Here is a 57,671-nt window from a genome sequence, read left to right as displayed (position 1 = left end):
AACTCACTGGCTTACTCAACCGGGCTTATCGAAAGCAAAGACATGGCTAAGATGGGGATCATCTTGGGGATTGTCGGCTTGTTGATGGTTTACCTCGCGTTGTTCATCATCACCTAAAAGACGTTCAACGATCACCCTTACTCCGGACTAAGGCGCTAAATGTAAATTTAGCGCTTTTTTCGCTCTATACCACTCCACCCCAAGCAATTAACTAACATTTCAATCAACAGGTAACTGTGATTTTACTTCACTGTTTTACAAAAAGCAGAGCCAATATATTAAGAATTTATGATTTCAAACACAGTCATTCAGCCTAAGACAGCGGCACTATACACGCATCAGAGACACATCAATTCACCATCAAGTACGTCGTTGTAGTTAGGTTACTGTCTAATAAGAGAGGAATGGACCTTGAGACATACTATTAAATTTAAAATTCAGATCGCCATTGCGGTCATTATTGCCGTCGTGAGTGGCGCTCAAGCCTGGATCTCGGTTAATCAACTGACTCAAGAAACTGAAGTCGCAATCAACCAAGAAATGAAAAATGTCAGTGTCGGCACTACCAATTATATTGCCGATTGGCTCTCTACTCGCAGCGATATGATGCTTGCCAATGAGCCGACCATTTCAAGCAGTAGTAACTCTGACCGCGAGTTACTAATCACCAAGCAAGCCGGGCAATTCTTGTCTGTTTATGCGGGATTCAGCGATGGCACTATCGCGTATGGCGATAAAGGTGAAGATTGGCCAGCAGGCTATGATCCACGTACCCGCCCTTGGTATAAAGATGCTAACGCAACATCAGACCTTGTCATTACTGAACCTTATCAAGACTTTGACGGCAGCATTGTCATCAGCTTTGCGAAAGCATTCAACGGTGAAAGACAAGGTGTCCTCGCAGCAGACTTAACCGTCACCAGCATTATTGATACGGTTCTCAATGTAAAACTGGATAACGATGGCTTTGCATTTTTAGTGGATGGTAACAACAACATCGTTGCCTACACGGATGAAGAGCTAAGTCAGAAACCACTGACCAGTTTGAACCCAGGACTCACTGCAAACAAAGTATCGCAATTGATCCAAGACCAAACGATCACCACGCTAACTTGGCCAGGCCAAGGGGATAAACTGGTCTACATTGCCAATGTCCCGAATACTGATTGGTCATTAGGTATTGTTATCGATAAAGAAATGGCGTTTTCTGCGGTCTCTGACGCGATTCAATTCATCGCCCTAACCTCACTTGTTCTGTACATTGTGATTTCAATCGCTAGCACCATGGTCATCAACCGGCTGCTTTACCCATTACAAACCTTGTCAGAGGCGCTAACCCAGCTTGCTCAAGGCCGAGGTGACCTTACTCAACGCATCGATATCACCCGCATGGATGAGATAGGTAAGCTTGCTGAGCTGGTGAACCAATTCTTAAGTCAAATGCAGAGCATGCTGAAAGGTGTCGTTGAGCACAGCCACGATTTAAACAACCACGCCGAAAAAGCCAACCAGTTGGCAACGCAATCCTCCATTCGTGTGGAGAATCAACAAAACGATATCAACCAGATTGCGACTGCAATTCATGAGATGTCGGCTACCGCAGCCGAAGTAGCGAGCCATGCAGAATTAACCGCATCCGCTTCTCAAGCCTCTGCAACCGCGTGTAATGACGGCCAAGAAGTGATTCAACAGAACCGCGATGCCATCACTCGCCTTGCGACCCAAGTAGAAGACGCGGCCAATGTTATCCGAGAGCTGGAAAACAACGCGCAAAGCATCAACCAAATTCTATCCACCATTCAAGGCATTGCTGAACAAACCAATCTATTGGCATTGAATGCTGCCATTGAAGCGGCACGTGCGGGCGAGCAAGGTCGCGGGTTTGCCGTTGTCGCCGATGAAGTTCGAGTGCTAAGCCAAAGAACGCATGGCTCGACGGAAGAAATCCGTGTGATGATCGATACCCTACAGAAGAATACTGAACATGCGGTGGATAGCATGACCACCAGCACTCAACTGGCAGAAAACAGTGTTGGCTTCGCAGAACAAGCACACGACAGCCTGTCTAAAATCACCCAAGCCATCAGTGAAATCAACGATATGGCACTACAGATAGCCAGCGCAGCCGAAGAGCAACGAGCAGTAAGCGAAGACATCAGCCGTAATACACAAGGGATCAAAGATGCCTCTGACGACCTAGCCCAGCAAGCTGAAAGCAGCCGCAATAGCTCAAATGAAATGAGTAACGCTGCTGAGTCGATGCGTCGAGATGTCGAGCGCTTTAAGGTATAAAGCCTCGCTATTTAGACAAACGAAACAGATAACTGGAGTAAACCTATCACTGAGGAGCAAAGCGGTGCATTTATTAAGAATCGCTTTGTTCTCAGTTCGGTTTGATGCATATTGATGAGCTAATTTATCCCAGACACAAGGACTGTTAATCGATGGGGTTCGAATGGTTGGCTCTCGCTGCTGCTTTTCTTTGGGCTATCGCAAGCCTAATGTCCGTAAAGCCTGCTCAACACTTAGGTTCTTTTGCCTATAGCCGCTGGCGTATGGGCTGCACTGCGGTCATCTTATCAAGCATGGCTTGGTTTACGGGTGGCTGGTCAACTGTCGAAACAGACTTAGTCACACCGATGATGCTATCAGGGCTGATTGGCATCTTCATTGGTGATACCGCCCTATTTGCCTGTTTGAACCGAATGGGCCCGCGCCAAGCTGGCTTACTGTTCTCTTGTCACGCTGTGTTCTCTGCGATTCTCGGTTACTTCCTGTTTAGCGAGAGCATGACCTCTGGCGAGCTTATTGGCTCGGCCTTGGTATTCAGTGGCGTATTAACCGCGATATTCTTTGGTCGTCGAGGCCAAGCTAATAACCAACTTGAAACCATCAAGGGCACCGTGTGGATTGGTGTTGCTCTGGGCATCACGGCCGCTATCTGCCAAGCATTGGGCGGTATTATTGCCAAACCTGTGATGCAAACTAGCATCGACCCAGTAGCCGCTTCTGCTATTCGAATGATCACCGCCTTTGTCGCCCATTCCGCATTTCGTTTAACGGGCGCCAAGCTTTCACGCGCACTGAATCCGATGAATGGTCAAATATTCGTGATTACCGCAGTGAACGGCTTTCTTGCAATGGCGGTAGGAATGACGCTGATCTTGTATGCACTGCAGGAAGGGAATGTCGGTATGGTTGCTCTACTCTCTTCAACCACACCTATCATGTTGCTGCCCATTCTATGGCTGTATACCAAGCAGAGACCAAACGCCTATGCTTGGATCGGTGCCATTGTTGCAGTGGTCGGCACAGGTATCCTAGTAAGATAGTGGCACTGGTATTCTGGTCAGCTAATCGAGCTGCTAGCTAACTTCTGCTAACTAAAGTTAAGAACGTGGGAATGGGAAAGCGGTCACATCATCAATATGGTCGTAACCCAAAGCCAGCATGATTAACCTATCAATACCCAGTGCAACACCAGCACAAGCAGGTAAGCCCGCTTTTAATGCCTCAATCAAGTGATGGTCAATCGGTTGAGGCGACAAGCCCATCTCGATACGCTTGGCATTGTCCTCTTCAAAGCGCTTAAGCTGCTCTTGTGGCTTATCTAACTCATGAAAGCCGTTTGCCAGCTCGATACCTTTGAAGTACACCTCAAAACGGTCAGCCACTCGCGAATCATTCGGGTTAATCTTGGCTAATGCCGCCTGTGAAGCTGGGAAGTCATAAACAAATGCGGGCACTGTCTGGCCAATCTTTTCTTCGACACCCACGCTAAATAGCAGTTGCAGCAAGGTATCGCGGTCTTCTTCAGGGTCGGCAATATCACTTAACCCAAGCTTGGCTGCCGCTTGTTTTAGAGTATCCATAGAGTCTTCAAGCGGACACACACCTAGCACCTCGATGAAGGCTTGTTGGTAAGTGATACGCTCTGCCTCGCCTGACTTTAAGATTTTCTGTAGGAGCAAGTCCATCTCATCCATTAAGTCATGATGATCAAAACCGATACGGTACCACTCCAGCATAGTGAACTCGGGGTTGTGGTAACGGCCGTTCTCTTCGTTACGAAACGACTTACAAATTTGGTAAATACAACCACTACCTGCTGCCAACAAGCGCTTCATATGAAATTCAGGGCTTGTCATAAAAAACAGAGGTTGCCCTTGCGCGTAACCTGGGCCGACGAATTCAGTTTTGAAGGTATGCAGATGCACATCGGTCACCGTGGCGTGACTCATGGCTGGCGTATCCACCTCCATCACGTCTCGCTCTGCAAAAAACTGGCGGATTTGACTAAGGATATCAGCACGTTGCTTTAACTGCTTAATGGTTGCGGCAGGTTGCCATGTAGAGTGCATTACTAAGTTCCATATCACTGAATTCTAGGCGACGAAAATTATCACTTTTCGCTGCTTTTGTAAGCTTCTATCTTTGCATTAATTAAACCGTCGTGCTGTTTAGATGAAGCCATAAAATCACGTTCTACAATACAATTATTAATATTCAACCCCACCCAACATTGATAACAAAAATCATACTCAACAAGCCGTTAACACAAGCCCTGTGGACGAATCGTTATCAATAATTGATTGCCGTGATTGCAGTCACATAACCTATAATTTCTATGCCTCCATATGCATTACCGGAGCAAAAACCTAAATACATCAATTTTTCAAACCCCCTCCTCTCTTACACTGAACCTACCACTTAAGGCTTAGGGGTGATGATCGGTTGATGCCGTTTACTGCTCTCTAAATGGGCTTTTTATAATAACAAGCGGAATACTCCGCATCACACTGGAGAATAACTGTGAAGACAATTACCACAGATATCGCAGTCATCGGCGCAGGCGGCGCTGGTCTTCGAACAGCTATTGCAGCAGCTGAAGCTAATCCTGATTTGGAAGTAGCACTGATTTCTAAAGTTTACCCAATGCGTTCGCACACGGTAGCAGCAGAAGGCGGTTCAGCAGCGGTAATTAAAGACGAAGATAGCCTAGATAACCACTTCAACGATACTGTTGGCGGTGGCGACTGGCTATGTGAACAGGATGTTGTTGAATACTTTGTTGAAAACGCGACTCGCGAAATGATCCAAATGGAACAATGGGGCTGCCCATGGAGTCGTAAAGAAAACGGTGAAGTAAACGTACGCCGATTCGGCGGTATGAAGGTAGAAAGAACGTGGTTCGCAGCGGATAAAACTGGCTTCCACATGCTTCATACTCTGTTCCAGACTTCGATGAAGTACGACCAAATCAAACGATTTGACGAGTACTTTGTGGTGGATTTGATCGTTGAAGAAGGCGAAGTACAAGGCCTTATCGCGATTCATATGTCTGAAGGTGAGCTTGTTACCATCAAAGCAAAATCGGTTGTTCTAGCAACGGGTGGCGCAGGTCGTGTTTACCACTGTAATACCAACGGCGGCATCGTGACCGGCGACGGTATGGCTATGGCTTATCGCCACGGTGTGCCACTGCGTGACATGGAGTTCGTTCAATACCACCCAACAGGCCTGCCGGGTACTGGCATCTTGATGACCGAAGGTTGTCGTGGTGAAGGCGGTATCATCGTTAATAAGAACGGCTACCGTTACCTACAAGATTACGGCATGGGCCCTGAAACTCCAGTGGGCGAGCCGAAAAACAAATACATGGAACTGGGTCCACGTGACAAAGTTTCTCAAGCATTCTGGCACGAGCAACAGAAAGGCAACACCATCAAGCACCCTCTTGGTGATGTAGTACACCTTGACCTTCGCCACCTTGGTGAAGAGTACCTGCAAGAGCGTCTACCGTTCATCTGTGAGCTGGCGAAAGCTTACGTGAACGTCGACCCTGCAAAAGAGCCAATCCCAATTCGTCCGACTGTTCACTACACCATGGGTGGTATTGAAACTAACGGTACTTGTGAAACTCGCATCAAAGGCCTATTCGCTGTTGGTGAATGTGCTTCTGTTGGCCTACACGGTGCAAACCGCCTTGGTTCTAACTCTCTGGCTGAGTTCGTAGTATTTGGCCGCGTTGCTGGTGAGCATGCAGTGAAACGCGCAGCAGAGTTCAAAGGCTGGAATGAAGAGTCTATCGCTAAGCAAGTAAAAGCGGTTGAAGATCGCATCGCTGCGCTAATGAACCAAGAAGGCGACGAGAACTGGGCTGATATCCGTACTGAAATGGGTCACACCATGGAAGCGGGCTGTGGTATCTACCGTCAAGAAGACTTGATGCAAGAGACCATCAACAAGATCACTGAACTGAAAGCGCGCTACAAGAAGATCAGCATTAAAGACAAAGGCAAGGTGTTCAACACTGACCTACTTTACGCTATCGAAGTGGGCTACGGCCTAGAAGTCGCAGAAGCGATGGTTCACTCAGCAATCCTTCGTAAAGAGTCTCGCGGTGCACACCAACGTCTAGACGACAACTGCACAGAACGTGATGACGTGAACTTCCTGAAACACTCTCTATCGTTCTACAACGAAGATGCAGCACCAACCATCGACTACAGCGGCGTTAAGATTACCAAATCTCAACCTAAAGCTCGTCTATACGGTGAAGCAGCAGAGAAAGCCGCTGCCGCTGAAAAAGCAGCAGAAGAGAATGCGAAGAAGAGCGAAGAGGAGCAAGCATAATGTCAGCGAATCGAATCCAAAAAATTGAAATCCTGCGTTATGACCCTGAGCACGATGCAGAACCTCACTTTCAAACCTTTGAAGTTCCGTTTGATGAAACCATGTCAGTACTTGATGCGATCGGTTACATCAAAGATAACCTAGATAAAGACCTGTCTTACCGTTGGTCTTGTCGTATGGCGATTTGTGGTTCTTGCGGCATCATGGTTGATGGCGTGCCAAAACTGGCATGTAAAAGCTTCTTACGTGACTACCCGAATGGCTTCAAGATTGAGCCTTTGGCTAACTTCCCAATCGAAAAAGATTTGATTGTCGACATGACGCCGTTCATCGAGCGCCTTGAAGCAATCAAGCCTTACATCATTGGTAACGACCGTAAGCCTGAAGACGGCACAAACATTCAGACTCCAGAGCAAATGGCGAAATACAAACAGTTCGCTGGCTGCATCAACTGTGGTCTTTGTTACGCGGCGTGTCCTCAGTTTGGCCTAAACCCTGAGTTCATCGGCCCTGCGGCATTGACTCTTGCTCACCGTTACAACCTAGATAGCCGTGACAACGGTAAAGATGAGCGCATGAAGCTTATCAATGGTGAAAACGGCGCTTGGGGCTGTACGTTCGTTGGTTACTGTTCTGAAGTATGTCCGAAGAAAGTAGACCCAGCGGCTGCGGTAAACCAAGGCAAAGTTGAGTCTTCAATGGACTTCGTTATCTCGATGTTCAAACCAGATGGTTCTCAAGTTAAAACTGCAGAGGAGGCATAAGATGAGCAATCGTAAGCCTTATGTTCGTGAGATGAAGAGAACGTGGTGGAGCAACCATCCGTTCTACCGCTTCTACATGCTACGTGAAGCGACTGTACTGCCTTTGATTCTGTTCACTGTGTTCCTAACCTTCGGTTTAGGTGCGCTTGTGAAAGGCCCTGAAGCGTGGGCTGGTTGGTTGAGCTTTATGGCTAACCCTATCGTTATCGGTATTAATATCGTAGCGCTGCTAGGTAGCTTAATGCACGCTCAAACCTTCTTCAGCATGATGCCTCAAGTAATGCCAATCCGCCTTAAAGGCAAATTGGTCGATAAGAGAATCATCGTACTGACCCAGTGGGCAGCGGTGGCTTTTATTTCTTTAATCGTTCTTGTTGTGGTGTAAGGAGCTTTCGTTATGAACACAAATTACAAAGTAAAACCTGTTAACCACAATCCTCAACGCTCTGACGAGCCAATCTGGTGGGGCCTATTCGGCGCTGGCGGTACTTGGTTCGCGATGATCACTCCGATCACGATTTTAGTGTTAGGTATCTTAGTGCCAATGGGCATTATCGATGCGGACGCAATGAGCTACGAGCGTGTGTCTGAATTTGCCACCAGCATTATCGGTGCGCTATTCATCATCGGAACGCTGGCACTGCCAATGTGGCACGCTATGCACCGTCTTCACCACGGCATGCACGACCTTAAGTTCCACGTCGGTGTTGCAGGTAAAGTGGGCTGCTACTTCTTCGCAGGCCTAATCAGCGCGCTATCTGTTATTTTCATCTTTATGATCTAACAACTAAGAGCAGATTCGGGATTCGAGTAATCGAGATTCGAAAAGCTTAAGAGCGAAAAGACTAAAAGCAGAACAAGTTATCTTGTTCTGCTTTTTTGTTGCTTGTCGAATATCACCCGCTCTTGCTCTTCCAGGTCTTCGCATCCCGTATCTCGTTTACTCTTATCTGCTCTTTCCTGATCTTGATATACAAAAAAAGGCCGCCTAAGCGACCTTTTTCAGATACTTGAAGTATAAATTACTTCACACGACCAACGTATTCGCCAGTACGAGTATCAACTTTAACAACTTCACCGATAGCGATGAATAGAGGAACGCGAACTACCGCGCCTGTTGCTAGAGTTGCAGGCTTACCGCCAGTACCTTGCGTGTCGCCTTTCAGACCAGGATCGGTTTCTGTTACTGCGATCTCAACAAAGTTTGGTGGAGTTACTGTGATAGGGTTATCATTCCACAACGTTAGAGTACATACGTCGTTTTCAACTAACCATTTAGCTGTTTCGCCAACTGCTTTTACGTCAGCAGCGATTTGCTCGAATGTTTCATTGTTCATGAAGTGGTAGAATTCGCCATCGCTGTATAGGTAGCCTAGTTCAACGTCTACAACGTCCGCTAGTTCTACTGTATCGCCTGACTTAAATGTTTTCTCTAACACTTTGCCTGACAGCAGTTTACGAAGTTTAACACGGTTAAACGCTTGGCCTTTACCTGGCTTAACGTATTCATTTTCGATAATTGAGCAAGGCTCGTTATCCATCATGAATTTTAAACCGCCTTTGAATTCATTGGTGCTTACTGACGCCATGATTTTCTCTTCCACATCTTTGAGTTAATTTCAATGCCGCATATCATAACCCGAAAAGTCGAATCTGTTGAGCAAAACTGGCTCAAACAACTATCGAATGCGATCTCTGACCCGACAAAATTGCTTGAGGCATTGGAAATAGACCCAACACCGTGGCAAGCAGGCTTCGCTGCTCGCGAGTTATTTGCACTTCGGGTACCCCTTAGCTTTGTCGAACGAATGGAAAAAGGCAACCCACACGATCCATTACTAAGACAGGTTTTACCGCTAAGTGAAGAGTTTGAGGTGCACCAAGGCTATTCCTCAGATCCCTTAGAAGAGCAAGACAACGCGATTCCAGGCTTACTGCACAAATACAAAAATCGCGCATTGATGATTGTGAAAGGTGGCTGCGCAATTAACTGCCGCTACTGCTTCCGTCGTCATTTTCCTTATCAAGATAACAAAGGCTCAAAGTCTGTTTGGCAAACCAGCCTCGACTATGTGTCTGCGCATCCAGAGATCAACGAGGTTATCTTATCGGGTGGCGATCCACTGATGGCAAAAGACAGCGAATTAGAGTGGCTTATCAGTGCTATCGAACAAATCCCACATGTGAAAACCGTTCGAATCCACAGCCGATTACCGGTTGTGATCCCCGCTCGAGTGACAGATGAACTGTGCCAATTGTTAGCGCAAACTCACCTCAATGTGGTAATGGTGAGCCATATTAATCATGCCAATGAAATCAACTTAGAACTTAAGCAAGCCTTCCATAAGTTGAAGCAAAGTGGCGTGACCCTGCTAAACCAAGGTGTGATGCTTAAAGGGGTTAATAACAGCGCTAACTCATTGAAAAAACTAAGTGAAAGGCTATTCGATGCGGGTGTTTTACCTTACTATATGCATGTACTTGATAAGGTTCAGGGTGCGGCACACTTCTATATATCGGATGAAGAGGCGAAGCACCACTTCAAAGGTTTGATCTCTGAGGTTTCTGGCTACCTTGTACCAAAGTTAACTCGTGAGATTGGCGGTCGCAGCAGTAAGACCCCACTCGATCTGCACATTGAATAACTCTATCTCGAACAATGGTCGCTTCTTATCGTCTTAAATATCAAGAAGCGACGGAGACCACGACACCTGCCTTCACCTTAACAACAGACGGCTGCTAGACTTCACGTCATCTTTATCAATCGTTAAGACAAAAAGTTTTTGTTCGATCGTCCGGTCTATTATTAGCATACTCGGCTCTATTCTAAATTTTTAGGAGGGGTGATATGACACAATTTATAGAACAAACTCTCAACCTTGCCCCCTTTAGCTGGGCAGGCCTTGCAGTATGCATGCTGTGTGGTTCGTTAATCGGTATCGAGCGACAAACCCGCGGTAAGCCGGTAGGGATCAGAACCTCGATTCTGATCATCAGCGGTACCTATTTCTTCCTTACGATGGCGATTAGCCTTTCCCCTAACACGCTCGATCAAGCTCGTGTGCTTGGTCAAATCATTACTGGGGTGGGTTTCCTTGGCGCTGGGGTAATGATGACACTGGATGGAAAGATTCATGGTGTCACGTCAGCCGCGATTATCTGGGTACTCGCTGCATTAGGTATGATGATCGCCCTTGGTCACCTTTCGCAATCAGTCATTATCACGCTAATGGCGCTCGTGATTCTGCTTGGTGTCGATAAGGTGGAAAACAGCTTCCAAAGCCTACGCCGCGGTGTGCACCAGAAGTGGATGCGAAAAGGTCGCATGAAGAAATAGCACAGCACTTGATAGCCTTAGTGGTAGTGCCACTGATACAAAGAAGCCTAGTCAACCGACTAGGCTTTGCATTATTTGGTGGCTCATCAATACGTCTGGATACACACCCGGTTCTTACCCGCAGCCTTTGCTTTATAAAGCTGCTCATCCGACGAACGAATACTCTGGTTTTCCCATAAGTGCCCTACACTGTCGAACTTGTACAGGGAGTAAAGTGTCGCGCCACCAGACACAGAAATCCTAACCTTGTCTCCTGTGGGACACCGATAGCTTTGCAGACTAATGTCGTTTTGAATTCGCTCAAAGATTGATGAAAGCAACTCAGACGATTCCCCCGTAATCGCGACAACAAACTCCTCGCCACCAAATCTCGCGACGATATCTTGCTGTCTAACGCTGTTCATCATCAGTTGAGCAACATGACAGATCACTTCGTCTCCGATCTTGTGCCCATAGCGGTCATTCACCTCTTTAAAGTCGTCAATATCAAACACACCGAAGCCAATAATCGGTGCTTCTTCTTGTGCTAACAATTTAGCTTCAAAGCCTCGGCGATTCAGTAAGCCCGTTAATGGGTCGCGCATTGCTAGGTTATTCAAACGCTGGTGTTCTTGTTTTGTGTAAAAGCGCCATAGCCATAAAACCGAAAGCAGATACAAAACCAACAGTATCGAAAGCTGAATCTTCTCCATCTCCAATACATGCAGAAAGTGCTCACTCTTGTCTTCTTCGATAGTCAGGTATAGCTGGGTGTTCATGTCATCAACATACAGAGGCTTAGAATAGGTAAAGTCCATAAAGCCGTATTTGTTTGCGCCTCGCGTACTTGTGACTTTATAGCCATGGGTAGGGTTTGATACTAGGTTAGAGACATAGCCATCGACACCCAATACCCCTTTAAACTCACCATTAACGTAAATCCCTTTGGTTAAGGTCACCACTTTTTGACCTGTCAGATAATCATCGTATTGGCCGGTATACACCACTTGGTCTTTGCCTTGCGATAGGCCAAAGCGAACCGTATTGATCCAATATGGTCGGCTATTTACGACAGAGTCGAACGTATCACCTTTCATATATTGGGCAATATCAGAGGGGGAAGAGATAATAAACTTCTCTTTCGAGATGAAGTAGATCGCTGAGATGGTATCAATGGTATTGGCGAAATAGGCCATGGTAGGCGCAATAAACAAACGCTTACCCGCTTCAGTATAAAGGTCCGATTTCGGGTTACACATCTCGCGAGGGCCAGAGAACATAAAATCAAAACGAGGGGCATGTTGCTCCTCACTAGTGAAGTAGCACGTCTCACCTTCAATCTTTTTGTCATGCGAGAATACGTAGGTATCCCCATGTAGTGGATAAAGCGCAGTGATGTTGTACTCAAGCGCATTTATGATCTGTGTGAGCTCCGCTAAAGAGCGTGTCACGCCTTGGTTTTCGATTCCATACTGTTTATCTGATTCTTCCGCTGAATCAACGAGCAACAAGCTCAAAACTACTAAAAAACTGGCGGTCAGACTTAAAAAAGCCTTTTTAAAATCGATGGTATGGTGGTTAATCAAAGCATATAAATCATCATTGGGAATTTATCGCACATTGTACTTATAAGTAAAAATACTGCAACAGGAAATATAAAACAATATGCTTATCAGGTGGTTTGAGAAGTTTATCTTGGTTGTGGAATTGAATGTAATAACGCCTAAACAAGGGTTTAGGCGTTGATAGGCTTAGCTTTTAAACGCTAATACGCCAACTAAACATCGCTCACCAATAGTAGAACTAAAGGCTAAACGACCGCTTTATTTAGCGAAGTTTACAATCGGGAAGCACGGGAAGAAACCGTTATCAGCACAGTTGATCAGGCCAACTTGTACACCTTCGATTTTGTTGGTTTTGTTGAAGATACCAACCTGAACCGTCGACACTTCTGAAAGGTTCGCAGCGCCAACATCAACCATAGTGTTACCTTCTGAGTAGTTGACGAAACTCACGTTCGCGCCTTTTACATCATTGGTAATGTTCACTGCACCAAGGTTAACACCCGTTGTTTTACCTGTGTTCCAGTTGAAGAAACCTAGAGATGCGCCGGTCATTTCTTGGTTCACTTTTGATGCACCGAAGATACCCAGATTCACACCTGTTGTTGTTTGCGTCTCAGACATACCAACAACCGCAAGATCAACACCTTTAAGGTCGTTTACTTGTCCGTGAAGCAGAGCTAAACGTACACCGCCAACCGCATCTGAATCAGGTGCGTTGAAGCCGTTGATCGTTGAAAACATAACAGGCGAAGAAGCGAATGCCGCTGGTGCCATTACTGCTGCCGACACAGCAAGTACTGAAAGTAGTTTTTTCATTGGGGAGTCTCCACTGACTTATTGTTGACTTGATTAATCCATTTTCAATCAAGCATTTATTATCCTTTATTCAACAGCTATCCATGTTAGACCAATGTCATAACTGTACTGTTGAATATAAGCCGCTAAATCATAAAGAGCAATGGTAAAAAGCAGATGCGGGATTCGAGTGAACGAGATACGAAAAGCAAAAAAAACGGAGACCGAAACCTCCGCTCTAGCGCTTGTTATTCCAAATAAGAATCTAGGCAAGAAAATTAACATGCTTCACAAGCTTGTAGCCCACACACTCATTGCTGCATCTAAAGCGATGTCATCCTAAAAAATTTAATGACGAAAGCTCAACAGACCTCTGTTATTCAAAAACTAATGTTCGTTAAATCCTCAAAATAAACTAAGTTTTAATGACAGGGACACAAACATATGAAACGCATGGAGCATGGTAAGTATAGTGATTAAGGAAACTGCGGATAAACAGACCATAAAAGCAATTATTTCGCGTGGCTCTTTAGCTATCGTGCTGTTTCTGGGCCTTTATCTCTATGCTAGCTATGTCCTGAAGAACAAAGAGCAGGACATGATTGATCTCCAGCTCAGCCTTTCGCAAGCCTATAGCGTTATGCTATCTGTCAGGCGCCAGGAACAACAATTTATTTCTACAAGGCAACTCGAAACTCAAGAGCTTCTCGATAGAAAGCGAAGTCAGCTAATCGAACAACTGGCTGAGATCGATGGAAAAATCGTGCGAAGCGATCTGAATATTTCTTTTGATTACGCCAGAGTTGTCGAGTATCTCGATCAGTACCAGATTGCCTTTTCATTATTAGCCATTGAGCTAGTCAGCATACATGGTCAAGGGGACCAAATTGGGCTCATTGAGAAACTTAAGAATGCTGCGTTGACACTAGAGCGTTTCGTACATGAAGCCAACAATAAGCAGCTTGAAGAACAATTTATAGCTACGCAAGATCTCATGTATCAGTTTTTCACTGGCTTTGAGCAGAAAACATTAGATCAGATTGTCGATTCACTGTTCAAAATCCAATATGAAGTCGAAGAGAATACTCGAACGATGACGGCACTGGCTTCGTTTAATAATTTTAAACGCCATTTTTGGCGATTGCAGCGGGGGTTAAAGAGTGTAGGGTATAGTTCTGACAGCGGTTTGAAAGGAGAGCTCACGAGCAGCATTTATCATGTTGAAGATGAACTCAACTTGCTGTTCACCGAAACACCTAAGCGAATCGCTGAGAACCTGATACAGGTAAAGTGGTACCGATATATATCAACAGCCACATTAGGAGGGGTGACTTTACTGGTGCTGTTCTATGTTGTGTGGCGTGCCAGTCACCTCGAAACTCAGTTAATTGTTTCACAAGAGAAAGAGCGACAGGCTAATCGTGCCAAAAGTGCCTTTCTTGCCAATATGTCTCATGAGATACGAACACCGCTTAATGGTGTTATTGGTATGTCAGAAATTCTGGCAGAAACTAAGTTATCGCCAGAACAGAAAGACTGCCTTGGAACGATCAACACCTCTTCTCAAGCCTTACTTATGTTGATCAACGATATTCTCGACCTATCCAAAATAGAATCAGGCAAACTGGAAATTAATCCACATACGACAGACTTAAGAGAGCTGCTATTTGACAGCGCGACTTTGATCTCATCTAAAGCTTATCAAAAGCAGATTAAGCTGGAAGTTGAGGTTGATGACGAGCTTCCAGAGTACATTCATGTTGATGAGAATAAAGTTCGCCAAGTGTTGATGAACTTTGCTTCAAATGCGATCAAATTTACAGAGCAAGGCTCAATCGTATTCGCGGCTCAACGGCTTGCATCATTAGAAAAAGAGTATGTGATCGAGTTTTCCGTTCGAGATACTGGTATTGGTATTGCAAAAGATCAGCAAGAACACATTTTCAAAGAATTTTGCCAAGAAGACACCAACACCGCCTCTAACATTGTGGGCACGGGGTTAGGACTGAGTATTTCGTCACGTATGGTGGAGATAATGGGAGGCTCGATAGATGTTGAGTCAGAGAAAGGCGTAGGCAGTTGCTTCCGTTTCCAATTAACGGTGATGCAATCAGAGCATTCTGAAACTAAAAAGCGTAAACAGACCGTTGTCTATTATTCAGATGCTCCATCGAAGCTTTTACTCGATGATTTGTTCCGCTTTGGTTACTCACCAAAACTAAAATCAATTGAAGCAAATTTGGCGTCAGGTTGCATCCCAGATATCGCTTTTACAGAAGATATTAATCAAGCTAAAGCACTACACCACCAAGCACCAGAGGTGAAAATCATCATGGTGAAAAATAACCTTAGTGAGCCGGTGAAGGAGTGCAATTTTGTCTCAGGTTATGTCACTCTTCCTATGCTCGGTTCCCGCTTAAGCAGCATGATGAACTCATTACTTGAAAGGGTGCCGCCGCCTCAGTCAAAACCAGTAGAAGGGAGCGGACGTCAAAAAGTACTCGTGGTTGAAGATAACCGCGTGAACCAGAAGGTGGTATGTATCAATTTAGATAAGCTAGGAATTGAGTATTGGATTGCTAATGATGGACAACAAGCCATTGATTTATATCGAGAGCATCATCAAGAAATCGGCCTTGTTTTGATGGACTGCATGATGCCGAATGTCGATGGCTTTGAAGCAACGGAGCAAATCAGGCGCTATGAAGAAAGCCTGCAGCTTCAGGCAACGCATATTCTTGCTTTAACAGCTTCAGTGCTCGATGATGATATTAAACGTTGCTTTGAATGTGGCATGGATGATTATCTTCCAAAGCCATTTAAGCGTGACATGATGCTGCAAAAAATTGACGCACAACAGTTTACACACGAGGCTGGGTGACCACTGATTAAAAGCAGATGCGGGATTCGCGTAAACGAGATTCGAAAAGATTGAGAGCGGATGAGAGATACGGGTGACGAGATGCGAAAAGCAAAAAAAAACGGAGACCGAGGTCTCCGTTTTCTAAAGCTTATGTATGGCTCTCTCTGTTACGAGAAAGGGGGATGATTACATCATACCGCCCATGCCACCCATACCGCCCATGCCACCCATATCAGGCATAGCAGCAGACGCATCTTGAGGTTTGTCAGTAATCATCGCTTCGGTTGTGATCATAAGACCAGCAACAGATGCTGCGAACTGAAGTGCAGAACGAGTCACCTTAGTTGGATCTAGGATACCCATCGCGATCATGTCGCCGTATTCGCCAGTCGCAGCGTTGTAGCCGTAGTTACCTTCGCCAGCACGAACGTTGTTAGCAACAACAGACTCTTCGTCACCTGCGTTCTTAGTGATTTGACGGATAGGTGCTTCCATTGCACGTAGTGCAACGCGGATACCTACGTTTTGCTCTTCGTTGTCGCCTTCAATGTTAGCCACTTTAGATGCGGCGCGGATAAGTGCAACACCACCACCAGCAACCACACCTTCTTCAACTGCAGCACGAGTTGCGTGAAGTGCGTCTTCTACGCGGTCTTTCTTCTCTTTCATCTCAACTTCAGTCGCAGCACCAACTTTGATTACTGCAACACCGCCAGCTAGCTTAGCTACGCGCTCTTGAAGTTTCTCTTTGTCGTAGTCTGAAGTTGCGTCTTCGATTTGTTGACGGATTTGAGAAACGCGACCTTGGATCATCACTTCTTCACCCGCACCATCAATGATGGTTGAGTTTTCTTTAGTGATAGTAATACGCTTAGCTTGACCTAGGTCTTCTAGCGTTACTTTCTCAAGGTCTAGGCCGATTTCTTCAGAGATAACCGTACCACCCGTTAGGATAGCGATGTCTTGCAGCATTGCTTTACGACGGTCACCGAAACCAGGTGCTTTAACAGCCGCAACTTTCACGATGCCGCGCATGTTGTTTACAACTAGAGTTGCAAGCGCTTCGCCTTCTACATCTTCAGCGATGATTAGAAGTGGACGAGATGCCTTAGCTACTGCTTCTAGAGTCGGAAGAAGTTCACGGATGTTTGAAACTTTCTTGTCGATAAGAAGGATGAATGGGCTTTCTAGATCAACAGAACCTGCTTCTTGGTTGTTGATGAAGTAAGGAGATAGGTAACCGCGGTCGAACTGCATACCTTCAACTACGTCTAGCTCGTCTTGTAGAGCCTGACCTTCTTCAACTGTGATAACGCCATCACGACCTACTTTTTCCATCGCTTCAGCAATGATGTTACCTACAGTCGCATCAGAGTTTGCTGAGATAGTACCTACTTGCGCGATAGCTTTAGTATCAGCACATGGAACAGAAAGACCTTTTAGCTCTTCAACAGCAGCAAGTACCGCTTTGTCGATACCGCGTTTAAGGTCCATTGGGTTCATGCCAGCTGCAACCGCTTTAAGGCCTTCAGTGATGATAGCTTGAGCTAGAACTGTAGCGGTAGTTGTACCGTCGCCCGCAGCGTCGTTCGCTTGCGAAGCCACTTCTTTAACCATTTGTGCGCCCATGTTTTGGAACTTGTCTTCAAGCTCGATTTCACGTGCAACAGAAACACCATCTTTAGTAATAGTTGGTGCGCCAAATGATTTGTCTAGAACAACGTTACGGCCTTTAGGACCTAGCGTTACTTTTACTGCGTCAGCCAGAACGTTTACACCTTCTAGCATTTTAATACGTGCGTCGTTACCAAATTTAACGTCTTTAGCAGCCATCTTTATTTCCTTTAAATTCTTTATTCAGTCAGTTCAGTTTGTATAGCGCGGATTACTCAACGATCGCCATGATGTCGTTTTCAGACATGATCAGAACTTCTTTACCGTCGATTTTTTCAGACTTAGTGCCGTAGCCTTCAGCAAAGATAACAGTGTCGCCAACTTTAACGTCCAATGGTTGTACTGAACCGTTTTCTAGGATGCGGCCTTTGCCTACAGCTAGAATTACACCGCGAGTTGATTTTTCAGCGGCAGAACCAGTTAGAACGATGCCACCAGCAGATTTAGATTCAACTTCTTGGCGCTCAACGATAACTCGGTCGTGTAGAGGACGGATATTCATCGGTCGTATCTCCTGATAATTTCCATTTAATTTGATAGTTGCCACGATTGGCATGGGGTTAAAGAGTATGTTGGGGCGAAGTGAAAGATCCCAAGGGGGGAGGCGGACTTTTTGTGAGGAAACTCAAACAACAAGAAATGTAAAAAGAAAAATGGCTAGTGAGTAACACTAGCCATTTGAACTTAATCTTTTTCTCTAATCAAAAAACGTATCAGCACAATACCCAAACTAATAATCCCCCCCAAAAAAGTACCTAGTATAACGATCAAAGCGCGGTTAGGCTTATCTCTCGCTATTGGCTGTTCGACATTTTCCAAAAATCGAAAAGTCTGAAATTCAACACTTCGATCTATTTCAAGGTTACTCAACATATCTAATTTGGCATTTATTTGTTGAAGGCGAGGCTCAATAACACTTAAGTTCTTTACAGACTCCAAAGCTTGAACCTTTGCAGCTAAGCCTTTTGCCCCTAAATCTATACCAAATAGCTCATTGTCATTACCAACTTGTATAGGTTTCTCGACCCCTGCGGCTTGTGCTATACCCATAGCATACTTAGCTCGCTCACTCTCAACTAATAATTGATTCCTCGCCTGACTCTCTAGAATTCGTTTTTGCTGAATCAACTCATTTCTTTTACCGTTAACAACCGCTTTTAGGTTGTTGAACGCATCGTCATACACCTTGGACTCAGTAAATGAAATATAAGCTGTTAACAAATCAAAGCTGCTTTCTTTAGTCATAGTTTGAAAACTAACCACATAAGGAGAATTTCTATTATTTATGTCAACAATGGATGTTGAAACTCTACCAAACCACTGTGAATAGAACGCCCTGGTAGCATCTTCCGAAATAGCTGTTTCATCTGAAGAAGTTATATCTCTTAAAGCTTGAAAATCAGAATTACTCTCGAAAAAAGAACGCTTGTTATTGGTTGAGTTCAGCATATTAATAAAGCTATTAAACAAAGCTTCTGCATTAACCAAGGTATCCAGCTCTCGGCTGACTAAAACGGTACCATCATCTTGGTAGATATTGAAAACAGGCTGAAACTGCTTTACCTGCTGTTGATATGCAGTAATGTCTTGAGGTTGCGCTTGCACTATTTTAGCTTTCGATGACCACCACTCTTGCACTGATAGCGCATAACCAACGCTAATAATTGCAAATAAAGCCGTAACTAATATGATTATTAGCTTACCGTTCCAAATTGCCTTAAAAAGCTCTTTAAGGTCGACTAAATCATTTGAATTATATACAGGTGTATTTTCTGGGGGCATCGATGGTAGCTCACTTTGTTGCTTCACTATAAATCTCTCAAACATCTAAATTAGTAACGGGAAAAGTGCTATCACAGCATATGCTGTAAGTCTTGTGTGATTTGTAAACTTTACGAAAGTGATCTTCAGACTGCTCAAGTTTCACTGTATTCTACTCACATTCTAATTCAATCGGCGTTTTACATGCAAGATAAGCACGGGCTTCTTACTGCCCCAATAGCAAATACTCTGCGCACTATGACCATACCGACCATTTTAGGCATGGTTGCGATCTTGATGTTTAACTTAGTCGATACCTTCTTTATCTCACTACTCGGCACACAAGCACTTGCAGCAGTGAGCTTTACCTTTCCAGTTACCTTCGCCATCAATTGCATCACAATGGGCATAGGTGTGGGGCTGTCCACATGTATTGGGCGCTTGCTGGGTCAAGGCTGCGCACAAAATGCCGCTCGCTTTACTTGTCATGGATTATTGCTTGCCGTGCTGCTTGTTGGATTTGCATCAACACTGGGGCTTGTAACTCTAGAACCCATGTTTACCTTATTAGGGGCAGAACCAGAGTTGCTGCCACTGATATCTGAATACATGACTGTCTGGTACTTAGCCATTCCGCTGCTTGTTATCCCAATGGCAGGCAATAGCGCGATACGAGCGAGTGGTGATACCAAAACCCCCGCCAAGATCATGATGTTAGCGGGCCTAATTAACGGTATCCTCGACCCCTTGCTGATCTTCGGTTACGGACCTTTCCCTGAACTCGGGATTCAAGGCGCAGCCATCGCCAGTGGTTTCAGTTGGTTTGGTGCGTTGTGTAGTTCGCTGTATGTATTAATCAAACGAGAAAAGCTACTTGCTCCACCCAAAGCTCAAGAGGTTGTCCGCGACTGGAAACAAATCCTCACCATTGGCACACCTGCTGCACTTTCAAACGCGCTGAACCCACTCGCGGGGGCTATCATTATGATGATGCTGGCCAAGCAAGGAACTGAAGCCGTTGCCGCTTATGGTGCTGCTCAGCGTATTGAATCGATTCTGATCATCGTCTTGATGTCTCTCACTTCCGCTCTTACCCCTTTTATGGCGCAGAACTTTGGAGCCGAGAACCCACAACGCAGCTTTAAAGCCCTATTCCTAAGCATGCGATTTGCCGTGCTATTCCAAGGTTTGATCTTTTTAATGATGGTGCCATTGAGCATCCCTTTAGCCGCCCTCTTTTCTCAGGAAGAGTCGGTGCGAGGTATCTTGTGGCACTACCTGTTAGTCGTGCCATTTAGTTACGGGTTCCAAGGCATTGTGATGATGCTGATAAGTGCAATGAATGCCATGCATCAACCACTCAAAGCCTTCCAATGGAGCTTCATGCGCCTTTTCGTATTTACCCTGCCGTTTGCCTGGGTGGGCAGCCAAATTGATGGTGTCGAAGGGCTTTTTATCGGCCTAGCATTAGGAAACATAATGGGTGGCATTTCAGGGTACCTGTTTGCGCTTCGTGTTAGAGCTAGAGCAGATGCGGGATGCGAGATGCGAGATGCGAAAAGATAAAAAGCAGATTCGAGTTTCGGGTATCGAGATGCGAAAAGATTAAAAAGCAAATTCGAAAGGATTTAAGTGCAAATATCAGGCTCAAGTGACACTCGACTCTAACCTCGTCATTCCCTATAGCGAGGAACGAGCGCAGTAGGGAATCTATTACCCATTGCTAATACCGCGTTGCTTGAGATTCCAGACACTTCGTCCCTCAGTTCTGGAATGACGGCTTAAGGTACTACAGTAGATGCGAGATTCGGGTATCGAGATACGAAAAGATTAAATATAGGTTCGAGATACTGAAAGGGTTAAAAGCGTCAAGCGGATACAAAATTCGAAGTGCTTGAGAGCAGAAATAGGCTAGAAGAAGGAAGATGACATGGAAGGCTGTACTTACAAAATGCTCTACGAAGCGCCGATTGGTAAGATGATCATTGTTAGTGATGGCGTATCAATTATAGAAATTGACCATGTGAACCATGATGAGGCTATTGTTTGCAACCACGATGAATTATGCCTCAAAGTATCTCGCCAACTAGACGAGTATTTTGCTGGTCAACGAACTGAATTTAATTTGCCATTGAGAGCGACAAAAGGTAAGGACTTTCAAAAAACGGCTTGGCAGGCTCTCACCTCTATTCCTTATGGCGAAACCATCAGCTATGGCGAACAAGCAAAGAGAATGGGCAACCCCAAAGCAGTGAGAGCGGTGGGTGGTGCGAACGGCAAGAACCCGTTTAGCATCGTAGTCCCTTGCCACCGAGTGATTGGTGCCAATGGAACATTAACTGGCTACACCGGCGGCATGAACTGCAAAGAGTGGTTGTTGGATTTTGAGCGTTCAGTTCTAAAGAAGGATGAGAGTAGCGAGTAACGAGATGCGAAAAGCACGTCACTCGATCCCGAACCTAGCCCCTTTAATTACGTCATTCCCTACAGCGAGGAGCGAGCGTGATAGGGAGTCTTTCTCAATGTACTTAATGCGACACATCAGACATGACATTAGATTCCAGATATTTCGTGCCTCAATTCTGGAATGACGGGATAGAGCTGGTGAGAGTGGCGAGATTCAGCGTGCGCAAACATGTACGGTTCTCATTCTGTTCGTGACCCGTTTACTCGCATCCCGCATCTGCTCTTCAACTCTTCAGCTCTTCAAATCTCGTCTACCCGTATCTCGCATCTATAAAAAAGCCCGCACTTTGAGGTGCGGGCTTTCAAAATCGTTACAGCTCAACGTGAACCGCTGAGCCGAACCATCATTTAACTAAAACATCACCTGACATTTCAGCAGGGATCTCTGTACCAGTTAGAGAAAGCATTGTTGGTGCAAGATCAGACAGTTTACCGCCTTCTTTGAACTCAACGTCTTTATTACCTACGTAGATAAGTGGCACTGGTAGGTTAGTGTGTGCAGTATGGATGCCGCCCGTTTCTGGGTTAACCATCATTTCTGCGTTACCGTGGTCTGCTGTGATAAGCAGTTGGCCGTCAGCTTCTTTGATTGCTTCAACCACTTTACCAAGACACTCGTCTAGAGACTCTACTGCTTTCACTGCTGCATCGTAAACGCCAGTGTGACCAACCATGTCACAGTTAGGGAAGTTACAAACGATAGCGTCGTATTTGCCGCCTTTGATTGCTGCAACTAACTTTTCAGTTAATTCTGGAGCGCTCATTTCAGGCTGTAGGTCGTAAGTGGCTACTTTTGGAGAAGCTACAAGTTGACGCTCTTCGCCTTCGAACTCGTCTTCGATACCGCCATTGAAGAAGAAAGTCACGTGCGCGTATTTCTCTGTTTCTGAAATACGTAGCTGCGTTTTACCTTGCTTAGATAACCACTCACCGTAAGTATTCTCTAGAGAAGCTGGTGGGAATGCACATAACAGCGGGATATCAGCTGCGTATTGAGTCAGCATCACGAAGTCGATTGCTGGGAATACATTACGCTCAAAACCATCAAAATCAGCAACGAATGTGCGAGTGATTTGACGAGCACGGTCGGCACGGTAGTTCATGAAGATAACTGCATCGCCATCAACGATAGCTGCAGACTCTTCGCCTTCCGCTTTAATCTCAGTCGCTTTAACAAACTCATCGTTTTCATCACGAGCATAAGCGGCTTCTAGGCCAGCAACTGCAGTATCGAATGTGAACTCTGCTTTTGCTTCAGTTAGTAGCTCGTAAGCAGTTTGAACACGCTCCCAGTTGTTGTCACGGTCCATTGCGTAGTAACGACCAACCAAAGAAGCCACACGGCCTTTGCCCAGTTTAGCGAACAGATCTTGGAAACGTTGTAGAGAGTTTTCTGCGCTACGTGGCGGAGTGTCACGGCCATCTAGGAATGCGTGTAGGTAGATTTTCTCAGCGCCACGCTCTGCTGCCATTTCAACGGCTGCGTAGATGTGATCTTCATGAGAGTGAACACCACCTGGTGACATAAGACCCATGATATGAACCGCTTTATCCGCTTTCACCGCTTTGTCGATAGCATTCACTAGCGCTTCAGTTTGACCGAATTCACCATCTGCAATTGACTTAGTAATGCGAGTAAGATCTTGGTATACCACACGACCAGCACCGATGTTGGTGTGACCAACTTCAGAGTTACCCATTTGGCCGTCAGGTAGGCCTACATCCATGCCAGAAGCAGAGATTAGCGTGTTAGGTTGGTTAGCAATAAGACCGTCTAATACTGGTGTCTTAGCGTTCGCGATAGCGTTGTCTTGGTTGTCTTCACGGTAACCGTAACCGTCAAGGATCACTAGAGCCATTGGCTTCTTAGCTGACATAGGACTGACCTCGTTCAATTCAAAATAAATCGGTATAAAAACAAATTAGCGTAATTTTACTACAGTTTACAGTCAAAACTGTAGCGGAAGATCAAGAAACGTCTCAGGTAGGTCCATCGGATGTGAAAAAAAATGTCATTTTGTGTCCAAGGCTACGGTGCTGTATTAACGATCAAGATGCTCAATACTTATTACAAACCATTCTTAAGTAACATCGAGTTGCACTCTGAAATCAAATATCACACTCAAATACTGCCGAACAAAACATACTCAACTGAGTGTACATATTGATAATTTTAACGTAAGATACACGCAAATAAAATTCTTATAAAAACTGGCTAGAGTTCATCATGTTATTAGAGCTATCACTTGTTGGCTTCTTCTCCTTTTCATCGCTCTTTGTGATGCGAAAAGCAGCAAAAGTCGTCGGCTTAGTAGATAAACCCAACGAACGAAAACTGCATAACGGAGCGATCCCGCTCGTAGGCGGAATCGCAATCAGTTTGTCGATAGCTCAGTTCATACTCACCCACCCCAATGTGATACCGCATAGCCAGCTTTTTTTAGCTTCTATCGCAGTGCTTATCGTTATCGGCGCGCTTGATGATAAGTTTGATATTAGCTTCAAAATTCGGCTTGTCGTTCAAGCAATTCTCTCCATTTGCATGATGCACTTTGCCGATATCCGACTAGAAAACATTGGTAATATTTTTGGCACAGGTGAATTACATTTAGGATTTCTGAGCCCTGTAGTCACAATACTTGCGGTGATTGGAGCTATTAACGCGTTCAATATGGTTGATGGTATCGACGGCCTATTAGGTGGGCTTGCTATCGTAACCTTTGCTGGTATCGCCATTTTGCTAAAAATCGATAGCCAACACGGCTTAGCGTATTTGTGCGCCGTATTCATTGCCGCGACTATCCCTTATATCTTGATGAACCTCGGGCTTCTAGGCCGAGAACGCAAAGTGTTCATGGGCGATGCTGGCAGCATGATGATTGGCTTTACTGTCATCTGGCTACTGCTTGGTGCCAGCCAAGATCCTTCCGAAGCACTAATGCGACCGATCACGGCGTTATGGCTGATTGCTATTCCATTAATGGACATGGCCGCAATCATGTTTAGGCGAGTAAGACGTGGCGATTCCCCATTCAAACCCGATCGTGAACATTTACACCACATTTTCCAGCGCCTTGGTTTTACATCGCGCCAGACGCTGGCCATTATTTGTTTGATCGCTAGTAGTTTTGCCGGCTTCGGTATCTACGGTGAGTCCTTGGGAATCTCTGAATCGACCATGTTCATCCTGTTTATGCTTTGCTTCGTTTCTTACACCGTCGCGATGAGCTATGTTTGGCGTATCACAAGCTGGATTAGAAGTTGGCGCAACCTTCCTGAGAAAGTCTACTGATAACTCAGGAGTGCATTAATGGCAGAGGTTTAGAAAGAACTATCAACAAAGCCGAGTCAACAAACCGCACTTAATAAACTGAAACGCTTATCACCAAATACTAAAAGGGCCCAACCTCATATCGAGATTGGGCCCTTTTGCTTGTGGTAACGAGTGATGGCAACCTAAAACAGAATTGGCGGAGGGACACCAACAGATATCGATGGATAAAACAGACGATAGATGAAGCCTTACCCGCGCACACGAGAATGTTGGTATTTCTACATTCCCATCACCTTATAATACAGCCGTTTCCTCTGGTTGTTTTTCCTCTAGCTTCTTCCACTTTCTTACAATCTTCGCCATCTTAAACGAGTGTGTCATTGCGTAGGTGTGGAATGAGAAACATGCCACAATGGTGTAGAACATGATGAATTCAGGCACTTGGAAGTACTCTCCCAATAACCCCAAAGTTGAGTAAAGTAACTGTACTAAGCAGATCACCACTAACGACTCACGAGGGGTAAAGCCGATACGTTGCATAATATGGTGGAAATGCTCACGGTCCGGTTTAAACGGAGAATGCCCTTTACGAATACGACGTATCATGATCGCCATCATATCGATCAAAGGGACTGCAATTAGCCATAATGCAGTGACAGGGCGAATAATATAGTGCCCGTCATCGGACTGCGTGCCACCAATCAATACCCAAATCACTATAAAGCCGATCATCATGCTGCCCGCATCGCCCATGAACACCTTACGAAGCTTGCCAAAGTAGCCCAGATTGAACAAAACAAAAGGGAATAACATAACCACCATGACCGCCATAAAAAAGGCATAAAACTCGAGTGCATAAGCGAAGAACACGACACCTAATGAGGTAAACACCACCATGCTCAAACCGCCTAGCAGCCCATCAATACCATCAACCATATTAAAGGCATTAATCGCAGCAATCACGGCAATCACCGTAATCACGCTGTCGAGTACCACAGGGAAATCTAACACGCCAAACCCGAATACATCCCCCACGTGAGAGAGGGTTAACCCGGTATAATGCATAATCACCATCGCCAAAATAGCTTGTACGCCCATTCTGAGCTTAAAGCTGATGTCGAAGCGATCATCCGCCACTCCAACCAGCACTAGAACAGTTAAACACGTGGCAGCTATCTCTAGGTTATTGAACTGTTCTGCATTCACATACAGGAAGTACAGTAAGGTAATGCACAAAGAGATGCCCCCTACGAGGGGAACCACGCCTTCGTGGTGCTTTCTGGCATTAGGTTTATCGGTTAAGCCAATCGCATAACCGACTTTGCGCATGCAGTACAGCACAGCAAGGGAAATAAAGAAGAACATCGAGAGTTCGATGAGGTACTCAAACAGTGACATCAGGGTAAGCCTATCATTGGTTATTGTTTTATTGCTTTATTGCTTTATTGCTTTATTGCTTTATTGCTTTATTGCTTTATTGCTGAGGAATAGTCGAATGGCGAATTGTGGCAAGGCGCATTACTTTAAAACTTGTCGTTTCACGCCATTCTTTAAACCATTAGCAGCAGGGCATTGGAATAGGGGAAGGAGAGTAAGGTGGTGAACCTAATTGATGAAATAACCTTTCATACCACGATTCACCACAGCCTAAAGTGCTATTTCTTTTCTGTCGCCGTTTGGTCCATTTCCGCTTTGCTGCCTTTAAGGTAGACGTTTTGGTAACAGTAGTTTGTCGCTTCAATGTAGCCATCGACGCTGCCACAGTCGAAACGCTTACCTTTGAATTTGTAAGCAATCACACACCCTTTTTTCGCTTGCTCTAGCAGCGCATCGGTAATTTGGATCTCGCCGCCTTTACCTGGCTGTGTCTCTTGCAAAATATCGAAGATGTCTGGCGTGAGAATATAGCGACCAATAATGGCAAGGTTGCTTGGCGCTGTGCCTTGCTCTGGCTTCTCAACCATATCGGTAATGCGAATCAAATCATCACTCAAATGCTCACCCGCAATCACACCGTATTTGTGAGTTTCCGATTCTGGTACCTCTTCGACTGCAACAATGGAGCAACGGAACTGGCGATACAGTGCCGCCATTTGTGCCAGCACACCTTGGTCTTCATTAATACAAAGGTCGTCGGCCAATACCACAGCAAACGGGTTATCGCCCACCAGTTCTTTGCCCGTTAAAATGGCATGCCCTAGCCCTTTCATTTCACGTTGGCGAATGTAGGTAAACTGAGCGGAGTCTATCAATGCGCGAATGTCATCCAACAAAGGCTCTTTATTGGTGCCTTGAATTTGGTGTTCAAGCTCGTAGTTCTTATCAAAGTGATCCATCAATGAGCTTTTACCACGGCCGGTCACCACCGCCATGCTGGTCATCCCCGCTTGAATGGCCTCGTCAACACCGTATTCAATCAACGGTTTATTAACGATAGGCATCATTTCTTTAGGCATAGATTTTGTTGCAGGTAAAAAGCGCGTGCCGTAGCCCGCTGCAGGAAATAAACAGTGTTTAAGCATTATTTTTCTTTCTCGTTTTTATTATCAAGGCACAGCAGGTATGGCTTTTATTTGGGCAATCGAAATGGCAAACAAAAGTGCCCCAAACCAGAATGGAATGAGGCACTAGCAACATCAGAGGAGCTGTATGTGTATAGAAGAGGTTTATAGAAAGGGATGGATTTCTATATTGGAGCTTTAAAAAGTTCTACTGTGGTTTTACTTATTATAAAACTCGCGGTACCACTGAATAAATTCAGCGACACCCTCTTTCACAGTAACCTTAGGGGTGTAGCCGGTTGCTGCAAATAGGTCTTGAGTATCAGCATAAGTTTGGTACACATCACCAGGTTGCATTTCGCGGAAGTTTTTCTTCGCTTCAATGCCCAGTTCATCTTCAATGGCTTTCACAAAATCCATCAGGTTGATTGGTGAGCCATGGCCAATGTTATACACCGCATAAGGGGCAGAACTGGTTGCTGGCGATCCGGCTTCTACTGTCCATTCGTTATCACGCGTTGGCACTACATCGGCGATGCGTACTACACCTTCAACAATATCGTTGACGTGGGTAAAATCACGCCACATGTCACCATTGTTGTTGATATCGATTGTGTCACCATCAAGAATCTTCTTAGTGAAGATAAACGGTGCCATATCTGGGCGGCCCCATGAACCATAAACCGTAAAGAAACGCAGGCCTGTGGTTGGGATGTCATACAGATGAGAATAGCTATGCGCCATCAATTCATTCGACTTCTTGGTTGCAGCGTACAGCGAAACAGGGTGGTCCACCGAATCCGACGTGGCAAACGGCGTTTTCGCATTTAAGCCGTACACCGAGCTTGAAGAGGCATACACCAAGTGCTGCACTTTATTATGACGACACCCTTCAAGAATGTTTAAGTGACCCACTAGGTTTGAATCCGCATACGCATGCGGGTTTTCAATAGAGTAACGCACACCAGCTTGCGCCGCTAAGTGGATTACTTGATCAAACTGTTCCGCTTCAAACAAGCGAGCTACACCATCGCGATCGGCAATGTCTAACTCAACCAATTTAAAATTTGCATGCTGAATACGCGCGAGGCGAGCTTCTTTCAGTGCCACATCGTAGTAATCGTTGAGGTTATCGACACCGATAACTTGATGACCTTTCGCTGTAAGCTGCTCTACCACCGCACTGCCGATAAAACCCGCCGCGCCTGTTACTAAATACTTCATGGTTTTACCCTTAATCTGAACCGAAAAGATCGCGTGTGTACACTTTGTCTTCTACATCCGCCAGCTCTTGCGCCATGCGGTTAGACACAATCACATCACAGCTTGATTTAAACTGCTCAAAATCCGTTAGCACCAATGAGCGGAAGAACTCTTTTTCTTTCAGCTCTGGCTCAAACACCACCACTTCAATGCCTTTAGCTTTCAGGCGCTTCATAATGCCTTGGATACTCGAAGCGCGGAAGTTGTCCGAACCGGACTTCATCACTAAACGGTAGATGCCCACGCGCGTTGGGTTACGCTTGATGATTGAATCAGCAATAAAATCTTTACGTGTGGTATTCGAATCTACAATTGCACCAATGATGTTATTCGGTACGTCTGAGTAATTCGCTCGCAGTTGTTTGGTGTCTTTCGGTAAACAGTAACCGCCGTAACCAAATGAGGGATTGTTGTAATGCGAACCGATACGTGGGTCTAAACAAACGCCATCAATGATCTGGCGCGTATCTAGGCCGTGCGATTCTGCGTAAGTGTCTAGCTCATTAAAGTAAGCGACGCGCAGGGCCAAGTAAGTATTGGAGAACAGTTTTACCGCTTCCGCTTCAGTCGAGTCAGTAAAAAGGATTTCAACCTCTTTCTTTACCGCACCTTCTAGTAGTAGGTTAGCGAATACTGTCGCGCGTTCAGAACGCTCACCTACCACAATGCGCGATGGGTGCAGGTTATCGTAAAGCGCTTTACCCTCTCGTAGGAATTCTGGCGAGAACATCAGGTTTTCACAGCCTAGTTCTTCTTTAATACGCGCAGTATAACCCACAGGGATAGTAGACTTGATCACCATTACCGCATCCGGGTTAATCGCCATTACGTCTTTAATCACGGCTTCAACAGAAGATGTGTTGAAGTAATTGGTTTCAACATCGTAGTCTGTTGGTGTGGCGATAATCACGAATTCCGCATCGGCATACGCTATTTCTTTATCAAGAGTTGCGGTGAAGTTTAATGGCTTATTTGCCAGAAAATCTTCTATCTCTGCGTCGACAATTGGCGATATTTTATCATTCAATAATTTTACTTTTTCTTCGATAATATCGACTGCGACAACGTCATGATGCTGGGCCAATAGCATCGCATTTGATAAGCCTACATAGCCGGTACCGGCAATTGCAATTTTCATTTTAACCAACTTGTTGTTTTAACACCGACGGCTTACACCTCGGAATATAACCATTGAAATTAACTCAGTGCAGATTTCACTGCTTCTAGATATTTATTGATGACAATCTTTTCATCAAATTCGTTCTCAACCTTAGTACGGCTCTGCAGGCCCATTTCCAAACGCTGCTCATGAGAATGTGTGATCATTAGATCGAGCTTCTCGACAAGGCTCTTAGTACTTCGAGGCTCACACAAGTAACCATTGATGCGGTCATCGACCGTCTCGCGACAACCAACATTATCCGTGGTCACAATAGGTTTGCCCATCGCACAAGCTTCTAGTAACGATTTAGGCACCCCTTCGCGATAAAACGAAGGCAGTACCATGCAATCAACTTGCGCAATTTCTTTCTCAACCGAATCAGAGGTGCCTAAATAGTTAACAATCCCTTCATCCACCCAAGATTGCATATCTTGCTTAGATACCGCTGAAGGGTTATTCACATCAAGGAAGCCCAAAAGGCGAAACTCGACTGCATTCCCATACTTGGCTTTTAACTCACGCGCCGCTTCAACATAATGACCGATGCCTTTGTCATAGAGCATTCGTGCGATCAGTAAAAAACGCACAATTCCATCATCTTGACTTGGTGACACCGAGAAGCGCGTTAAATCAGCACCAGAGCCTGGCACGCGATCGGTAATCTCTAAGGGGGCTAACTTGTACTTTGCAAACAGTGCGCGATCATCTTCGTTTTGGAAAAAGATAGTATGCGCTTTAGGTTGGCTAATTTTATAAAGAAAACGAGCTAACTTTGCCGTTAAGTTCTCATTAATAAACACCATACCAAGCCCGGCAATATTGTTAATAGACTTAGCGCCAACTAAATTTGCTGCCAGCGTGCTGTAAATATTGTTCTTTGGTGTGAAGTTCAAAACAACCGCTGGGCGAATTTTTCGGTAAAGATTAACAAACCCGACGAGTGTTGAGATATCTCTAATAGGGTTAGTTCCACCTTGGTCAATATCAATATGGTAGTGCTCTGCACCAAGCTCTTGAAGCTTTGTAGAATAATCATCTGCTGGTGAGACAGCGATTACTGTGTAACCTTGATTAAGTAAAGCTTGTATTGTGTTTTTTCTAAAGTTATACAAATACCAGCTAGTGTTAGATGTAATTATAACAGTTTCTTTACTTTTACGGTTCATAATTAATTAAACTCGTCCCACAAGCTACCAAGATAAAAATCAGCATCTTTACTACTGAATGGTTCCCACCCACTTCCATGGCAGAAGGTCAACTCGCCAAAATAAATTTTTTCGTCTACATTATATAGATCAACGCGGACATACTTGAATTGCTTTGCCAATTTTTTTGCAACATCAATAAGTTCATTCATATTCGATGGAAAGTTATACTCGTCGTTAACAGCATCATATTTTGGCTGTATATCAAAATTTAAACGATTTAATTTCTCATCAAATAGCGAGCGCTTATGATTACCAAAGCGATCAGAATCAACTTGGATAATAACTTTTGATTCTTTACCATTAAAAACATGTAATTTATAATCGGAAGGGTAACTACCATCCTTATGTTTAATTAACTTTTCAAAAACAACTCTTGGCTTTTCTATATCATAAAAATGTTCATCAACAATGTGGCCTACTTTGATTTTCAAGTAGTCGTTAAACTGCATACAAAGAGCCTCGACATCTAATTTTGACTTATCTTCTACAATCAAAACATTTTCACCACCACCACCATTACTTGTTTTCATAACAAAACTATCAGGAAGTTCTGAAAATTCTTCACAAGTAACAGAAACTGTTTCTTTCAAAAGTGGTATTAAATATTCCTCGCCAATCTCTTCTTTTATAAAACCCCTAACTGTATACTTATCAACAAATTTAGAAATAGCGCTAGGGTTTACATTAAACTTTCTATATATTATTTTTTCAGAGAATGACCTCGGCCTTTTAAAGTTTGGAAAATATTTGTGTGTAAATAAGAAACGAACATATGTATAACCTCGTCGACCAAGGATGAACCTAGATAAATCTCTTATTATGAACTTTAGCTTTTTACCCATGAAATAATAACTCTAGCATTAAAAAATCAAACCCTAATTAATATGTAAACTATTTTTTCAAAATACCAACCACACTACTATTTTCAATCACGATCAATGAACTAATACCTCGATTTTCCATTATCTCATAAGCCTCCTGAACATGTGCTTCTTGTGATATAGAGGCAGGGTTAAGCGTAGCAATATCTTGTGCAACGAGGTCGAAAACATCTCGTCCTTTCGCTTCCATGGCTCTACGTAAATCACCATCAGTGATAATAGCTAAAGTTCCGTCGTTCAAGTTAACGAGTGTCAAGCCTAAGTGGCTCGATGAAATTTTATGAATAATCGATGCGAAGTCTGCAGTTGAGTCAACGCTAGGGAGGCCATTAGAAAACATTTCATCTTGTACTTTCGATAGCAACCTTCTGCCTAAGCTTCCCCCTGGATGAAAGCGAGCAAAGTTTTCAGGCTGAAAACCACGAACATTCATCAAAGCAACAGTTAGTGCATCTCCCATAACAAGAGTTGCTGTAGTTGAAGATGTTGGTGCTAACTGCAGAGGGCAGGCTTCTTTAGGTACAGCAATATCTAGATGACAGTGCGAATTTGCAGCCAGTGTAGAGTTTTCTTTACCTGTAATTGCGATAACAAAGTTTCCATTATCACGTAAGAAAGGCAATAATTTTAGAACTTCTTCAGTTTCACCTGAGTTGGAAATTGCAATAAATACGTCCTCAGGTTTTACCATGCCAAGATCACCATGAAAGGCCTCTCCTGGATGCATAAAAAAGCTAGGGGTACCAGTACTAGCAAAGGAAGCTGCAATTTTTTTTCCGATAATACCGGATTTTCCCATTCCACAAATAATCGTTCGACCTTTTGTGTTGATAATGGCACTAATAGCCACTTCAAAATCAGAACCTAACCCTCTAGCCATATAATCCAAGCCTTCTATTTCGGTTTGGATTACCTCTCTTGCGATTTCGATTGAACTAGCCATTTAAAACGTCTTCTCTTCCATTATTTTTTTAACACTCTCGTAATCGGTAACAGTATCGATTCCATGAGGAACGTCACCATCAAACGTCATCGCTCCTATACTCATCCCGTGACTTAAAGCGCGTAACTGCTCCAATTTTTCATAACTCTCAAGTTCATCCTCTGCATATGAACAAAACTCTCGCAAAGCAGAAACTCGGTAGGCATAAATGCCGATATGCCTTTTGGCAAATGACAAATCAGAAGGGTTATCACGATTCATTGGTGACGCGGAACGAGTAAAATAAAGAGCTCGACCATTATGACCAAGAACAGCTTTAACAACATTAGGGTTCGCAAAATCATATTGAGAACGCAAAGGAACTACTGCTGTTGTAAGGTGGTAAGAGGGATTTGCCAACGTAAATGAAACGAGTTGTTGAATGAGCTCCGGCGGAATCATAGGTTCATCACCTTGCACATTAACGACAACGGTTTCATCGCCCCACTCCTTGATCTGCGCAACCTCATTAATACGATCAGTACCAGATTGGTGCGCGGAAGCTGTTAAAACAACTTGAATATCCTCTCCTTTTAACGCATCACTGATTCTTTGATCATCAGTCGCAACGAAAATATCAGCTTGCTTGATACCTGCTTCTTTACACCGCTCAATGACATGCCAAATAACTGGTTTATCGATTAGGTTTAATAAAGGTTTACCTGGCAATCTAGATGAGCCATACCGTGCTGGAATTACAACTTTGACACTCATTATCTATTGCTCCATTGTTGCTACGTCATCTAGGCGGATTTTTTCAAGTAAAGGTTGATATACCTCTTTTAGTGGTTTATCAAGTTGTGTCACCAACAATAGGTCAACAAACTCTCTTACCATCCCCTTGCCACCTTCAAGAGACGAAACCCAATCTGCACTATCGATAGCTAAACTATGAGCGTCAACTGGCGCCACAGCTAAACCTACCTTCTCAAAGATTGGTATATCCAGCACATCATCACCTAGGAAAGCAATTTGTTCCGGTGTAATTTGATATTTAGAACAAATATTAATTAAAGCGGGAAGTTTATTTTTACAACCAGTAATGATTTCATCACAACCCAGTTGTTGACAGCGAGTATCTAAAGCGGAACTGGCTTTACCTGAAATAACGCCAGTAAGAATATTGTGGCTACGTAATAACTCTATAGCTAAGCCGTCCTTAACATTAAACGATTTGAAGAACTCACCTTCCTGGTTAATATAAATAGAACCATCAGTCATGACACCATCAACATCAAGTAAAACCATTTTTATATTCTTACAAACTTGGCTATCTAACATCACTAGACCAATTTAGATTCAATAAAAGCACGGCGATGAACAACCTCATCAATCTCAAGCAAAGTCTCTAGTAGCTCTTCCATATGTTTCAGCGGCAACATATTTGGACCGTCACACAATGCATTATCTGGATCTGGGTGAGTTTCCATAAACAAGCCATCAATACCAACAGCCACTGCAGCTCTTGCAATAGCCGGAACGTGATAGCGATTGCCACCAGTTGAGCCATTCAGAGTACCAGGCATTTGAACACTGTGCGTTGCATCCATTACAACTTTGCATCCTGTTTCTTTCATAATGGTTAAACCCGGCATGTAGTTGACGAGCTGCCCAAAACCAAAGCTTGTACCACGATCACATAGCCATATGTTATCGTTACCGACTGCACGACACTTTTCAACAACTGGCGCCATGTCAGCTGGATGCATCCATTGGCCTTTTTTAATGTTTACTGGCTTACCCATTGAAGCAACTCGTTGAATAAATCCAGTTTGACGGACAAGAAAAGCCGGAGTTTGCAAAACATCGACAACTGAAGCAACTTCATCTAAGGGAGTGTCATCATGGACATCTGTAATAATTTTCACACCTAACTGGTCTTTGGCTTTCTGAAGAATCTTCAATCCCTCTTCGAGCCCTGGGCCAGTAAAAGAAGAAGCTGATGAGCGGTTTGCTTTGGTAAAAGAAGATTTTGCAATATACTCAATGCCAAGCTTGCTTGTTATTTCTTGTAACTGTGCAAAAGTATCGAGGACTAAACCTTCAGATTCAATAACACATGGACCTGCAATTAAAAACATAAATCACCTTATTATTTTAAGATAGAGCATTATTTAAACTTTGAGATAGTTTTCTTCCAAATTTTTATTATTTTTTTCGGAAGAAATACCTTTATTAAATCGTCAACAAGCCTAAATAACGGCTCAAAATTTATAACGTATTTGGATGAATAGAATTCTTTTATCTCGTATTGTTTATCTTCATTAGAAAATGGCTTTATTTTATCAATTATTGATTCATTATTTTGATGATCTTCCAAAACAGCTCTTTGAAAAGCTAACCGTTTTTTTTCTGGATCCAGCATAGATAAAAGTGTGTTTTCCAAATCATTAATTGAGTTAATTAACCAACCTGTCAATGTGAAAACTGGCGTATTCCGATATAGTATCTGTGCGACTGGCATGTTTTTCTGCATGGCAGTAAAAACTATAGTACTAGGACCCGTCAGCAGTGCAGAGACACTTTGAATACACTCCTCGAAAGAGCTGTCAATGTCGTTAATTATATCAGGGTTTATTTTTCTGAATTCATTTAATAAATCCTCATCGAATATTCTAGTCTTAAAAGTAACCTCCATATTATTTAGAGCACTGAAGATTTCAATATATATAAGAAATGCTATTTTCTTCTCACTCTCATTTATGTATATTCGATTAGCTGATGTTAATAAAAAGTCCATTTCCACTTTTTCACTTTTTTCACTTTTTTCATTAATTAAACTAGCATTAGTATCCAACGCTACTTTATTAGGGGTGAACCTAAGACTTTTACTATTATTAATTTTATTAAAATAATGAGATTCTAAACTACCCATCACTCCGAAATACTCATGTCTAATTGGCAAATAAAGATCAATATTTTTTTTTGCTAAGAATTCATTGCTATACATATTTTCCCATTCAATTATTCCATCTGACAACAAAAGAGTTTTAACTCCGTAATTGCGGCATTTTTCAATAATTAGATCGGATGTTGGTGAGGTGAATACAGTTGATACGACTAAATCATATCGCGAAAAGTATACCCTCCCTTGATTATATTTTCTGTTTCCTGAATAAGTTATCTCACAGTTAGGGAAATCTTTATTCTCATCAAAAATGTTAGCTCGAAGGTGATGTAGTTTACTTTCTAAAATGAGTATTTTCATAGTATATAATTGCTTTATGAAAAGAAATTGTTAAAACCGATTGAAAGTATATTCCCTGAAAAATATTTTATAATGTGTGTTTCTTCATTTGAAAAACCCCAAAAAATTATTCTAAAGGGCAAATAAAAATAAAAAACCAATATTGGATTTATTTTAAATTTAAAAAAACTTATTTTATTGAAGTTATTTAAAGGTATAAAAACAAAAAATCCGAAAAATAAGGTGAACATCATTCCCAATCTTTCTGAAAGTACTGCTATATTTGAAAAAACTAAAGCAAGTGAGAATGAATATATTAATAGAGCTCGAAATCGCTTCTCGGTGGAAGTAAGCCCGCTCAGCTCAACCCTCAAGATAAGACTTAAGAAAATGACTTTTTCAAAAAAATATATAGAAATTATCGAAGATGAAGTATCCTGATTATTGTAGTAGCGCAACCTATCGACAAAAAAAGCACCTTCAAACTTTTGATAAATATAGATAATACTATCGAGATCAATTAGATATGAAAGAAGGGAAGATAAAAAAATTATAGTCAAATACTTTTTATTAACAAATGAAACGAACTTTCCATTTATTAAAGGCAAGTATATGATGCTACTTAAATGAAAGCCTATTGACAATAGTAAAAAAAATACCCTTCTTAAAGTGCTAATTTCCCAAAAGATAAAGAATAGAATAATTAGTATACTCGCATAATATTGTCTAATAAGAAAGTTCAAATTATTGGAAAAACCAAGGAAACAAAATATAAGAAAAATCATCAAATATGTCCCCCGTCCAGCATCAACCTTATAAGAAGCAAACATTGCTAAAGAATATAATACTAAAGTATTGCAAAAAAAGAAGAAATTAGGAGTTATTAATTTTGATAAGCCATTGATATATAATTCCCATGCTAGTTCAAAAGTTCTGCTTGATAGCTGTTCGTTTCCTTCTAAGTCTAAATAAACATTTTTGAAGTAGTTAAGGTATTGGAGTGAATCAGACTCAGGGGAAAATTCACTTTGTAAATATGATATTGAAAAAATTAAGAATATTGCTACAACACCCTTAGAAAAAAAATTATCAAAAAAAACTAATAATAGTGCGATAGCTGCTATTGATAGAAAAATACTAAAGTATGATATTAATAAAACAATTAAAAATATAAGAAAATAAATAGTTAGTTTTTCATATTTACTAGTATTCATCACTTAAATAACACTCTCAATTTTTTGATAAGATTGCTATTGTAGATACAACCTAATTTGGACTTAGTAATTTCTTTACAACCTAGTTTTAAAATTTTAATTGAGTTTCTTTTAAAAAAATACTTAACTATAATCTTTATTTTATTCTTTGAAAAGTATCTAAGAGAAAATGCATCTATACCAAGCGGACTCATCTTACTTTGATGTTTTTTAAGCCAAGCTTTCAAAAAGTCAGGATCTAACTTCCGGCCAACATGATCATTATTTTCATCCCAGCTTAAATATCTCATAACCACAGCATTAGGATTAAATCTCATTTCATATCCATTGTGCACTGCGTTTATAGCAAATGATGGATCTTGTAAAGCCTTAAGAGATTCATCAAATAAATTTCTTCTAAATGTATTTACAGATGAAAATAATGTACTCGTCTGGCAACATTGTTTATGAAGAAAAATATACTCTTCAACCTTTTCATTAGGAGAAATTCCTCGAACAGGTTGCATCCATCCACCTTCATCAAGGACGTTATTGCACACTCCGAACAATACAAAATCTTCACCAGTTACAGGTTTATTCTCGGTATAATAACTTAATTGACTTTGGAGGTAATCTGTCTTCCAACAATCATCAGAGTCTAATAACGCAAGGTAATCACCTTTACAATTCAGGATCCCTGTATTTCTAGCGGCAGATGCATATTTATTTTCTTCATGTCGCAAAAACTTTAAAGAAACATTGCTAGGTAAATGAAGACAACTAACTGCTTCTTCTATCTCATGGAAGTTTGGTGAATGATCATCAACCACAATTATTTCTATAAGGTCTTTATATGTCTGATTACAAACAGAACTAATACTGTTAACTAAACTGTCTTTTCTTTTATAGTTCGGGATTACAACACTTATCATAAAATACAAACCAATTTATTCTTTATTTAATTAAAATGAGTATGTTAGCAATCTTTTTAGTGGTCTAATAAAGAAAGTTAAAATCACTAAGCCCAAAGCCATACCAACGATTAAATCAATTTCGGGGGAATAATCAAAATTAGCTAAAACATAAATTTTAATCAGTATGAAAATAACATTTGGAGCAGACATCAACGCGAGAACTTTAAATATACAAATGTAAAAAGGCTTAGTGCTTGAATTAAAACTATATTTAAACAAAACATGATATATTTGAACAAAATTGATGAGAAATGCTACAACAAGAGAAATAGCTATATACTTAACATCATTAAGAAATAGGCCAAAAAATATAGCACTAACTGTAACTACAGCGGCAGCAATACCTGATAAAAAAAGATAGCGAGGGCTGTTCATTACTTGAAAAAAAGCGCCCGACGTAGAAAGAACAGCTTGAATAGGTATCATGAAGCTTAGAATTTTAATCAAATCGTTTGCAACGATCCATTGTTCACCAAAAAGTATAAGTATTATCTCTTTACTGTATAAGAACATAAATACACTGATAGGTAACGATAAGGCTAGCAACCGAGAAGTTAATTTATTATGTTCCATAATAATAAATTCTCTATCTCCTCTAAATTTAGTCAATACTGGCTGAATCGCTGGAGCCATAGCAGAGGTAGTCATTAGAAGGGGGTAACGCATCAGTTGGTAAGCTTTATCGTATGTTCCCACAACACTCATGCCAAAGTATTTTGCTATGAGTATATTGTCTAGATTTCGTGAAAAATAATTTATGAAGTTAAATCCAAATTGATATAGCGAGAACTTCATAATGGATTTTATATGATATAGCTCTCTGCCTATATTAGCCCTACCAATAGTTGTATTAGATGAATTTATAGAACATAGTAAAAACCTGAACATGGATTGTACCGCAGGTCGCGATGCTAAAGAAAGTAAACCGAGTTCATTGATGTATAATAAATAAACAAAAAAGAAACAAATGAATTCGACAACCACGTCAATAAGAGCCAATACAAAGAATTTTGAGTCTTTAATTAAAGCCGTGTTAGGTACTATGTTAAATGTACTAAATAATATAGATACAGAAACAAAAAATGCAACATCCTGATATTCATAACCACCGTAGAAAGAATTTAAAAAGTATGAGAAAAAATAAAATGCAAATGCAATAAAGATACCCAAGACAAGAGTAAAAGTAAATATTCCATCTCTCTTTGAACTAGTAAAATTATCTTCATTTATTATAGCAGGTCCAATACCAACATTTGACAACATTTTAAAAAAAGTTACAAAAACCTGTATAGACGCTATTATTCCAAATTCATGAGGAGTAAACATTCTCGCATATATAGCTAAAGCAAGAAACTGAATTATATATGTCAACACCTTACCTGAAACACTTTTGGCTATAGCTCTGTATAATTTACTTTTCATATTTTAATTATCAGGCCAAATCTCTGAAAAATATCTTCTATTTTTATCTTTATCATAAAAATCTTTTAAATCCCTGTGCTTTATTACCCGTTGTGCAGCACCCACAACTATTGCTCCTTTTGGAACATCTTTTGAGACGACTGTTCCCATACCGATAACGGCACCGTCACCAATATTAACACCTGGTGAAATAGTAACGTTCATTCCAATCCAAACAGATTTACCAATTGTTACTGGCTTAAGAATATATTTATCATCATATGGTATAGCAGTTCCATCAATATTGTGATTAGCGGTATAAATTAATACATTTCGGCTGATCTGCGTATTTGCACCAATATTTAAACCTCCCATACAAAAAAAGTGACAACCATAACCTATTCTTACATTTTCACTCATTTTAATTTTATCTGGATATGCTATTGTCACTTCACCATGTATCTTGCAGTTTTCTCCTTTATTTTTGATCTTCTTTAGCTCAATTCTTCCTTTGGCTTTTCTAATTCTAAAACTTGCCCATCGGTCTACTAAGGCGACCAAATAAAATACATTATCATTAAAAATGTAATTTAATATTTTTTTTAGCACAATTTACTCTTATAAAATGGTTAATGCTACTATCCTAGCTAAAATCACAGAGAAGGTGAAAATCTACTGCTGAGATGGTTGAAGAAATAAAACTTAACACGGTTAATTGCTTACCGCCCATTCTTGTTCAGGCACGCTACCGCCCTTAGGTTTGGCTCCTACAGGCAATAAAACATGGTTTTTCACCGTACCTCATCCTAATGCGGTTTTCATACGGTTTCTAATTTGATGCGCATTCTAGCAAAGTAAGTGCATATTGACTAGTTTGAAATTTGAACCAAGATCTCACCACGCATTCACCCAACGAAAGCATTGTACGTCTTGTAGGTATTGCGTCCCTATGTAGTATCGGTTTTCTTGTGCTGCGTCGCAGTAGCGCTTTTCTATATCGATGAATATTTTGCCGTTACGGTACAAAGAAACAAAACTAGGGTTGCTGTTCACCGCCAGCATTGCTTTGATTTCAGTACGGGTTAAGCCTTGCGGTAATGGGTCACCAGTAGCTTTAAGAGCAGATACGAGTGACGGGTATACGAGATGCGAATAACTAAAAAGCAGATGCGGTTAGATAAGAAATAGATACGAGTAAGCTAGATTTGAAAAGCTAAAAGAGCGGATGCGTGTGACGGGTCAAAAGGATGCGAAAAGACTAAGAGCGGACAAGCGATTCAAGCAAACGGGATGAGAAGAGCGGCGCTTTTCGTATCTCGCCACTCGTATCTGCCTTTTAGCTTTTCGTTACCCGATTACTCGCATCCCGTTACCGCTCTTTATTTCTTGTCGCTCGAATACGCGTAGTTGTAGTAACCGTAGCCGTATGAGCTTGATGCTTTCTTCTCGATGGCGTTGAAGATAACGCCTTTCACTTCGATGCCTGATTGCTCGAAACGGTTGCGGGCAACATCGATCTCTTTAATGGTGTTTTGGCCGTAACGTGCCACCATTAGTGTGGTGCCAGCAAAAGCACCAACGATGCTTGGGTCGGTTACCGCTAACACTGGCGGAGTATCGACAATCACCAAATCATACTCTTTTGACGCCCACTCCATAAGCTCTGCAAAGCGTGGGTGCATTAACAGTTCCGATGGGTTTGGTGGCACTTGGCCGCGAGTAAGAATGTCTAGGTTTTCTACTGGTGTTGCTTTTACTGATTGCGCAAACTCTTGTTTGTTACTCAACACATCAGAAAGGCCGTTTTCCCATTTCACACCAAAGCTTTGCTGTAGGTAACCTTTACGCATATCGGCATCAATGATCAGCACTTTCTGGCCTGTTTTAGCCGCTACTGCCGCAAAGTTGGTCGAGATGAAAGATTTACCAATACCTGGCGCCGGGCCAGAGATCATTAACACGTTGTTTTTGGCTTCAAGCATCGCAAAGTGCAAGCTGGTACGAAGGCCGCGCAGCGCTTCAACTGAAAGGTCTGCCGGGTTAGATTCTGCCAGCAGTGCCTGCGCGCCTTTGGTCTGTATTTTCTTCGATTTAAAGCGGTTGGTTAGCTCAATTTGCAAATCTGATTTTGGTACCGCTGCGTAAACTGGTAAGCCAATTTGTTCAATTTGATCTGGGCTTTCAACACCGCGGTGGAATGCCGCTTTCACTAATACATACGCCACACTCAACATACCACCAAGCAAGGTCGCTAATACTACAATTAGTGGCTTCTTAGGTTTTACAGCGCGCTTATACGCTTGGGCGTCGTCTAGAATACGAACGTTACCTACGGTACCCGCTTTAATGATGCTCAGCTCTTGCACCTTGTTTAATAGCTGGATGTAGATTTGTTGGTTAACTTCTACATCTCGTGTCATACGCAGTACTTCACGCTGTGTTTTTGGCAGCTTTTGTACTTGCTTGTTCAGGCGCTCTTTCTCACGTAACAGTGTTTTACGCTTATCAAGCAGTGATTTATAAGCGGGGTGATCCTTGGTAAAACGCTGGCTGATCTCGCTCTCTTTAAACGTCAGTTCGTTTAACTGCGCTTCAAGCTCTACCATTACCTTGAGAGTCGATTGTGCTTCTAAGCCTAGGTCAATCGATTCGTTCTTCTGACGGTAGTTGTTTAGCGTGTCTTCATAGCCAGTCAGCTCTGATTTGATACCAGGTAGGTGGCTTTCTAAGAATTCTAGGCTCTTTTCTGCTTCCGCTGAATTGCGCTTCACATTTTGTAAGAAGTAGATCTGACTGATGTGATTAAGGATCTCAGTAATCTGTTGTTTGTTTTCGCCTTCAAAGCTCAGCTTCAAAATACCAGTTTGCTTACCTTGCTCAGACAGAGACAAGGATTTTTTCAACCATTCGATCGCTTCTAATCGGCTTTGTTTAGCAATAGAGAATTCGAAACCGTTATGAGATTCAAAACCCGCCACAAACAGGCTGTAATCGTCAGCTGTTGCTAACTCACCCACTTTACCTTGTAGGATAACACGCTCGTCATCACGCACCAGTTGGTAAGTGCCTTGCTCGGCATCAAGAATCTGGATAGTGTGTGAGTAATCGCTCGCATAGCTTGGTAAGTTAAATCGGCTTACCGCAATATGGTTAATGTCACCAGTTAAACGTGCAAAGCCTTTACCGACGATGGGTGCGTAAATTGGTGCAGTCACCGTGGTAAGGTTAAATTTATCAACGGTTTCGCCTAAGATCATACGCGATTTGATGATCTCGACTTCGGTAGTTGCTGATGACTCCTGCGAGAATAACTCGCCCATATCGCCGACCATAGAAGAGATGCCGCCAGAGCTCTTCTCTTCAATTTGAATCAGCGCATCGGCTTTGTAGATCGGTGTTGAAAGCAGCGCAAACGCAATACCAAGCACAGCAAAGATGAATGTGGTGAGCATGATTAGCCATTTAGCATCTAATAAGATGCCAAGCAGTTTTCCTAAATCGATCTCATCAGAGTTATCTGTATGCGATGGCTGGGAGGATTGTGTTGTCATTTGTTTGCTACTTCCTAAATTATTGCTATTCAAGAGGTGAACGACGCATCTCTTGTCTATGATTCTGTTATTAATGCCTTTGTGATGCTTCGACGGTCAATGGCGTATACACGGATTAAACGCGAAGCCTCAAGCTACAGCTTTTTTGCCCACGCTTGCGCAGCTTCGTCTATCAACAGATAAGCGTATTCAAATGCTTCTCGGCTTTGACGGTGCGGATCGGGAATGTCTTTCTGACCAATCCACTGACCGAACAACATGGTTTTACCGCGTGCTTCGGGTGAGATCTGAGTGAGCGCTTCTAAGTGGCCCTTCTCCATCACCAAGATCAAATCGTATTGAGCGCAAAGCTGAGGCGTCACTTGTTGTGCTTGATGGTTTTCCACATCAACACCATTTTCTGCTGCGATTAAAATCGCGGTCTCATCGGCTGGCTTACCGAGTAAACGGCTCTTTTCGGCCGCGATCCCGGCAGAAGCTATCTCTTTGCCTGGAAGTAATTGTTGAAGAACGCGCTCTCCCGTTGGAGAACGACAAATGTTGCCCACGCACACGACTAAAATTTTGTTAAACATAGCTGTCTCTAATTGTATTGGGCTCACATACCCAAGTGACTTCAACAGGCAAGATTCATGCATCCCGAAATGACTTGGGTATAAATATAAAAGTCAGGCCGCATTTAACATGCGACCTGATTGCCATTATCTCTTAGCCTACGGCCAAGTACGAATACGCTGTACACCTTCAGTCAAGTTATTGAATCCGTTGATGGTCGGTAGTAATTGACCAATCACACGGTTCCAGCGGCTGATTGGTGCTGCCGTTACGTAAACCACATCGTAAGGTTTTAAATCAAACTCGGTACCAATCACTAGCGCTGAGGCATCTTCAATGTCTAGTTGGTAGATGTCTGCCATGCGCTCTGATTTATCATCAGAGGTGCGAATCACAAATATACCGGTTGCGTCTGCCGTCAGTTCGTTAATACCGCCAACATTGCTGAGTGCTTCGGTTAGGCTCATGCCCACGCGGTCGATCTTAAGAAGTTTAGGTTCTTTCACTTCGCCCATCACGAAGACTTTTTGATTATCGTTACGCGGCACGTGAACAATGTCACCCGCTTGCAGCAAACGGTTTTGCGTTAAATCACCACGCTGCATTAAGCCATACAGCGACAGAGTCTCTTCTACACCGTTGCGCGTTAATGACACATTACGCCAATCCGCATCTTCTGAAAGGCCGCCAGAGCGGTTAACGGCATCAAGTAGCGTTAATGGAATATTGGTGATTGGCTGCTGGCCCGGTTTAGACACTTCGCCAGTAATGTAGGTTTTTTTAGAACGGAACGCCGCCACGTTAACATCCACTTGTGGGCTTTCGATGTATTTAGCCAAACGTGTCGCGATATCAGCTCGAATTTCACGAACCGTTTTTCCTGCCACTTCTACAGTACCAATGTAAGGATAGAAGATGGTGCCATCAGCATGTACCCAGTTACCCGCTTCGGTACTACTACGGTAAGAACCTGCAGGAATGGTCAACTCAGGATGATCCCAAATCGTAATATTTAAGATATCACCAACGCCGACTTTATATTCATACTTTGCGATGTCTACGTCTAACTCAGGGTTTGCTCTTGAAACCGACAGTTCGCCCGTTTGGTAAGTAGAGACTGACTGTGCGGTAAGTGGGTAAACGTTCACCACTTCAGAAATATCAGACTCTTGCTGATCTTCAGAAGCCTGAATCACATTCTTGCCACCAGTAGATAGGTGACTACCTGGAGTCGTACACCCTGCAAGTAATACAGGAAGGAGCGCCAAAAGGAGACGATTTTTATTAATCTTCATGTTAACCAAGTTCTAGAAACGGAATGTGTTGTGATACCCCAAAGGACACCCAAAAGAAATTAAGCGACTTATTTTATCAGCTACACCGTGTTTAATAGAGTTAGGAGCTAGAGTTACTGTGATCCTGTTCCCATTTAGTGTCAAAAAACTAAAAGACGCTACCGCCCTTTGATAGCCCGCGACACCACACTGCGTAGATCATATGTTCCCATCAATATGGGAATTGAGTAGGAATTTTTTGCCCAAAACATAGCAAAAAAGTGCGTTTGCATACGGTTTGTTTAATCCGTATGCATTATCCACAAATTGTGTTTATTATCAACCTAGTTGAATGGTTTTAAGGAGGGAAGAGCCTAAGAGCAGATGAGAGTAGCGAGATACGAGTACACGAAGAGCAAAATAGCAGATGCGGGATTCGAGTAAACGGGATGCGAATAGAATAAGAGCCAAAGAGTAGATGAGAGTAGCATTCCATGGCTCTCATCTAAATCACGTCGTCATTCCAGAATTGAGGAACGAAATGTCTGGAATCTCTACTTCGCCATGCCCGTATTTAACATCCAGAAAAAGATAGATAAAAGCAGATTCGGGATGCGAAAAGAATAAGAGCGCAAGAGCAGATGAGGGATGCGAGATACGAGTAAACGAAGAACTAAGAGCAAGAGCAAGAGCCAACACACTTAGTGTTGGCTCTTCACTTTCTATTTACGCTATTTAACGGCTTCTAAGTATTTTAGGTAAGCATTGCGTAAGCGCTGTCGGTTTTCATGGTAGTAACTTGCACCAATGCGGTTGCGGTTGAAGTACTGCCTTTCAATATTGTGTTGTAAGCCAGTGTCGACACCTAAGCCTGTACCAAGTTGGTTATGGCTTTCACCAACACGAGTTTGTAGTGCGTATACAAATTGATCAATACCGCGCAACTGGACGTAGCCTGGGCTCATATCACGCCATAGTGTTAAAGGAATCGCGATGCCCAGCGTCACAAAGTCCTCATATTCACTTTTACCCACCGCTTTTGTTGTTTGGTATGAAGCATCAATTCTTACATCGCCTAGCCAGTGGCTGGTAGTCACACGCACCCCTTCATCACCTTTCCAGAATTGACCAGCTTGCACTTTACCTTGCCAATTCCAGTCCGATCTTGAGTAAGTGTAATGACCAATCATCGGAGTCGCATCTAAGATAGCTTTGCCTCTAGAGTCGTACTTGTCTTGAGCGGAAAAGTTTGCGAATTCAGCACCTAGGATGTGGCGTCCGCTATTGCTCGCATACTGGGTTTCATTCAAGACACCCAAATAGTTTCCGTAGACTTGTCCGAATGAGAATTGAGTAGTGAGATTGTAAGGCAGTTGGAATGCTTGATGAAAAAGGACCCTGTCCACTTCATTTTCAAACGCATCATCGCCCCAAATTTCTCCCTCTTCGAAATCATCACTTTCTGCAAGCGGCATGACATGTCGGACATCCAAAGCAGCACCTTTCCAAAGCGGTGTGTACAAGTTCGTCGCCAGTGCTAATGAGTAATCAAACACACCGTACTCTGTCGCCGTGTTGTGATACAAAGCTGGGGACACAATCACCTGTGTGCGGCCGAAACCAGAACGAGTAACCTCTTCACCAAAATTCGCTTTAGCGTAGCTCTTTTTAACATCAGAGGTACGAACAAGCAGTGTTTTGCAAGGCTCACCTGTTTTTACAAACTCGCGGTAACATGGTGCACTAGTGATCACTTCCATCATCGGCATGTCGTTAACCAAGTTAAACAAACGAATGTTTTGTTGTTGGTAATTCTTAACGCCAAGGTCTTGAAGCATGCCCTCTCCCACATAAGAAGAGATGATACCCAAAGCAACACCAACGCCATCTACTTGGTTACGATTATAACGGCGGTTTTCTAACGCGACGTTTAAACCAATATCGTCCGCAGAGATTCTCACATTAAGAAAACCTTCATCGACCAGTGCTTTTTTAAGCTGAACCAGACCGGCGAATTTATGATGCGCTTGCTCTACTGCGATCTTATCTTCTAGGGTTAATTCATTCACTCGGCGAGACTCGGAGAAGCCCATTAAAGGAGTTGATGCCGCTACCGACCAAATATCGATATCGGCATTACCACTGGTATAAAACTGGTACTGAAAAGATAACTGCGTATCCAGTGGTAAATAATGTTCTGGTGTAAACACCTTAAGGCCAGCATTAAATTGGTGAGAGTCGTGCTCTGCAATAAGCTGAACAAAGTCCAGAGGCTGATATTCTAAGCTAGCAAATGGCCCGTTTAAAACGCCATGGCTGACTTCTGACTTGCCGTAACCCGCACTAAACCTTGCTGGTACAAAATCAGGCTCAAAATCAGCAACAGCATAGAAGGTTTCAAAGTTGCTGGCAGCACCACCTAAGTCTTGAACACCAACCGCCAGATCAAACCCAGCCCAATCTTTAACGAACGGGAGCTGGTACTTAAACGATGCAGACAGGTCACGAATGCCGTTCCCACAGTCTGGGTTATAGTTCGGTACATTAGGATAAAGATGGCAATCGTAGGTTTTGGTAACAATTCGCCCTGCGGCTTCAAAGCCTTCAAACAGGCCAACACTAAACAAAATGTTGTCTAGCTCGCTGGTTTTTCCTTTGTACGGTACACCTTGACCATAGAGGTAAGAGATATCGCCCGTATCCATCACTTGAGCATTAGGCACGATGATCGCACCAGTGTAGCTTTGAGACGACATTAAGTTATCGACAGCGTAAGCATTGGGAGCAAGAACTAACGCACTGACGGATGCAATGAGCGCTGCGTTTCTAGAATGGCTGAGTATTTTCATTGTTATACAATAGGTTAGAACAGTATTCGCAGTGGCTACGTTTAATAGCGACTATGTTTGGTGGTAACTATGTTAATAGTAACAGCATGTAAAAAAGGCACCGATTGGTGCCTTTTATTATCAATCTTAAAATTAGCCGCCAGTACCACCGCCGTTACCGCCGCCGCCAGTACCACCAGTACCACCAGTACCGCCAGTTGGTGGTGGAGTACCTTCATCTGGGTCTGGAACAGGTTCAGAATCTTTTGGCGGTGGAAGAGTACCTACATTACTAGGGTCTTTCACTGCATCTTCAATTAACTTCGGATCTTCTTTTAGATCTAGGTAAATCTCACCGCCACCTGGTGCTTCAGGATAGTCAGGGTAGGTTGTAATAACTTCTTGTGTAATTGACTCCGTTGCCGCCGCTAACTCACTAGCTGTTGCCGTTGGGCTTACAACAAGTACGTCTGATAGTACTGCCGCGGTTGCTGACACTAGGCTTGCTTCAGATGCCGGAAGAGTTTTGATTACTTCATCAGTACGACGTAAGAAGTCAGCAACACTGCTCACACTGCCGTTGTTTAGTAAGCTATCTAAGCCAAGATCTTTCAGTACTTGAATACCTGTAGCTTCGTTGTATGCTGCACCATCTAGCTCTTTTTCAATCAAAGTAGAGATTGGAGAAGATGTCACAAGATCATCGTAGTTCGCTAAGCCTTTAGGGAACTTGTAGCTTACTTGACTCATGTCTTTACCGTTTGAAACGTCCACAGCACCCGCAGTTGCATTGTAAGCAAATGTACAAGTTTCAGGGTAGTTTAAAACGGTAAGGTCCGTAACTTCAGAAACACCGTGGTAGTTTGTTTCTTCTAGAGAACCAGTTGCACCATTGTCACAGCTGTAGGTGCCTTTCATACCCATAACTGCAGGGTCGAATGCCATGATATTACGGTACGCTTGCTCCGGTGGCACGCTGTTGTTGTTGTCACTGCCACAACCACCAAGGATTGCACCAACGACTGATAACGCTAAAATTTTATATTTCACAATTTATCCCTACAAATGATTAGAAGCTATGTGACAAAGCAACATTAAACGAGTCGATATCTACGCCACCAATATCTTGATATAGCTGGTATTCAATACCAACCTTCATCGCTGATGTAATCGAGTATTCAGAACCAAAAGCAATCGTTGGAGTAACGCCAGAATCGTCAGACTCAACACCCGGGCCGTTTGCTTTCCAGTCATAAACGGCAAAACCACCTTTAGCGTATAACGCTAGGCTATCGGTTACATTGCCAGACGCTTTTAGAACAACATCAAAGCTGCTTGCTTCGTAGCTACCGCCGGCAATATCTTTAAGATCGTACTCACCAAGGTAGTTATAACCACCCTCGATCGCTAGTGTGTCTACGATATGGTAACCAACAAATAAGCCGTAAGACGTATCTGAATCATCGATAGCCGTGCGGCTTTCGACTAATGGTGCAAAGTTATCGGCAGTTACATTACCGACTTTAGCGCCTACGTATAAGTTTTCAGCTCCGACAGCTGATGCTGATAGCAACAACAACGGTGAAACCCTAGCTAACCACTGCATTTTCATATAATTATATCTTCCATATTTCAAACTGAACTGAGGCTGATTTTCCTAGCAAATCTGAGCTATAGGCAAATCATATCGATACAAACGAGGGACATATCAGTACACCTCACTTGTTCATGTATCGTGACACTTTTACTGCACGGTTTTCCTTCACGAAAGTGATTGGGTTAAACACCGAACATCAACTAAGCAAGATATTTCGAAAGCGATATGAAAAAACACCACAAGCAAGAGAGGTAAAGCTACCCTAAAACCTCTTACTTATTAGATATCTCAAAATAAAGCACTCAGCTTAAACAACTAATTGAACAACTAATTGAACAACATGATAGTTAATAACCACATTCAAGTAAATGGGTAAATCATAAACAATACCTTATAAAGCATCATATTAGAGGGTCTGCAGCACACAAACCTGTAAAAGTTGGAACAGGCCTCATATATGGTGAGCCTTAAGCATCGCAACTCACACTCGATCACCTGCCCCTTTGCCCAATACCGTTTGAATGATGTATTGAAAGTAAAGCTTGGTCGTTAAAGTCATGAGCATACGTTGATCCCATTCCGCCAACAGTTTAGGTGTCGACATGTCGATATCATTGATTTGAGCCAACCCCGTAACACCGGGCCTTACCGCCAGCACGCCTCTCGATTCCCTTTCATTGATGAGCTCTTGCTGGTTGAATAAGCATGGCAAACTCTGCTTCCTAATCATCCGTTTGCTACTGTCTATATAAAAATGAAACAAGTAGATATAAAAAAACCACTTTATGTTTTCACATAAAATGGTTTTAAAGCCCCACCAGATAATCGTCTAATTTAAAATGCTTTACGGAAAAAAACACCACTAAGGTAACTACTCAAGATACTTTTTCTACTGCTCTCCATCAATATAAGCGGTTATATGTCAGGAATGCTCTATGCATAATCAAACAGCGATCCATCCATATACAACATAACATCAAAAAAGCGAATAAATCATGAGTAGAGCCAATAATGTATCTAAATTACTTGTTGGTATGTAGCCAAACTAAATCACCTATGCCATCTGTAGGAGAAAACTCAGCGGGGGCACTTAACAAAAGTTGACGAATTTTTTCATGTTCAAAGTTATGGCATGCAGTATCTAACTCATCTATTAACATCTTATATTCTTCAATAGGTAAGAATGATTCGTTGGCTGTCATAATTCGCTCATGTGCTGTTTGTTCAACATTATCGCCAATCAAAAGCTCTTCAAATAATTTTTCCCCTGGGCGTAAGCCAGAAAACAATATTTCAACATCTCCATAAGGATGCTCTTCATCTTTAACTTCCAGTCCCGATAAATGCACAAGGTTGGTAGCTAAGTCGGTAATTTTAACAGGATCGCCCATATCAAGCACGAATACATCCCCTCCTTTACCCATCGCTCCGGCTTGTATCACGAGCTGAGCTGCTTCCGGAATCGTCATGAAGTAACGGATGATATCAGGGTGTGTCACTGTAATAGGCCCGCCTTTGGCTATCTGTTTTTTAAACAAAGGAATAACAGAGCCAGAAGATCCTAAGACATTACCAAAGCGCACCATACAGAATCGAGTCCCGGTAGTTTTCTCTTTTTCCTGTTGAGCTAGAGCCTGAAGCCCCAATTCAGCAACACGTTTGGTAGTTCCCATAACATTGGTTGGTCGAACCGCTTTGTCCGTTGAAATAAGTACGAAAGACTCGACATGAGCTTCTATGGCAGCCTTAGCGGTATAGTAAGTACCAAACACATTGTTTCGTACTCCTTCCACGACATTATATTCAACTAAAGGAACATGTTTATACGCAGCAGCATGATACACGGTCTGAACAGAGAAACTCTTCATTACTGTCGCTAATCGGTTAATTCGCTGAACAGATCCAAGCAGTGGAATAATTTCCACATCGAGTTCATTTACCTGTACCAAGGTCGATAACTCACGATCAATTTGGTAAAGACCAAATTCTGATAGCTCAAACAGTAATAACGTCGTTGGTTTTTGTTTAATTATCTGACGACAAAGCTCAGAGCCAATAGACCCTCCAGCTCCAGTCACCATGACAACTTTCCCTTTAATGTTGGCTTCCATCAGCGATTGCTGAGGATCTACAGGGTCTCGTCCGAGTAAGTCCTCAATGGGCACATCTTTTAGTTCATCAATACTCGCTTTACCTTCAACAATATCCTTCATATCAGGAACAGTGAGAACCTCAGCTGGTAAATCAAATAACGAGTCTAAAATCTGCTTACGCCTCGAACGGGAGGCACTAGGCACGGCTAGTAATATCTGCTCTACGCTATATTTATTAAGCACAGTCTCTGAATCACTAATATCGAAAACACGCAGCCCCATAAGAACAGTGTTCTCTAATGTTTTGTCTTCATCAATGAAACCTACAACCTTATGACTTTCAGACGTTCTTAATGCCAGTGCCAGTTGACGCCCTGCTGAACCAGCACCGTAAATCAATACTTTTTTACGCCCTTTACTATTAGCTTGTGCGACTAGTACTCGTACAATTAAGCGCGAGCCACCACAAAGTAAACACAGAAAAGTCCCATAGATGATCGGAACAGAGCGAGGGACTGACGCATCTAAATAAAATGCGAGAAACGCCACCGTTGTAGCAGAAATCAAGGTACCGATACTAACGACAGCCAACGCATGAAAAGTAAGATAGCGTAGAACAGCACGATACAATCCCAATTTACTAAACGCCAGCAATGTAACTAGCAATGTACCAATCAACACGTACTGATTGAGTTCATCGTTTAAAGGTTTAATATGGCCAATACGAGTCCAATATGCAGCATAGAACGAAGTTATTACAAACAGCGCGTCAATAAAAACACTTATCAGTCGCTTATTGAAACGAGAAAGATTCCAAATAAAATTAAGCCTAGCCATATAATTCACTTATAAAAACAAAACGTCAGTATTGTACTGACGTTTTAATAATAAATCTTAGTTTGAGTCAAAAGTCCTGTGCATAATTTAGCTTTGGGCTTCTAAAAGAACTTTACGTATCACACGGCAAGTTTCATTAACTTCTAGTTGAGTTAAACTCGGGTGTACCAGAAACATTAAACTCGTCTCCCCGAGTTCACTTGCAGAACTCAATCGGTTTGTCGGGCGCCATGTTGTATTATCAAATGCTTTTTCTAAATACACCTCAGAGCAGCTTCCTTGAAATGCAGGTACACCTTCTGCATTAATCGCGTCGACAATCTTATCACGAGTCCAGTTTTCAGCCAGATATTCAGGTCTAATAAACAAATAGTGCTTATATTCAGCGTGTTCACTATATTCAGGTACAATAACACGACGAACAACATTCAAGTCTGACACTGCGGCATCAATAGCCCTGCCATTAGATTGACGCTTTTTCGTCCAATTCGCCATATGAGTCAGCTGAATTCGTCCAATGACAGCTTGCATCTCTGTCATCCGCCAATTGGTTCCGAAACTATCATGCAACCAACGAAAGCCGGGCGGGTGTTCTTTGTTGTATATCGAATCATAATTTTTACCATGGTCTTTATAAGACCACATAAACGACCACAAATTTTCATTGTTAGTCGTAACCATACCGCCTTCCCCTCCTGTGGTCATAATCTTATCTTGGCAGAATGACCACGCACCGATGTGACCAATACTTCCCACACTACGCCCTTTATATTTTGCACCATGAGCCTGGGCGCAATCCTCAATGACGTAAAAACCGTGTTTAGCAGATAAGGCCATTATAGCGTCCATTTCAGCGGGCATACCAGCAAGATGCACGACAATCACGGCCTTGGTTTTCTCTGTAAGCACAGCTTCAATAGATTCTGCAGTTATTGCTTGGCTGTTTATATCTACATCCGCAAATATTGGGGTCGCACCCGCTGTTACTATCGACGATGCAGAGGCTAAAAACGTACGAGGTGTAGTAATCACCTCATCCCCAGTTGCCACACCTAAAGCCTTTAATGCAATATCTAACGCTAGTGTGCCGTTGGCCAACGACACTGCGTAATCACAACCGACCCACGCTGCAAACTCTTTTTCAAATTCGCGGCACTCATTGCCAGTCCAATAGTTTACCTTATTTGATAATAAAACATTTTTTACAGCCTCTGCTTCTTCATTCGTGAAGCTAGGCCAAGGAGAGAATGGAATATTAAGCATTATCTGACCACTTTATCATTGCACCAGCCCAAGAGTAACCAACACCAAAACCGCACAACAGGACATTATCACCTGATTTTAGTCTACCTTCGCTTTGTGCGAGCTCGAGTCCTAATGGGATAGTTGAAGATACAGTATTACCATAGTGTTCATAAGAAACTAAAAACTGCTGTTCTGTAAATTGGGTTTTCTTGCGTAACTTATCTAACATAAACTTATTTGCTTGATGAAAGACAACCTTATCTACATCAGAAACCTCTAAATTAGACTTACTCAAAACACTGGCAACTAACTTTGGTACAGCCTTTAAAGTAAACGTTAATATTTCTGCACCATTCATATACAAGTCAGCTAAACTTCTACAGTTCCCACTACTATCAACAGTCGCGAAATTAGATGACTCCACGATAGGGTTTAGTGAACCACCATGAGGAACAATTAAGTTTTTATCCCCAGCACCATCACTACCAAGTACAATCCCACCAATATACTCATCATTTGACTCAGTAACTCCAATTAAAGTAGCCGTAGCCGCATCTCCAAATAATGTGCGTACACTTTTATCTTGGTCATTGATATAGCGCGAATACAACTCTGATGTAATAAGGAGTACATTTTTAGATTGTCCCGACTCAATAAGACCTTTGGCAAGGCTTAAGCCATAGACATAACCAGAACAGCCTAAGTTAAAGTCCAAAGCACCGGCGGTTGTTGGGATACCTAATTTGTTCTGAACAATGCATGCTGTTGTAGGTAATTTGAAATCCGGACTTTGCGTGCACAGCAAAACATAGTCGATACAACTAGGCTCTACATTTAGCTTTTCAAATAAACGCTTTGAGGCTTCTATTGCCATAGATGAACAAGAGTCTTCTTTACTAGCAATTGGGCGGGATTTAATACCTGTCTTTTCAAATATTTTATCTACGCTCCAATCTGGATATTCGATAGCTAATTGTTCATTCGTCAAACGATTAGTAGGTAGATAAGATGAAACCCCGAGAATAGCTGCCTTATTGTGCACTGTAACCTCCATCAACATATAATGTCGTGCCCGTTACCCATCGAGATAAACCACTAGCTAAATATAACGCAGCATTAGCGACATCTTCTGGCTGGCCTAAGCCGAGAGGATGCTTGTCGTGTATTCTTTGATTCTGTTCTGCCGTTAGAGTTTTAGAAAACTCAATTGCCATTTCAGTCTCAACATGCCCCGGAGCAATACAGTTAACCCTAATTCTGTTTCTTGCTAACTCTGATGCCAAGGACTTACTCAGACCTAATAAAGCTGCCTTTGAGGCTGAATATGTTGAGATCGCTGGCTCACCACATGTTCCTGCGACAGAACTTAAGAAAACTAATGAGCTACCAAACGCATTATATCTTCCTTTCTTTCGATAGGATTTAGCTAAAAACTGGGCAGATTTAACATTGGTGTTGAAAACCTGTTCGAAATCAGTTTCTTTTAAAGCTTGTAATGGCAACGTTTTCTGAATACCCGCGCAATGTATTACTGCGTCTAACTCACCAATATTATTACATAGATCTTTAAATAAACTTTCTATTGAAGATGGGGAGGCCAAATCACATTGTAGCGCTAAATGCTCCCCATTTTCGAGCGACGCTAATGTTTGCTCAAGGCGGTGAGTATTTCGCCCCACGATTATAACTTGAGCACCTTGTTGACTAAAAACTTGGGCAATAGCTCTACCGATACCGGAAGAGCCTCCTGTAATCAGCACTTTTTTATTCTCTAAAATATTATTCGCCACTAGAAAACTCACTTACTGGTAGTATTAATGTATTAGAAAGATCGCAATATACAGCACCCCATGACAACCCAACACCAAATCCAACAAACAAGGTGCTTGTATATGACTCCCTAGGTACCGCACAGATAGTTACAGGAATAGAGGCACCACTGGTATTGCCATACTTATCAATAGATATGGGAACTTGGTTTTCTGAAAATTTTGACTTCTTAGATAAGTGCTTAATCATAAAGTGATTCGCTTGATGATAGAAGCAGTTATCTATCATCTCAGGGACAAGAGAAAGTTCACTCAAGAAACTACGAATAAGCTTTGGTACAGTTTTTAGTGTGAAAGAAAAAACCTCCCCACCATTCATTTCCAAAAATGAATAATTATCAGCCCTTCCCTTAAAGCTATTACTTAAAATAGGCTCTTTTGCGATAATGTGTTGATAACCAGAACCATCAGTGCCAAGACTAAATGACATTTTTGATGTCTCTAAGCCTGAAACCAACGTAGCAGTGCCCGCATCACCAAAGAGAAGCTCTGTGCTCCTATCTCCTGGCTTGACGATCTTGCTGATTGTGTCGCCAACAAGTAACAGTACATGCTTCAATCCACTATTGACTAAACTAGCTGCTACTTGCAAGCCGTACACATATCCCGAACAACCCATATTAATATCAAATGCTAAAGCTGTGCTTGGTAGCTGTAATTTATTTTGCAAAATACAAGCAGTCGCTGGTAGTTGATATTCTGGGGTCTGTGAAACAAAAATAACAGCTTGGATATCAGAGACGTCTATCTCTTTACTTTGAATAAGGTTTCTAGCTGCGTCCAAACATAAATCAGCGCTTGTGATTGCATCTCCAGATACTCTCCGTTCATGAACACCAACACTTGAGATCAGTTTATTAATTTCCTCACTGCCGTACTTAGTTGCTAGTTCATAATTACTAACGACTTTCTCTGGTACTGACGTTGCAACCGCAGAGATGCCGACATTGTTTATTGTTAACATCTAGAAACCTCTCTAGTTACTTAATTAGCTCTAACAAATCAGCAACTTTTGTTACCTTGTTAACTTCTGATGGTGATACAACCTTATCAAACTCATTATCAGCTTCAGAAATAAATGTAACAACAGCTAAAGAATCCCAATTATCTTCATTTAGCGGTGTTTCTAAACTAACATCATCAACCTCTAGAATTTCTGCGACGATTTCCAACAATTGATTTACATTACTCATATTTAAACTCCTATTTAATTTTCTTTGCTGGATTACCAAACACTGTCAATCCAGGTTTTACTTTCGATATAACTACGCTGCCTGCACCTATCACAGCGTCATTTCCAACTTTTACCTTAGGTATTACGGCTGCACTAGATCCCACAAAGACCTTAGAACCAAGTTCAACAAATCCAGTGATATCACAATGACCGCTCAAAGTGCAGAAATCACCGATTTTTGCATCATGTCCAATCGTCGATAAAACATTGATTGTATTACAGTTACCAATGCTAACGTTAGCCGTTATTACACTTTGAGGTGATACTATAGTTCCTTCCCCAAGCACAACAGATTCACCAACAAATGCTGAATCATGTACATAGGTAATAAACTCATGCCCAAGATTCTTATAAAACTTATAGAGCTTCTCCTTCAAGCTAGGATTGGCAATTGCCATCACTAACTTAGAACATTTTGGTAGCTCTTTTGTAAGTAAACCATTTACAATGCTATGTTCAAGAAAAAAATCATCTAATGCTTGAGGGTTATCGTCTAAAAAGCCAGCACAGGAAAAACCATCAATTTTAAATCGATTTTCCCTAAGGTATGAGTAGACTTCTCTTGCAAATCCCCCTGCCCCCAAAATATAGAAGGTTTTATTCACGATCACTCCCTTTAAATTCAGTCATCGTTGCCTCACCATCAGCTGAAATTCCCTCTTTAATAAATACCTTCTTGACCGTCAAAAATAGTATTCTCAGGTCCAGAAGAAGAGATTGATTTGATACATACCAAACATCATACTCGAATTTCTGTTCCCA

The 57,671-nt window shown here is 42.5% G+C and carries 50 protein-coding genes and 2 pseudogenes (2 of these 52 only partly in view); 13 read left to right on the top strand and 39 right to left on the bottom strand.

From position 1 onward, the window contains the following. The 3 genes from F0251_RS05020 to F0251_RS05010 form a co-directional block, all read left to right on the top strand. On the top strand, positions 1–117 hold the 3' portion of the coding sequence (locus F0251_RS05020) for a DASS family sodium-coupled anion symporter (RefSeq protein WP_061033204.1). It extends 1,299 nt beyond the left edge of the window; the window shows 117 of its 1,416 coding nt (coding positions 1,300–1,416); its start codon lies beyond the left edge, outside the window; the stop codon is at positions 115–117. Positions 118–411: 294 nt separating this feature from the next. Beyond that, positions 412–2,292: a methyl-accepting chemotaxis protein gene (locus F0251_RS05015; protein ID WP_171730490.1), complete on the top strand. Its 1,881-nt coding sequence runs from the start codon at positions 412–414 to the stop codon at positions 2,290–2,292. 152 nt (positions 2,293–2,444) lie between these two features. Further along, positions 2,445–3,332, top strand: coding sequence for a DMT family transporter (locus tag F0251_RS05010; RefSeq protein WP_171730489.1), 888 nt, complete (start codon positions 2,445–2,447; stop codon positions 3,330–3,332). A gap of 57 nt (positions 3,333–3,389) precedes the next feature. Here the strand turns inward: F0251_RS05010 and epmA are convergent, their stop codons facing one another. After that, entirely contained in the window at positions 3,390–4,361 is a 972-nt protein-coding gene (epmA, locus tag F0251_RS05005; protein WP_171730488.1) for an elongation factor P--(R)-beta-lysine ligase, read from the bottom strand. A gap of 451 nt (positions 4,362–4,812) precedes the next feature. Here epmA and frdA point away from each other — a divergent pair, with 451 nt between their 5' ends. Genes frdA through frdD form a run of 4 tightly spaced genes read left to right on the top strand, consistent with a single transcriptional unit; the run spans position 4,813 to position 8,184 of the window. Further along, the gene (gene frdA, locus F0251_RS05000) at positions 4,813–6,636 is read left to right on the top strand and encodes a fumarate reductase (quinol) flavoprotein subunit (RefSeq protein WP_171730487.1); all 1,824 of its coding nucleotides are present in this window, start codon (positions 4,813–4,815) and stop codon (positions 6,634–6,636) included. Then, positions 6,636–7,400, top strand: coding sequence for a succinate dehydrogenase/fumarate reductase iron-sulfur subunit (locus tag F0251_RS04995; protein WP_171730486.1), 765 nt, complete (start codon positions 6,636–6,638; stop codon positions 7,398–7,400). Before frdA ends, F0251_RS04995 begins: the two co-directional genes overlap by 1 nt. A gap of 1 nt (position 7,401) precedes the next feature. Beyond that, positions 7,402–7,785 carry a fumarate reductase subunit FrdC gene (gene frdC, locus F0251_RS04990; RefSeq protein WP_171730485.1) on the top strand — a complete coding sequence of 128 codons (384 nt, stop codon included), beginning with the start codon at positions 7,402–7,404 and terminating at the stop codon, positions 7,783–7,785. A 12-nt stretch (positions 7,786–7,797) separates the two neighbouring features. Then, positions 7,798–8,184 carry a fumarate reductase subunit FrdD gene (frdD, locus tag F0251_RS04985; RefSeq protein ID WP_052880182.1) on the top strand — a complete coding sequence of 129 codons (387 nt, stop codon included), beginning with the start codon at positions 7,798–7,800 and terminating at the stop codon, positions 8,182–8,184. A gap of 238 nt (positions 8,185–8,422) precedes the next feature. Here the strand turns inward: frdD and efp are convergent, their stop codons facing one another. After that, positions 8,423–8,989 (bottom strand): elongation factor P, encoded by a 567-nt coding sequence (efp, locus tag F0251_RS04980; protein ID WP_171730484.1) that lies wholly within the window; start codon positions 8,987–8,989, stop codon positions 8,423–8,425. Between the two features lie 33 nt (positions 8,990–9,022). Between efp and epmB the strand changes: the two genes are divergently transcribed. Together epmB and F0251_RS04970 are read left to right on the top strand one after the other, a co-directional pair. Beyond that, a complete protein-coding gene (gene epmB / locus F0251_RS04975) occupies positions 9,023–10,045 on the top strand; it encodes an EF-P beta-lysylation protein EpmB (protein ID WP_171730483.1) in 1,023 nt (340 codons plus the stop codon). Positions 10,046–10,248: 203 nt separating this feature from the next. Then, the gene (locus tag F0251_RS04970; RefSeq protein ID WP_171730482.1) at positions 10,249–10,737 is read left to right on the top strand and encodes an MgtC/SapB family protein; all 489 of its coding nucleotides are present in this window, start codon (positions 10,249–10,251) and stop codon (positions 10,735–10,737) included. An 86-nt stretch (positions 10,738–10,823) separates the two neighbouring features. Here the strand turns inward: F0251_RS04970 and F0251_RS04965 are convergent, their stop codons facing one another. Both F0251_RS04965 and F0251_RS04960 read right to left on the bottom strand, forming a co-directional pair. Next, positions 10,824–12,302, bottom strand: a complete 1,479-nt coding sequence (locus tag F0251_RS04965) for a diguanylate cyclase (RefSeq protein WP_171730481.1) — start codon at positions 12,300–12,302, stop codon at positions 10,824–10,826. Between the two features lie 237 nt (positions 12,303–12,539). Continuing rightward, positions 12,540–13,097 (bottom strand): hypothetical protein, encoded by a 558-nt coding sequence (locus F0251_RS04960; RefSeq protein WP_017068001.1) that lies wholly within the window; start codon positions 13,095–13,097, stop codon positions 12,540–12,542. A gap of 451 nt (positions 13,098–13,548) precedes the next feature. On the opposite strand from F0251_RS04960, the gene F0251_RS24440 reads away from it, so the two are divergent. Beyond that, the gene (locus tag F0251_RS24440; protein ID WP_171730480.1) at positions 13,549–15,957 is read left to right on the top strand and encodes an ATP-binding protein; all 2,409 of its coding nucleotides are present in this window, start codon (positions 13,549–13,551) and stop codon (positions 15,955–15,957) included. 168 nt (positions 15,958–16,125) lie between these two features. Here the strand turns inward: F0251_RS24440 and groL are convergent, their stop codons facing one another. From groL to F0251_RS04940, 3 genes are all read right to left on the bottom strand, one after another. Continuing rightward, positions 16,126–17,772 (bottom strand): chaperonin GroEL, encoded by a 1,647-nt coding sequence (gene groL / locus F0251_RS04950; protein ID WP_171730479.1) that lies wholly within the window; start codon positions 17,770–17,772, stop codon positions 16,126–16,128. Between the two features lie 52 nt (positions 17,773–17,824). Next, complete coding sequence (locus F0251_RS04945; RefSeq protein WP_004741353.1) at positions 17,825–18,115, bottom strand: co-chaperone GroES; 291 nt, start codon at positions 18,113–18,115, stop codon at positions 17,825–17,827. 182 nt (positions 18,116–18,297) lie between these two features. Further along, positions 18,298–19,395: an LPS O-antigen chain length determinant protein WzzB gene (locus F0251_RS04940; RefSeq protein ID WP_171730500.1), complete on the bottom strand. Its 1,098-nt coding sequence runs from the start codon at positions 19,393–19,395 to the stop codon at positions 18,298–18,300. 183 nt (positions 19,396–19,578) lie between these two features. Between F0251_RS04940 and F0251_RS04935 the strand changes: the two genes are divergently transcribed. Together F0251_RS04935 and F0251_RS04930 are read left to right on the top strand one after the other, a co-directional pair. After that, complete coding sequence (locus F0251_RS04935) at positions 19,579–20,940, top strand: MATE family efflux transporter (protein WP_171730478.1); 1,362 nt, start codon at positions 19,579–19,581, stop codon at positions 20,938–20,940. 364 nt (positions 20,941–21,304) lie between these two features. Next, positions 21,305–21,799 (top strand): methylated-DNA--[protein]-cysteine S-methyltransferase, encoded by a 495-nt coding sequence (locus F0251_RS04930; RefSeq protein ID WP_171730477.1) that lies wholly within the window; start codon positions 21,305–21,307, stop codon positions 21,797–21,799. Between the two features lie 385 nt (positions 21,800–22,184). Here F0251_RS04930 and gpmM read toward each other — a convergent pair whose 3' ends face one another. Next, positions 22,185–23,717 carry a 2,3-bisphosphoglycerate-independent phosphoglycerate mutase gene (gene gpmM / locus F0251_RS04925; RefSeq protein WP_105057795.1) on the bottom strand — a complete coding sequence of 511 codons (1,533 nt, stop codon included), beginning with the start codon at positions 23,715–23,717 and terminating at the stop codon, positions 22,185–22,187. 350 nt (positions 23,718–24,067) lie between these two features. On the opposite strand from gpmM, the gene wecA (F0251_RS04920) reads away from it, so the two are divergent. Beyond that, positions 24,068–25,132, top strand: a complete 1,065-nt coding sequence (wecA, locus tag F0251_RS04920; protein WP_171730476.1) for a UDP-N-acetylglucosamine--undecaprenyl-phosphate N-acetylglucosaminephosphotransferase — start codon at positions 24,068–24,070, stop codon at positions 25,130–25,132. 276 nt (positions 25,133–25,408) lie between these two features. On the opposite strand, the gene wecA (F0251_RS04915) is transcribed toward wecA (F0251_RS04920), so the two are convergent. The 31 genes and pseudogenes from wecA (F0251_RS04915) to F0251_RS04765 form a co-directional block, all read right to left on the bottom strand. Continuing rightward, positions 25,409–26,512 carry a UDP-N-acetylglucosamine--undecaprenyl-phosphate N-acetylglucosaminephosphotransferase gene (gene wecA, locus F0251_RS04915; protein ID WP_171730475.1) on the bottom strand — a complete coding sequence of 368 codons (1,104 nt, stop codon included), beginning with the start codon at positions 26,510–26,512 and terminating at the stop codon, positions 25,409–25,411. Between the two features lie 257 nt (positions 26,513–26,769). After that, on the bottom strand, positions 26,770–27,636 hold the full coding sequence (galU, locus tag F0251_RS04910; protein WP_171730474.1) for a UTP--glucose-1-phosphate uridylyltransferase GalU: 867 nt from the start codon (positions 27,634–27,636) through the stop codon (positions 26,770–26,772). A gap of 198 nt (positions 27,637–27,834) precedes the next feature. After that, positions 27,835–28,839 carry an NAD-dependent epimerase gene (locus F0251_RS04905; RefSeq protein WP_171730473.1) on the bottom strand — a complete coding sequence of 335 codons (1,005 nt, stop codon included), beginning with the start codon at positions 28,837–28,839 and terminating at the stop codon, positions 27,835–27,837. A 10-nt stretch (positions 28,840–28,849) separates the two neighbouring features. Further along, on the bottom strand, positions 28,850–30,016 hold the full coding sequence (locus tag F0251_RS04900) for a nucleotide sugar dehydrogenase (protein WP_171730472.1): 1,167 nt from the start codon (positions 30,014–30,016) through the stop codon (positions 28,850–28,852). Positions 30,017–30,075: 59 nt separating this feature from the next. Then, entirely contained in the window at positions 30,076–31,206 is a 1,131-nt protein-coding gene (locus tag F0251_RS04895) for a glycosyltransferase family 4 protein (protein WP_171730471.1), read from the bottom strand. Positions 31,207–31,208: 2 nt separating this feature from the next. Next, the gene (locus F0251_RS04890) at positions 31,209–32,090 is read right to left on the bottom strand and encodes an ATP-grasp fold amidoligase family protein (RefSeq protein ID WP_171730470.1); all 882 of its coding nucleotides are present in this window, start codon (positions 32,088–32,090) and stop codon (positions 31,209–31,211) included. 49 nt (positions 32,091–32,139) lie between these two features. Beyond that, on the bottom strand, positions 32,140–33,072 hold the full coding sequence (locus F0251_RS04885; RefSeq protein ID WP_171730469.1) for an SIS domain-containing protein: 933 nt from the start codon (positions 33,070–33,072) through the stop codon (positions 32,140–32,142). Beyond that, positions 33,073–33,825, bottom strand: a complete 753-nt coding sequence (gene kdsB, locus F0251_RS04880; RefSeq protein ID WP_171730468.1) for a 3-deoxy-manno-octulosonate cytidylyltransferase — start codon at positions 33,823–33,825, stop codon at positions 33,073–33,075. It lies immediately after the preceding gene. 3 nt (positions 33,826–33,828) lie between these two features. Further along, positions 33,829–34,392 (bottom strand): HAD family hydrolase, encoded by a 564-nt coding sequence (locus tag F0251_RS04875; protein WP_171730467.1) that lies wholly within the window; start codon positions 34,390–34,392, stop codon positions 33,829–33,831. Positions 34,393–34,394: 2 nt separating this feature from the next. Next, positions 34,395–35,192, bottom strand: a complete 798-nt coding sequence (gene kdsA, locus F0251_RS04870; protein ID WP_171730466.1) for a 3-deoxy-8-phosphooctulonate synthase — start codon at positions 35,190–35,192, stop codon at positions 34,395–34,397. A gap of 29 nt (positions 35,193–35,221) precedes the next feature. Then, positions 35,222–36,319: a hypothetical protein gene (locus F0251_RS04865; RefSeq protein WP_171730465.1), complete on the bottom strand. Its 1,098-nt coding sequence runs from the start codon at positions 36,317–36,319 to the stop codon at positions 35,222–35,224. A 14-nt stretch (positions 36,320–36,333) separates the two neighbouring features. After that, positions 36,334–37,512, bottom strand: a complete 1,179-nt coding sequence (locus F0251_RS04860; RefSeq protein WP_171730464.1) for an EpsG family protein — start codon at positions 37,510–37,512, stop codon at positions 36,334–36,336. Further along, positions 37,512–38,423 carry a glycosyltransferase family 2 protein gene (locus F0251_RS04855; RefSeq protein ID WP_171730463.1) on the bottom strand — a complete coding sequence of 304 codons (912 nt, stop codon included), beginning with the start codon at positions 38,421–38,423 and terminating at the stop codon, positions 37,512–37,514. Before F0251_RS04855 ends, F0251_RS04860 begins: the two co-directional genes overlap by 1 nt. Positions 38,424–38,453: 30 nt before the next feature. Further along, positions 38,454–39,887, bottom strand: a complete 1,434-nt coding sequence (locus F0251_RS04850) for an oligosaccharide flippase family protein (protein WP_171730462.1) — start codon at positions 39,885–39,887, stop codon at positions 38,454–38,456. 3 nt (positions 39,888–39,890) lie between these two features. After that, positions 39,891–40,475, bottom strand: a complete 585-nt coding sequence (locus tag F0251_RS24625) for an acyltransferase (protein WP_216610895.1) — start codon at positions 40,473–40,475, stop codon at positions 39,891–39,893. A 285-nt stretch (positions 40,476–40,760) separates the two neighbouring features. Then, positions 40,761–40,978, bottom strand: a pseudogene (locus tag F0251_RS04840) (hypothetical protein); the annotation flags it as partial. Between the two features lie 267 nt (positions 40,979–41,245). Further along, positions 41,246–43,417: a polysaccharide biosynthesis tyrosine autokinase gene (locus tag F0251_RS04835; protein WP_171730461.1), complete on the bottom strand. Its 2,172-nt coding sequence runs from the start codon at positions 43,415–43,417 to the stop codon at positions 41,246–41,248. A 134-nt stretch (positions 43,418–43,551) separates the two neighbouring features. Then, a complete protein-coding gene (locus F0251_RS04830; protein ID WP_171730460.1) occupies positions 43,552–43,992 on the bottom strand; it encodes a low molecular weight protein-tyrosine-phosphatase in 441 nt (146 codons plus the stop codon). A gap of 138 nt (positions 43,993–44,130) precedes the next feature. Continuing rightward, positions 44,131–45,267, bottom strand: a complete 1,137-nt coding sequence (locus F0251_RS04825; protein ID WP_171730459.1) for a polysaccharide export protein — start codon at positions 45,265–45,267, stop codon at positions 44,131–44,133. Between the two features lie 710 nt (positions 45,268–45,977). Further along, positions 45,978–48,095 carry a YjbH domain-containing protein gene (locus F0251_RS04820; RefSeq protein ID WP_171730458.1) on the bottom strand — a complete coding sequence of 706 codons (2,118 nt, stop codon included), beginning with the start codon at positions 48,093–48,095 and terminating at the stop codon, positions 45,978–45,980. Positions 48,096–48,227: 132 nt separating this feature from the next. Beyond that, positions 48,228–49,124, bottom strand: a complete 897-nt coding sequence (locus tag F0251_RS04815; RefSeq protein ID WP_171730457.1) for a serine/threonine protein kinase — start codon at positions 49,122–49,124, stop codon at positions 48,228–48,230. 19 nt (positions 49,125–49,143) lie between these two features. Further along, positions 49,144–49,686 carry an outer membrane beta-barrel protein gene (locus tag F0251_RS04810; RefSeq protein WP_008219136.1) on the bottom strand — a complete coding sequence of 181 codons (543 nt, stop codon included), beginning with the start codon at positions 49,684–49,686 and terminating at the stop codon, positions 49,144–49,146. A gap of 466 nt (positions 49,687–50,152) precedes the next feature. After that, positions 50,153–50,380, bottom strand: a pseudogene (locus F0251_RS04805) (sugar transferase); the annotation flags it as partial. Between the two features lie 313 nt (positions 50,381–50,693). Continuing rightward, positions 50,694–52,601 (bottom strand): nucleoside-diphosphate sugar epimerase/dehydratase, encoded by a 1,908-nt coding sequence (locus tag F0251_RS04800; RefSeq protein ID WP_171730456.1) that lies wholly within the window; start codon positions 52,599–52,601, stop codon positions 50,694–50,696. 87 nt (positions 52,602–52,688) lie between these two features. Further along, a complete protein-coding gene (locus tag F0251_RS04795; RefSeq protein WP_171730455.1) occupies positions 52,689–53,864 on the bottom strand; it encodes a DegT/DnrJ/EryC1/StrS aminotransferase family protein in 1,176 nt (391 codons plus the stop codon). Then, positions 53,857–54,888, bottom strand: a complete 1,032-nt coding sequence (locus F0251_RS04790) for a 3-oxoacyl-ACP synthase III family protein (RefSeq protein ID WP_345775991.1) — start codon at positions 54,886–54,888, stop codon at positions 53,857–53,859. Before F0251_RS04790 ends, F0251_RS04795 begins: the two co-directional genes overlap by 8 nt. Next, positions 54,878–55,636, bottom strand: a complete 759-nt coding sequence (locus F0251_RS04785; protein ID WP_171730454.1) for an SDR family NAD(P)-dependent oxidoreductase — start codon at positions 55,634–55,636, stop codon at positions 54,878–54,880. Before F0251_RS04785 ends, F0251_RS04790 begins: the two co-directional genes overlap by 11 nt. Next, the gene (locus F0251_RS04780) at positions 55,626–56,639 is read right to left on the bottom strand and encodes a ketoacyl-ACP synthase III (protein ID WP_171730453.1); all 1,014 of its coding nucleotides are present in this window, start codon (positions 56,637–56,639) and stop codon (positions 55,626–55,628) included. Before F0251_RS04780 ends, F0251_RS04785 begins: the two co-directional genes overlap by 11 nt. Before the next feature lie 16 nt (positions 56,640–56,655). Continuing rightward, on the bottom strand, positions 56,656–56,868 hold the full coding sequence (locus F0251_RS04775; RefSeq protein WP_171730452.1) for an acyl carrier protein: 213 nt from the start codon (positions 56,866–56,868) through the stop codon (positions 56,656–56,658). 10 nt (positions 56,869–56,878) lie between these two features. After that, entirely contained in the window at positions 56,879–57,514 is a 636-nt protein-coding gene (locus tag F0251_RS04770) for a NeuD/PglB/VioB family sugar acetyltransferase (RefSeq protein WP_171730451.1), read from the bottom strand. Next, positions 57,507–57,671: the end of a sugar transferase gene (locus tag F0251_RS04765; protein ID WP_171730450.1), read on the bottom strand. The gene runs 432 nt beyond the window's last position; only the last 165 of its 597 coding nucleotides appear in the window; its start codon lies beyond the right edge, outside the window; the stop codon is at positions 57,507–57,509. The genes F0251_RS04770 and F0251_RS04765 overlap by 8 nt, the downstream gene beginning before the upstream one ends.

The sequence above is a fragment of the Vibrio sp. 070316B genome (genome assembly GCF_013114115.1).
GTDB lineage: Bacteria > Pseudomonadota > Gammaproteobacteria > Enterobacterales > Vibrionaceae > Vibrio > Vibrio chagasii_B.
This window is presented reverse-complemented; position numbering and strand designations above follow the sequence as displayed.

Bases quoted from the DNA above. Each gene is read 5' to 3' on its own strand.
- F0251_RS05010 (WP_171730489.1), top strand. From the start codon at position 2,445: ATGGGGTTCGAATGGTTGGCTCTCGCTGCTGCTTTTCTTTGGGCTATC.
- epmA (WP_171730488.1), bottom strand. From the start codon at position 4,361: ATGCACTCTACATGGCAACCTGCCGCAACCATTAAGCAGTTAAAGCAA.
- F0251_RS04995 (WP_171730486.1), top strand. From the start codon at position 6,636: ATGTCAGCGAATCGAATCCAAAAAATTGAAATCCTGCGTTATGACCCT.
- frdC (WP_171730485.1), top strand. From the start codon at position 7,402: ATGAGCAATCGTAAGCCTTATGTTCGTGAGATGAAGAGAACGTGGTGG.
- frdD (WP_052880182.1), top strand. From the start codon at position 7,798: ATGAACACAAATTACAAAGTAAAACCTGTTAACCACAATCCTCAACGC.
- efp (WP_171730484.1), bottom strand. From the start codon at position 8,989: ATGGCGTCAGTAAGCACCAATGAATTCAAAGGCGGTTTAAAATTCATG.
- epmB (WP_171730483.1), top strand. From the start codon at position 9,023: ATGCCGCATATCATAACCCGAAAAGTCGAATCTGTTGAGCAAAACTGG.
- F0251_RS04970 (WP_171730482.1), top strand. From the start codon at position 10,249: ATGACACAATTTATAGAACAAACTCTCAACCTTGCCCCCTTTAGCTGG.
- F0251_RS04960 (WP_017068001.1), bottom strand. From the start codon at position 13,097: ATGAAAAAACTACTTTCAGTACTTGCTGTGTCGGCAGCAGTAATGGCA.
- groL (WP_171730479.1), bottom strand. From the start codon at position 17,772: ATGGCTGCTAAAGACGTTAAATTTGGTAACGACGCACGTATTAAAATG.
- F0251_RS04945 (WP_004741353.1), bottom strand. From the start codon at position 18,115: ATGAATATCCGTCCTCTACACGACCGAGTTATCGTTGAGCGCCAAGAA.
- F0251_RS04940 (WP_171730500.1), bottom strand. From the start codon at position 19,395: ATGCCCCCAGAAAATACACCTGTATATAATTCAAATGATTTAGTCGAC.
- F0251_RS04935 (WP_171730478.1), top strand. From the start codon at position 19,579: ATGCAAGATAAGCACGGGCTTCTTACTGCCCCAATAGCAAATACTCTG.
- F0251_RS04930 (WP_171730477.1), top strand. From the start codon at position 21,305: ATGGAAGGCTGTACTTACAAAATGCTCTACGAAGCGCCGATTGGTAAG.
- gpmM (WP_105057795.1), bottom strand. From the start codon at position 23,717: ATGTCAGCTAAGAAGCCAATGGCTCTAGTGATCCTTGACGGTTACGGT.
- wecA (WP_171730476.1), top strand. From the start codon at position 24,068: ATGTTATTAGAGCTATCACTTGTTGGCTTCTTCTCCTTTTCATCGCTC.
- wecA (WP_171730475.1), bottom strand. From the start codon at position 26,512: ATGTCACTGTTTGAGTACCTCATCGAACTCTCGATGTTCTTCTTTATT.
- galU (WP_171730474.1), bottom strand. From the start codon at position 27,636: ATGCTTAAACACTGTTTATTTCCTGCAGCGGGCTACGGCACGCGCTTT.
- F0251_RS04905 (WP_171730473.1), bottom strand. From the start codon at position 28,839: ATGAAGTATTTAGTAACAGGCGCGGCGGGTTTTATCGGCAGTGCGGTG.
- F0251_RS04900 (WP_171730472.1), bottom strand. From the start codon at position 30,016: ATGAAAATTGCAATTGCCGGTACCGGCTATGTAGGCTTATCAAATGCG.
- F0251_RS04895 (WP_171730471.1), bottom strand. From the start codon at position 31,206: ATGAACCGTAAAAGTAAAGAAACTGTTATAATTACATCTAACACTAGC.
- F0251_RS04890 (WP_171730470.1), bottom strand. From the start codon at position 32,090: ATGGGTAAAAAGCTAAAGTTCATAATAAGAGATTTATCTAGGTTCATC.
- F0251_RS04885 (WP_171730469.1), bottom strand. From the start codon at position 33,072: ATGGCTAGTTCAATCGAAATCGCAAGAGAGGTAATCCAAACCGAAATA.
- kdsB (WP_171730468.1), bottom strand. From the start codon at position 33,825: ATGAGTGTCAAAGTTGTAATTCCAGCACGGTATGGCTCATCTAGATTG.
- F0251_RS04875 (WP_171730467.1), bottom strand. From the start codon at position 34,392: ATGTTAGATAGCCAAGTTTGTAAGAATATAAAAATGGTTTTACTTGAT.
- kdsA (WP_171730466.1), bottom strand. From the start codon at position 35,192: ATGTTTTTAATTGCAGGTCCATGTGTTATTGAATCTGAAGGTTTAGTC.
- F0251_RS04865 (WP_171730465.1), bottom strand. From the start codon at position 36,319: ATGAAAATACTCATTTTAGAAAGTAAACTACATCACCTTCGAGCTAAC.
- F0251_RS04860 (WP_171730464.1), bottom strand. From the start codon at position 37,512: ATGAATACTAGTAAATATGAAAAACTAACTATTTATTTTCTTATATTT.
- F0251_RS04855 (WP_171730463.1), bottom strand. From the start codon at position 38,423: ATGATAAGTGTTGTAATCCCGAACTATAAAAGAAAAGACAGTTTAGTT.
- F0251_RS04850 (WP_171730462.1), bottom strand. From the start codon at position 39,887: ATGAAAAGTAAATTATACAGAGCTATAGCCAAAAGTGTTTCAGGTAAG.
- F0251_RS04835 (WP_171730461.1), bottom strand. From the start codon at position 43,417: ATGACAACACAATCCTCCCAGCCATCGCATACAGATAACTCTGATGAG.
- F0251_RS04830 (WP_171730460.1), bottom strand. From the start codon at position 43,992: ATGTTTAACAAAATTTTAGTCGTGTGCGTGGGCAACATTTGTCGTTCT.
- F0251_RS04825 (WP_171730459.1), bottom strand. From the start codon at position 45,267: ATGAAGATTAATAAAAATCGTCTCCTTTTGGCGCTCCTTCCTGTATTA.
- F0251_RS04820 (WP_171730458.1), bottom strand. From the start codon at position 48,095: ATGAAAATACTCAGCCATTCTAGAAACGCAGCGCTCATTGCATCCGTC.
- F0251_RS04810 (WP_008219136.1), bottom strand. From the start codon at position 49,686: ATGAAAATGCAGTGGTTAGCTAGGGTTTCACCGTTGTTGTTGCTATCA.
- F0251_RS04800 (WP_171730456.1), bottom strand. From the start codon at position 52,601: ATGGCTAGGCTTAATTTTATTTGGAATCTTTCTCGTTTCAATAAGCGA.
- F0251_RS04795 (WP_171730455.1), bottom strand. From the start codon at position 53,864: ATGCTTAATATTCCATTCTCTCCTTGGCCTAGCTTCACGAATGAAGAA.
- F0251_RS04780 (WP_171730453.1), bottom strand. From the start codon at position 56,639: ATGTTAACAATAAACAATGTCGGCATCTCTGCGGTTGCAACGTCAGTA.
- F0251_RS04775 (WP_171730452.1), bottom strand. From the start codon at position 56,868: ATGAGTAATGTAAATCAATTGTTGGAAATCGTCGCAGAAATTCTAGAG.